52 protein-coding genes (1 of these 52 only partly in view) are annotated in these 57,009 nt (G+C 75.3%); 15 read left to right on the top strand and 37 right to left on the bottom strand.

Going from position 1 to position 57,009, the window contains the following annotated elements; translation table 11 throughout:
- Positions 1-3,663, top strand: partial view of a DEAD/DEAH box helicase gene (locus ACFC2L_RS11425; protein ID WP_375824421.1) — the 3' portion only. Its footprint begins 1,440 nt before the window's first position; the window shows 3,663 of its 5,103 coding nt (coding positions 1,441-5,103); its start codon lies off the left edge, out of view; its stop codon occupies positions 3,661-3,663.
- Positions 3,664-3,731: 68 nt separating this feature from the next.
- Positions 3,732-4,571, top strand: a complete 840-nt coding sequence (locus tag ACFC2L_RS11420; RefSeq protein WP_375824420.1) for a DNA-formamidopyrimidine glycosylase family protein — start codon at positions 3,732-3,734, stop codon at positions 4,569-4,571.
- 52 nt (positions 4,572-4,623) lie between these two features.
- Here ACFC2L_RS11420 and ACFC2L_RS11415 read toward each other — a convergent pair whose 3' ends face one another.
- The 4 genes from ACFC2L_RS11415 to ACFC2L_RS11400 all read right to left on the bottom strand — a co-directional run bounded on the left by ACFC2L_RS11415 (position 4,624) and on the right by ACFC2L_RS11400 (position 9,395).
- Positions 4,624-4,965, bottom strand: coding sequence for a helix-turn-helix domain-containing protein (locus tag ACFC2L_RS11415; protein WP_024840578.1), 342 nt, complete (start codon positions 4,963-4,965; stop codon positions 4,624-4,626).
- Between the two features lie 361 nt (positions 4,966-5,326).
- On the bottom strand, positions 5,327-5,875 hold the full coding sequence (locus tag ACFC2L_RS11410; protein ID WP_375824419.1) for a CinA family protein: 549 nt from the start codon (positions 5,873-5,875) through the stop codon (positions 5,327-5,329).
- Positions 5,872-6,501 carry a CDP-diacylglycerol--glycerol-3-phosphate 3-phosphatidyltransferase gene (gene pgsA, locus ACFC2L_RS11405; RefSeq protein WP_375824418.1) on the bottom strand — a complete coding sequence of 210 codons (630 nt, stop codon included), beginning with the start codon at positions 6,499-6,501 and terminating at the stop codon, positions 5,872-5,874. The genes ACFC2L_RS11410 and pgsA overlap by 4 nt, the downstream gene beginning before the upstream one ends.
- A gap of 62 nt (positions 6,502-6,563) precedes the next feature.
- Positions 6,564-9,395 carry a DNA translocase FtsK 4TM domain-containing protein gene (locus tag ACFC2L_RS11400; RefSeq protein WP_375824417.1) on the bottom strand — a complete coding sequence of 944 codons (2,832 nt, stop codon included), beginning with the start codon at positions 9,393-9,395 and terminating at the stop codon, positions 6,564-6,566.
- A gap of 158 nt (positions 9,396-9,553) precedes the next feature.
- On the opposite strand from ACFC2L_RS11400, the gene ACFC2L_RS11395 reads away from it, so the two are divergent.
- Complete coding sequence (locus tag ACFC2L_RS11395; protein ID WP_375824416.1) at positions 9,554-10,477, top strand: MBL fold metallo-hydrolase; 924 nt, start codon at positions 9,554-9,556, stop codon at positions 10,475-10,477.
- Positions 10,478-10,520: 43 nt separating this feature from the next.
- Here ACFC2L_RS11395 and ACFC2L_RS11390 read toward each other — a convergent pair whose 3' ends face one another.
- Positions 10,521-10,886: an Imm51 family immunity protein gene (locus ACFC2L_RS11390; protein WP_375824415.1), complete on the bottom strand. Its 366-nt coding sequence runs from the start codon at positions 10,884-10,886 to the stop codon at positions 10,521-10,523.
- A 74-nt stretch (positions 10,887-10,960) separates the two neighbouring features.
- Positions 10,961-11,371, bottom strand: coding sequence for a hypothetical protein (locus ACFC2L_RS11385; RefSeq protein ID WP_375824414.1), 411 nt, complete (start codon positions 11,369-11,371; stop codon positions 10,961-10,963).
- Between the two features lie 112 nt (positions 11,372-11,483).
- Between ACFC2L_RS11385 and ACFC2L_RS11380 the strand changes: the two genes are divergently transcribed.
- Positions 11,484-12,062 carry a TetR/AcrR family transcriptional regulator gene (locus ACFC2L_RS11380; RefSeq protein ID WP_375824413.1) on the top strand — a complete coding sequence of 193 codons (579 nt, stop codon included), beginning with the start codon at positions 11,484-11,486 and terminating at the stop codon, positions 12,060-12,062.
- A 19-nt stretch (positions 12,063-12,081) separates the two neighbouring features.
- Here ACFC2L_RS11380 and ACFC2L_RS11375 read toward each other — a convergent pair whose 3' ends face one another.
- From ACFC2L_RS11375 to dapA, 3 genes are all read right to left on the bottom strand, one after another.
- Complete coding sequence (locus ACFC2L_RS11375) at positions 12,082-12,681, bottom strand: DUF4328 domain-containing protein (RefSeq protein ID WP_375824412.1); 600 nt, start codon at positions 12,679-12,681, stop codon at positions 12,082-12,084.
- Positions 12,682-12,912: 231 nt separating this feature from the next.
- Positions 12,913-14,598, bottom strand: coding sequence for a ribonuclease J (locus ACFC2L_RS11370; protein WP_375824411.1), 1,686 nt, complete (start codon positions 14,596-14,598; stop codon positions 12,913-12,915).
- 50 nt (positions 14,599-14,648) lie between these two features.
- The gene (dapA, locus tag ACFC2L_RS11365) at positions 14,649-15,593 is read right to left on the bottom strand and encodes a 4-hydroxy-tetrahydrodipicolinate synthase (protein ID WP_375824410.1); all 945 of its coding nucleotides are present in this window, start codon (positions 15,591-15,593) and stop codon (positions 14,649-14,651) included.
- A 114-nt stretch (positions 15,594-15,707) separates the two neighbouring features.
- Between dapA and ACFC2L_RS11360 the strand changes: the two genes are divergently transcribed.
- From ACFC2L_RS11360 to ACFC2L_RS11335, 6 genes are all read left to right on the top strand, one after another.
- Complete coding sequence (locus ACFC2L_RS11360) at positions 15,708-17,192, top strand: NAD-dependent succinate-semialdehyde dehydrogenase (RefSeq protein WP_375824409.1); 1,485 nt, start codon at positions 15,708-15,710, stop codon at positions 17,190-17,192.
- Positions 17,193-17,318: 126 nt separating this feature from the next.
- A complete protein-coding gene (locus ACFC2L_RS11355; RefSeq protein ID WP_375824408.1) occupies positions 17,319-17,978 on the top strand; it encodes a TIGR00645 family protein in 660 nt (219 codons plus the stop codon).
- Complete coding sequence (locus tag ACFC2L_RS11350) at positions 17,975-18,799, top strand: AzlC family ABC transporter permease (RefSeq protein WP_375824407.1); 825 nt, start codon at positions 17,975-17,977, stop codon at positions 18,797-18,799. The genes ACFC2L_RS11355 and ACFC2L_RS11350 overlap by 4 nt, the downstream gene beginning before the upstream one ends.
- Positions 18,796-19,116: an AzlD domain-containing protein gene (locus ACFC2L_RS11345; RefSeq protein ID WP_375824406.1), complete on the top strand. Its 321-nt coding sequence runs from the start codon at positions 18,796-18,798 to the stop codon at positions 19,114-19,116. Before ACFC2L_RS11350 ends, ACFC2L_RS11345 begins: the two co-directional genes overlap by 4 nt.
- A gap of 47 nt (positions 19,117-19,163) precedes the next feature.
- Positions 19,164-19,673 carry a GNAT family N-acetyltransferase gene (locus ACFC2L_RS11340; protein WP_375824405.1) on the top strand — a complete coding sequence of 170 codons (510 nt, stop codon included), beginning with the start codon at positions 19,164-19,166 and terminating at the stop codon, positions 19,671-19,673.
- Positions 19,674-19,753: 80 nt separating this feature from the next.
- Complete coding sequence (locus ACFC2L_RS11335; RefSeq protein ID WP_375824404.1) at positions 19,754-20,212, top strand: hypothetical protein; 459 nt, start codon at positions 19,754-19,756, stop codon at positions 20,210-20,212.
- A 41-nt stretch (positions 20,213-20,253) separates the two neighbouring features.
- Here the strand turns inward: ACFC2L_RS11335 and ACFC2L_RS11330 are convergent, their stop codons facing one another.
- From ACFC2L_RS11330 to ACFC2L_RS11300, 7 genes are all read right to left on the bottom strand, one after another.
- A complete protein-coding gene (locus ACFC2L_RS11330) occupies positions 20,254-20,688 on the bottom strand; it encodes a hypothetical protein (protein WP_375824526.1) in 435 nt (144 codons plus the stop codon).
- 110 nt (positions 20,689-20,798) lie between these two features.
- A complete protein-coding gene (dapB, locus tag ACFC2L_RS11325) occupies positions 20,799-21,554 on the bottom strand; it encodes a 4-hydroxy-tetrahydrodipicolinate reductase (protein WP_375824525.1) in 756 nt (251 codons plus the stop codon).
- 220 nt (positions 21,555-21,774) lie between these two features.
- The gene (locus tag ACFC2L_RS11320) at positions 21,775-23,106 is read right to left on the bottom strand and encodes a M16 family metallopeptidase (protein ID WP_375824403.1); all 1,332 of its coding nucleotides are present in this window, start codon (positions 23,104-23,106) and stop codon (positions 21,775-21,777) included.
- A 1-nt stretch (position 23,107) separates the two neighbouring features.
- On the bottom strand, positions 23,108-25,333 hold the full coding sequence (locus ACFC2L_RS11315) for a polyribonucleotide nucleotidyltransferase (protein WP_053371618.1): 2,226 nt from the start codon (positions 25,331-25,333) through the stop codon (positions 23,108-23,110).
- 314 nt (positions 25,334-25,647) lie between these two features.
- A complete protein-coding gene (gene rpsO, locus ACFC2L_RS11310; RefSeq protein WP_021479897.1) occupies positions 25,648-25,917 on the bottom strand; it encodes a 30S ribosomal protein S15 in 270 nt (89 codons plus the stop codon).
- A 157-nt stretch (positions 25,918-26,074) separates the two neighbouring features.
- Positions 26,075-26,716, bottom strand: a complete 642-nt coding sequence (locus tag ACFC2L_RS11305; protein ID WP_375824402.1) for a LuxR C-terminal-related transcriptional regulator — start codon at positions 26,714-26,716, stop codon at positions 26,075-26,077.
- Positions 26,713-28,074 (bottom strand): sensor histidine kinase, encoded by a 1,362-nt coding sequence (locus ACFC2L_RS11300; RefSeq protein WP_375824401.1) that lies wholly within the window; start codon positions 28,072-28,074, stop codon positions 26,713-26,715. Before ACFC2L_RS11300 ends, ACFC2L_RS11305 begins: the two co-directional genes overlap by 4 nt.
- Before the next feature lie 204 nt (positions 28,075-28,278).
- On the opposite strand from ACFC2L_RS11300, the gene ACFC2L_RS11295 reads away from it, so the two are divergent.
- Both ACFC2L_RS11295 and ACFC2L_RS11290 read left to right on the top strand, forming a co-directional pair.
- Positions 28,279-29,397 (top strand): ABC transporter permease, encoded by a 1,119-nt coding sequence (locus tag ACFC2L_RS11295; protein WP_375824400.1) that lies wholly within the window; start codon positions 28,279-28,281, stop codon positions 29,395-29,397.
- Between the two features lie 80 nt (positions 29,398-29,477).
- Positions 29,478-30,230: an ABC transporter ATP-binding protein gene (locus ACFC2L_RS11290; protein ID WP_375824399.1), complete on the top strand. Its 753-nt coding sequence runs from the start codon at positions 29,478-29,480 to the stop codon at positions 30,228-30,230.
- A 101-nt stretch (positions 30,231-30,331) separates the two neighbouring features.
- Here the strand turns inward: ACFC2L_RS11290 and ACFC2L_RS11285 are convergent, their stop codons facing one another.
- The 5 genes from ACFC2L_RS11285 to ACFC2L_RS11265 all read right to left on the bottom strand — a co-directional run bounded on the left by ACFC2L_RS11285 (position 30,332) and on the right by ACFC2L_RS11265 (position 35,337).
- Positions 30,332-31,852 carry a DUF6297 family protein gene (locus ACFC2L_RS11285; protein ID WP_375824398.1) on the bottom strand — a complete coding sequence of 507 codons (1,521 nt, stop codon included), beginning with the start codon at positions 31,850-31,852 and terminating at the stop codon, positions 30,332-30,334.
- Between the two features lie 80 nt (positions 31,853-31,932).
- Positions 31,933-32,625 (bottom strand): ATP-binding cassette domain-containing protein, encoded by a 693-nt coding sequence (locus tag ACFC2L_RS11280; protein ID WP_375824397.1) that lies wholly within the window; start codon positions 32,623-32,625, stop codon positions 31,933-31,935.
- Between the two features lie 2 nt (positions 32,626-32,627).
- Entirely contained in the window at positions 32,628-33,662 is a 1,035-nt protein-coding gene (locus ACFC2L_RS11275; RefSeq protein WP_375824396.1) for a bifunctional riboflavin kinase/FAD synthetase, read from the bottom strand.
- Positions 33,663-33,769: 107 nt separating this feature from the next.
- Entirely contained in the window at positions 33,770-34,750 is a 981-nt protein-coding gene (gene truB, locus ACFC2L_RS11270) for a tRNA pseudouridine(55) synthase TruB (protein ID WP_375824395.1), read from the bottom strand.
- Positions 34,747-35,337 (bottom strand): TetR/AcrR family transcriptional regulator, encoded by a 591-nt coding sequence (locus ACFC2L_RS11265; protein WP_375824394.1) that lies wholly within the window; start codon positions 35,335-35,337, stop codon positions 34,747-34,749. The genes truB and ACFC2L_RS11265 overlap by 4 nt, the downstream gene beginning before the upstream one ends.
- Positions 35,338-35,514: 177 nt before the next feature.
- On the opposite strand from ACFC2L_RS11265, the gene ACFC2L_RS11260 reads away from it, so the two are divergent.
- Entirely contained in the window at positions 35,515-36,909 is a 1,395-nt protein-coding gene (locus tag ACFC2L_RS11260) for an MFS transporter (RefSeq protein ID WP_375824393.1), read from the top strand.
- A 112-nt stretch (positions 36,910-37,021) separates the two neighbouring features.
- Here the strand turns inward: ACFC2L_RS11260 and rbfA are convergent, their stop codons facing one another.
- From rbfA to rimP, 5 genes are all read right to left on the bottom strand, one after another.
- Positions 37,022-37,465, bottom strand: coding sequence for a 30S ribosome-binding factor RbfA (gene rbfA, locus ACFC2L_RS11255; protein WP_375824392.1), 444 nt, complete (start codon positions 37,463-37,465; stop codon positions 37,022-37,024).
- A gap of 139 nt (positions 37,466-37,604) precedes the next feature.
- Complete coding sequence (infB, locus tag ACFC2L_RS11250; protein ID WP_375824391.1) at positions 37,605-40,472, bottom strand: translation initiation factor IF-2; 2,868 nt, start codon at positions 40,470-40,472, stop codon at positions 37,605-37,607.
- Positions 40,473-40,627: 155 nt separating this feature from the next.
- The gene (locus tag ACFC2L_RS11245; protein ID WP_375824390.1) at positions 40,628-40,951 is read right to left on the bottom strand and encodes a YlxR family protein; all 324 of its coding nucleotides are present in this window, start codon (positions 40,949-40,951) and stop codon (positions 40,628-40,630) included.
- 81 nt (positions 40,952-41,032) lie between these two features.
- Positions 41,033-42,094 carry a transcription termination factor NusA gene (gene nusA, locus ACFC2L_RS11240; RefSeq protein WP_375824389.1) on the bottom strand — a complete coding sequence of 354 codons (1,062 nt, stop codon included), beginning with the start codon at positions 42,092-42,094 and terminating at the stop codon, positions 41,033-41,035.
- A 2-nt stretch (positions 42,095-42,096) separates the two neighbouring features.
- Positions 42,097-42,711 (bottom strand): ribosome maturation factor RimP, encoded by a 615-nt coding sequence (gene rimP / locus ACFC2L_RS11235; RefSeq protein ID WP_375824388.1) that lies wholly within the window; start codon positions 42,709-42,711, stop codon positions 42,097-42,099.
- Positions 42,712-42,862: 151 nt separating this feature from the next.
- Between rimP and ACFC2L_RS11230 the strand changes: the two genes are divergently transcribed.
- Complete coding sequence (locus ACFC2L_RS11230) at positions 42,863-43,963, top strand: DUF4439 domain-containing protein (protein ID WP_375824387.1); 1,101 nt, start codon at positions 42,863-42,865, stop codon at positions 43,961-43,963.
- Positions 43,964-44,121: 158 nt separating this feature from the next.
- Here ACFC2L_RS11230 and ACFC2L_RS11225 read toward each other — a convergent pair whose 3' ends face one another.
- Positions 44,122-45,990 carry a proline--tRNA ligase gene (locus ACFC2L_RS11225; protein WP_375824386.1) on the bottom strand — a complete coding sequence of 623 codons (1,869 nt, stop codon included), beginning with the start codon at positions 45,988-45,990 and terminating at the stop codon, positions 44,122-44,124.
- Between the two features lie 33 nt (positions 45,991-46,023).
- Here ACFC2L_RS11225 and ACFC2L_RS11220 point away from each other — a divergent pair, with 33 nt between their 5' ends.
- Positions 46,024-46,947: an Fpg/Nei family DNA glycosylase gene (locus tag ACFC2L_RS11220; protein WP_375824385.1), complete on the top strand. Its 924-nt coding sequence runs from the start codon at positions 46,024-46,026 to the stop codon at positions 46,945-46,947.
- Positions 46,948-46,991: 44 nt separating this feature from the next.
- On the opposite strand, the gene ACFC2L_RS11215 is transcribed toward ACFC2L_RS11220, so the two are convergent.
- From ACFC2L_RS11215 to pyrH, 10 genes are all read right to left on the bottom strand, one after another.
- The gene (locus ACFC2L_RS11215; protein WP_375824384.1) at positions 46,992-47,954 is read right to left on the bottom strand and encodes a GNAT family N-acetyltransferase; all 963 of its coding nucleotides are present in this window, start codon (positions 47,952-47,954) and stop codon (positions 46,992-46,994) included.
- Positions 47,955-47,961: 7 nt separating this feature from the next.
- The gene (ispG, locus tag ACFC2L_RS11210; protein ID WP_021482273.1) at positions 47,962-49,101 is read right to left on the bottom strand and encodes a flavodoxin-dependent (E)-4-hydroxy-3-methylbut-2-enyl-diphosphate synthase; all 1,140 of its coding nucleotides are present in this window, start codon (positions 49,099-49,101) and stop codon (positions 47,962-47,964) included.
- A 307-nt stretch (positions 49,102-49,408) separates the two neighbouring features.
- Positions 49,409-50,719, bottom strand: a complete 1,311-nt coding sequence (locus ACFC2L_RS11205; RefSeq protein WP_375824383.1) for an RIP metalloprotease — start codon at positions 50,717-50,719, stop codon at positions 49,409-49,411.
- A gap of 55 nt (positions 50,720-50,774) precedes the next feature.
- On the bottom strand, positions 50,775-51,974 hold the full coding sequence (gene dxr, locus ACFC2L_RS11200) for a 1-deoxy-D-xylulose-5-phosphate reductoisomerase (RefSeq protein ID WP_375824382.1): 1,200 nt from the start codon (positions 51,972-51,974) through the stop codon (positions 50,775-50,777).
- A gap of 56 nt (positions 51,975-52,030) precedes the next feature.
- Positions 52,031-52,789, bottom strand: a complete 759-nt coding sequence (locus tag ACFC2L_RS11195; protein ID WP_375824381.1) for a class I SAM-dependent methyltransferase — start codon at positions 52,787-52,789, stop codon at positions 52,031-52,033.
- Positions 52,790-52,814: 25 nt separating this feature from the next.
- Positions 52,815-53,366: a DivIVA domain-containing protein gene (locus ACFC2L_RS11190; RefSeq protein WP_375824380.1), complete on the bottom strand. Its 552-nt coding sequence runs from the start codon at positions 53,364-53,366 to the stop codon at positions 52,815-52,817.
- A complete protein-coding gene (gene rlmN, locus ACFC2L_RS11185) occupies positions 53,363-54,454 on the bottom strand; it encodes a 23S rRNA (adenine(2503)-C(2))-methyltransferase RlmN (RefSeq protein WP_253051465.1) in 1,092 nt (363 codons plus the stop codon). The genes ACFC2L_RS11190 and rlmN overlap by 4 nt, the downstream gene beginning before the upstream one ends.
- A gap of 124 nt (positions 54,455-54,578) precedes the next feature.
- On the bottom strand, positions 54,579-55,436 hold the full coding sequence (locus tag ACFC2L_RS11180) for a phosphatidate cytidylyltransferase (protein ID WP_375824379.1): 858 nt from the start codon (positions 55,434-55,436) through the stop codon (positions 54,579-54,581).
- Between the two features lie 32 nt (positions 55,437-55,468).
- Positions 55,469-56,026, bottom strand: coding sequence for a ribosome recycling factor (frr, locus tag ACFC2L_RS11175; protein WP_253051284.1), 558 nt, complete (start codon positions 56,024-56,026; stop codon positions 55,469-55,471).
- A 75-nt stretch (positions 56,027-56,101) separates the two neighbouring features.
- Positions 56,102-56,857, bottom strand: a complete 756-nt coding sequence (gene pyrH, locus ACFC2L_RS11170) for a UMP kinase (protein ID WP_375824378.1) — start codon at positions 56,855-56,857, stop codon at positions 56,102-56,104.
- Between the last annotated feature and the right edge of the window lie 152 nt (positions 56,858-57,009).

The raw sequence follows: 57,009 nt of genomic DNA, 5'->3' as shown, positions 1-57,009 counted from the left end.
ACGCACCGGGGCGACCTCGTGCCGTCCGCCGTCGTGGCCGAGCGCATGCGCACCGGGGGCATCGAGGAGCTGCACGTGCTCGCGAACCCGCTCGACGTGCTCGCGCAGCAGGTCGTGGCGATGGTCGCGGTCGACGAGTGGACCGTCGCCGAGCTCGCCACCGTCGTGCGACGCAGCGCGCCCTACGCCCACCTGGGCGACGCGTCGCTGCACGCCGTGCTCGACATGCTGGCGGGGCGCTACCCGAGCGAGGACTTCGGCGAGCTGCGCGCGCGCATCGTGTGGGACCGCGCGTCGGGCCGGATCACCGGGCGCCCGGGCGCGCTGCGCCTCGCCGCGACGAGCGGCGGGACGATCCCCGACCGCGGGATGTACGGCGTCTTCCTCGCGACGGACTCCGGCACCGGGACCGTCGCCGGAGACCCGGACACCGCGGGCGGCCGGGCGCCGCGCGGCGGGAAGCGCGTCGGCGAGCTCGACGAGGAGATGGTGTACGAGTCGCGCGTCGGCGACACGTTCACGCTCGGGTCGAGCACCTGGCGCATCGAGGACATCACGCCCGACCGCGTGCTCGTGACCCCGGCGCCGGGCATCCCGGGGCGCCTGCCGTTCTGGAAGGGCGACTCCCCCGGCCGGCCCGCCGAGCTCGGCCGCGCGCTCGGCGCCTGGGTCCGCGAGACCGACACCCTCGCCGCGGACGACCAGGACGCCGCGGCCGACCGGCTCCGTGCCGCCGGGCTCGACGCGTGGGCGAGCGACAACCTGCTCGCCTACCTCCGCGAGCAGCGCGACGCGACCGGGCGCGTGCCGGACGACCGGACGGTCGTCGTCGAGCGCTTCCGCGACGAGCTCGGGGACTGGCGCGTCGTCGTGCACTCGCCCTACGGGGCGAAGGTGCACGCGCCGTGGGCGCTCGTGCTCGCCGCGCGGCTGCGGGAGCGGTACGGCGTCGACGCCGCGGCGATGCACGCGGACGACGGCATCGTCCTGCGCCTGCCGGACACCGGGGACTCGTGGCTGGAGGGGTCGAGCGACGGGACGGGCGGGCTCGGCGGCGACGCGCCCGTCGTGCCGGCGGAGGACCTGCTGCTCGACCCCGACGAGGTCCTCGACGCGGTGCGCGACGAGCTCGGCGGGTCGGTCATGTTCGCGTCCCGGTTCCGCGAGGCGGCGGCGCGCGCGCTCCTGCTCCCCCGGCGTCGCCCGGACCGCCGCCAGCCGCTGTGGCAGCAGCGCCAGCGCTCGGCCCAGCTCCTGTCGGTCGCGTCGCAGTACCCCGAGTTCCCGATCGTGCTCGAGGCGGCGCGCGAGTGCCTGCAGGACGACTTCGACGTCGCCGCGCTCACCGACCTCATGCGCGACCTCGCCGCCGGGCGCGTGCGCCTCGTCGAGGTGACGACCCCGACGCCGTCGCCCTTCGCGCAGTCCCTGCTGTTCGGGTACACCGCGCAGTTCCTCTACGACGGCGACGCCCCGCTCGCGGAGCGGCGTGCGGCGGCGCTCTCGCTCGACCCGACGCTGCTCGCGGAGCTGCTGGGCGGCGACGGCGTCGCGGCGCAGCTCGCGGACCTGCTCGACCCCGCGCAGATCGAGCGCACGGAGGCCGAGCTCGGCGCGCTCGCGCCGGAGCGCCAGGCCCGTCACGCGGAGGACGTGTGGGACGTGCTGCGGCGGGTCGGGCCCCTCACGGACGCCGAGGTCGCGGCCCGCACGCGCGAGGACGTGCGCGCCGACGCCGGGGCGTGGGTGCGCGAGCTCGAGGCGGCCCGGCGCGTGGTCCGCGTCCGGCTGGCAGGCGTCGCTCCCGAGCGGGCCGTGCAGTGGGCCGTCGTGGAGGACGCCGGCCGCCTGCGCGACGCGCTGGGCGTCGCGCTGCCGGTCGGCATCCCCGAGGTGTTCACCGAGCCCGTCCCCGACCCCCTCGGCGACCTCGTGCGCCGCCACGCGCGCACGCACGGCCCGTTCACCGCGGGCGACCTCGCGACGCGCCTCGGCCTCGGCGTCGCGGTGGTGGTGCAGACGCTCGAGCGGCTCGAGGCGGCACGGCTCGTCGTCCGCGGGCGCCTGCGGCCCGAGTCGATCGGCGGCACGGGCGACGACTGGTGCGACGCCGAGGTGCTGCGCGTGCTGCGCCGGCGGTCGCTCGCGGCGCTGCGCGCCGAGGTCGAGCCGGTGCCGGCAGAGACGCTCGGCGTCTTCCTGCCGCGGTGGCAGGGGCTCGGAGCGCTGCGCGGGGCCGACGGCCTGCTGCGCGTCGTCGAGCAGCTCTCGGGGGCGGCCGTGCCCGCCTCCGCGCTCGAGACGCTCGTCCTGCCGTCGCGGGTCACGGACTACACGCCGACGATGCTCGACGAGCTCACGACGACCGGGGAGGTCGTGTGGTGCGGTCACGCCCCCCTGCCCGGCTCGGGCGGCGGCGACGGGCTCGTGAGCCTCCACCTGGCCGAGTGGGCGCCGCTCACGCTGCCGGACCCCGGCCCCGCGCCCGAGACCGGGCTGCACGCGACCCTCCTCGACCTGCTCGACGGCTCGGGCGGCTACTTCCTCCCGCGGCTCGCCGAGCGGGCGGGCGCCGAGGTCGGGCCGACCCTCGAGGCGCTGTGGGACCTGGTCTGGTCGGGCCACGTGACGAACGACGGGCTGGGCTCGCTGCGCGCCCGGCTCGGGTCCGGCGGCGGTGCGCACCGTGCCCCCCGGGCGCCGGCGCGCGCCCGCCCCGTCGGGCGGGGTCGGTTCGCGGGGCTGCGGCCCCCGACCTCGCCCGACACGACGCTGCGCGGGGGCGCCGGCCGCTGGTCGGCGCTGCCGCCGCGCGAGCCGGACCCGACCCGGCGCGCGCACGCGCTCGCGCGCGTCCTGCTCGACCGGCACGGGGTGCTCACGCGCGCCGTCGCCCCCGCCGAGGGCGTGGCGGGATCGTTCCGCGCGGTGTACCGCGTGCTGAGCGAGCTCGAGGCGACGGGAGCCGCGCGGCGCGGGTACTTCGTCGAGCACCTCGGCGGCTCCCAGTTCGCGCTCCCGGGCGCGGTGGACCAGCTCCGCACCGACGCCCAGGACCGCGAGCGGGCGATCGAGTCCGCCGCGGCCCGCGGGTCGGGCACCGGGCCGGACGGCCGGCCTCCGCTGCGTCCCGACGACGGCCAGCCGCGCGGAGGCCCCCGGCCGGGCGCGGTGCTCCTCGCCGCGACCGACCCCGCGAACCCGTACGGCGCCGCGCTGCCGTGGCCCGCACGACCGTCCGCCGTCGGCCCGGGGCCGGGCACCGCGACGAGCCCCGTGGCGGCCGCGGCCGTGGGAAAGCCCGCCGGGGGCGCGGTGCCGGCGGACCGCGCGGCGACCGGTGCCGACACGTCGCGCGGCCACCGCCCCGGGCGCAAGGCCGGGGCCGTCGTCGTGCTGAGCGACGGCGACCTCGCCCTGTACGTCGAGCGCGGGGGCCGGTCGGTCCTCTCCTTCGTCGACGGCCCGCGGCTCGCCGAGGCGAGCGCCGAGCTCGTCCGCGCGGTGCGCGCGGGCCGGCTCGGCAAGGTCGTGGTGCAGCGGGTCGACGGGGTCGAGGCGCTGGCCGGGGCGGGGACGACGGCGACGTCCGCCGACGAGGCGGTCCGCGCCCTCCTCGACGCGGGGTTCCGCGCGACGCCCCGCGGCCTGCGGGCGGCCTGACGTGGCGCCCGTGCAGCCACGTCCCGGGAGGAGCGGCCGACGCACCCCGAGCGCGCGGAGGGCCGGCCGTGCCCGAGGGTGACATCCTGCGGCTCGTGTCCGCGCGCCTGGACGAGGCGCTCGCCGGCCGGGTCCTCGTGCGCGCCGAGCTGCGATGGCCGACCGCCGCCGAGGTCGACCTCACGGGCCGGACGGTCGTGGCGAACGTGCCGTACGGCAAGCACCTGTTCACGCGGCTGGACGACGGTCGGTCGTTGCACACGCACCTGCGCATGGAGGGGTCGTGGCGCCTCGCCCGCACGGGGGCCCGGGACGCGCGGGGCGCGGAGCCGAACGTGCGCGTGGTGCTCGCCAACGAGTGGTGGACGGCCGTCGGGAACCGCATCGGGATGCTCCACGTGCTGCGCACCGCCGACGAACGGACCATCACCGGCCCGCTCGGCCCCGACGTGCTGGCCGACGACTTTCTCACGGCGGGGCTCGCGGAGGCCGTCGCGCGCATGCGGGCGGACGACGCCGCGGGAGGCACGGGGCCACGGCACCGACCGGGCCGCGAGAGGACCGGCGTCCCGGTCGCGGAGGCGCTGCTCGACCAGCACCTCGTCGCCGGTATCGGCACGATCTACACGGCCGAGTCGCTCTTCGCGGAGCGGATCTACCCGTGGACCCCGGTCCGGGACGTCGAGGACCTCGCGGGCGTGCTCACGACGGCACGAGCGCTCATGCAGCGCACCGTCCGGCACGGGTTCGACCCCCGGGCCGGCGTCGTACGTCACGTGCACGCGCGCACACGAAAGGCGTGCCACGTCTGTGGCACGCCTGTCGCAGAAGGTACGGCGAACGAGCCGCCGTACGACCGTCCGGTCTTCTGGTGTCCCTCGTGCCAGGCGCCGCCCGCGAGCGGGTGATCGCGAGCGTCGCTGCCCGGCACCTGCTCCGGGGCGGCCCCGGCGTGGACCGTCAGCCGACGGGCTGCAGGTCCTCTCGTCGTGCGGTGCCGTCGGGGTTCTGCCGCCCGAGGACCGCGGTCGCGAAGTCTGCCGGGATCGTGTCCGGGATGAGCAGACCCTCGGCGACCGCGACCCGGTCGCTGACCTCGCGCAGCACCAACGACATCGGGATGTCGAGCGCCTCGCAGATCGAGCCGAGGAGCTCCGACGACGCTTCCTTCTGACCGCGCTCGACCTCGCTGAGGTAGCCCAGCGAGACCCGTGCGGCGGAGGACACCTCTCGCAGGGTGCGCCCCTGTCGCTGGCGAGCGTCTCGCAGCACGTCCCCGATCTCTCGTCGAAGAACAATCATCTGGCGACCCCCTTCCGTGTCCCGTGCGCCCCCCGGAGCCGGTGAGGACCCCACCGGGGTGCGCGAACTGCTCGTGCCGGTCTTCCTGTTCACTGCCCCGCGTGACGGGGTCGTCCTACCGTACCCCGCCCGCGGTCCGCTCACGTCTCCGTTTCGGCGTGCCGGACCGGCCGTCGGCGCGCTGTCCGTGCGGCCCACCGGTCGGTTGACGGTCCTGTTGGCGATCACGTGCTGTGCAACGTCCCGACGTGGGGCCTTGTTCCCGCGCCGTGCCGCCCGGCGAACCCCCCGCGGCACGTTCACGACCTCTCCACGAGCACCGCCGGGCCCGGGCCCGGCGGGTCGCCCGGGCGACCGCGGTTCACCCGCGGATTTCACCCCGCGGGTCCGCGGAGGGCGGTTCCTCGACCACCGCGCGCGCGAGGTCGACCGCCGCGGCGACGGTCCCGGCACGCACGGCCGCGCGGTCGCCGTCGAGGTGCAGCCGACGCACGTGCGTCCCGCGCGGCCCGCTCGCCGCGACGAACACCGTGCCCGGGGACTGACCGTCCTGCGGGTCCGGTCCCGCGACGCCCGTGGTCGCGACCCCGACGTCCGCGCCGAGCACCTCCCGCACCCGCTCCGCCATCTGGCGCGCGACGTCCGGGTGGACGGCCCCGTGCGCGGCGAGGAGGTCGCCGTCGACCCCGAGCACCGACCGCTTGACGTCCGTCGCGTACGCGACGACGGCGCCGCGGAGCACGCGCGACGCACCCGGCACGTCGACGATCGTCGCGGAGAGCAGGCCGCCCGTGAGCGACTCGGCGGTCGCGAGGGTCCACCCGCGCGCCTCCAGCGCGGCGAGGAGGCCGACGACGTCCGGTCGCGCGAGCGGGGTCCCCCCGACCTCGGGGGCGCGCGCGCCCGTCACGAGGCCGAGGCGGCGTCCGGCGTCGCCCCGCGCTCGGCGAGGCGGGCCGCGCGGATCGCGTCGCGCCGCAGCCGCCAGCCCTGGTACGCGTACTCCACGCCCGTCACGACGGTGACGAGGATCGCCGCGGCGAGCACCACCCAGGCGACGACGCCGATCCACGCGGGCAGGTGCGCCAGCGGCAGGAGGAAGAGCGTGATGGCGACCGTCTGGAGCACGGTCTTGAGCTTGCCGCCGCGGGACGCGGGCATGACCGCGTACCTGAGGACCGCGAACCGCAGGAGCGTGACGCCGAGCTCGCGCGCGAGCACGACCACGGGCACCCACCAGGGCAGCACGCCGAGCGGCCACGCGAGCAGGACCAGCGCGGTGCCGACCAGCAGCTTGTCCGCGATCGGGTCGAGCAGCTTGCCGAGGTCCGTGACGAGGTCGTACTTGCGCGCCAGGTAGCCGTCCAGGCGGTCCGACGTCGCGGCGAGGACGAAGATGCCCGTCGCGACCAGCCGCCACGTGACGGACTCCCCGCCGTCGACGAGCAGCGCCCACGCGAAGAACGGGACGAGCAGGATCCTCGCCATGGTGACGAGGTTCGCGGAGTTCCACGGCGAGGGGACGGCGGTGACCACGTCACCAGCCTAGGGGGTCGCCCGGGATGGTCCGACCGCGGCCCGGACGTGCGGTCACCGGCTCAGCGCCAGCCCGACTCCACGTCGGCCCCGTCGTGGTAGTCGGTCGCCACCGGCGGCATGTGCCCGTCGGTGCCCTCGCCGTAGTCGTGCCCCGCACCGGCCGAGGCCGCGGGCGCCGAGGAGGCCTGACCGTCGAAGACGTCCTGCGCCGGCTCGCCGCGGATCAGCGCGAGCGCGGACGGGAGCTCCTCCGGTGAGACGAGGACCTCGCGCGCCTTGGACCCCTCGGACGGGCCGACGATCTCGCGGGACTCGAGGAGGTCCATGAGGCGACCCGCCTTGGCGAACCCGACGCGCAGCTTGCGCTGGAGCATCGACGTCGAGCCGAACTGCGAGGTCACGACGAGCTCCGTCGCCTGCAGGAGCAGGTCGAGGTCGTCGCCGATGTCCTCGTCGACCTGCTTCTTCGCCGCGGTCTGCGTGACGTCCTCGCGGTACACCGGCTTGAGCTGGCCCTTGACGTGCTCGACGACCGAGTGCACCTCGGACTCGGAGACCCACGCGCCCTGGACGCGCATGGGCTTCGCGGCGCCCATCGGGAGGAACAGCGCGTCACCCTGGCCGATGAGCTTCTCGGCGCCCGGCTGGTCGAGCACGACGCGCGAGTCCGCGAGCGAGGACGTCGCGAACGCGAGGCGCGACGGCACGTTGGCCTTGATGAGGCCGGTGACGACGTCGACCGACGGCCGCTGCGTCGCGAGCACGAGGTGGATCCCCGCCGCTCGCGCGAGCTGCGTGATGCGCTGGATCGACGCCTCGACGTCGCGCGGGGCGACCATCATGAGGTCCGCGAGCTCGTCGACGACCACGAGCAGGTACGGGTAGGGCGCGATCTTGCGCTCGGAGCCCGGCAGCGGCTTGACCTTGCCCGAGCGCACGGCGGCGTTGAAGTCGTCGATGTGCTTGTACCCGAACGCGGCGAGGTCGTCGTACCGGGCGTCCATCTCCCGCACGACCCAGTCGAGGGCCTCAGCCGCCTTCTTCGGGTTGGTGATGATGGGCGTGATGAGGTGCGGGATGCCCTCGTAGATGGTCAGCTCGACGCGCTTCGGGTCCACGAGCACGAGGCGCACCTGCTCGGGCGTCGAGCGCATGAGGATCGACGTGATCATGGAGTTGATGAAGCTCGACTTGCCCGCGCCCGTCGCGCCCGCGACGAGGATGTGCGGCATCTTCGCGAGGTTCGCGACGACGTAGCCGCCCTCGACGTCCTTGCCCACGCCCATGACCATGGGGTGCTCGGTCCGGCGCGCCGCCGACGACCGCAGCACGTCGCCGAGCACGACCGTCTCGCGGTCGGTGTTGGGGATCTCGATGCCGATCGCCGACTTGCCGGGGATCGGCGCGAGGATGCGCACGTCCGCGCTCGCGACCGCGTAGGCGATGTTGTTCGAGAGCGACGTGATGCGCTCGACCTTGACCTTGGGGCCGACCTCGACCTCGTAGCGCGTGACCGTCGGGCCGCGCGTGAAGCCGGTGACCTTCGCGTCGACCTCGAACTGCTCGAACGTCTGGGTGAGCGCCTCGACGACCCGGTCGTTCGCGGCGGACCGGACCTTGTGCGGCGCCCCCTTGACCAGGGAGTCCTCGTTGGGCAGGAGGTAGACCGTGTCGCCCTCGAGCATCGGCTGCACGCCGCGCGGCAGGGGGCTGCTCGGCGGGGGCGGCGGGACGCTGCCCGCGCCGTCGGCGGGGTCGGGCGCGACGGCGCCCATCGCGGCCGCCGCGGTGTCCTGCGCGGTGCCGTGCCCGACGGCGGGGACGGCCTCGGTCGGTGCGGTGCCGGGCACCGGCTCGTCCCCGCGCCGCTTCTTGCCCCGCCCTCGCGGCGTGTCCTCCTCGTAGTCGAGGAACGCCGCGGTCTCGAACGCCTCGTCGCCCGAGAACCCGCCCTCGGGCTTCTCGATCTCGGCCGCCTCCGCGGCCCGCTGCGCCTTGGTCTTCCGGGGCTTGCGAGGGCGACGACCGGTCGGGACGTCGGAGCCGTCGTGGCGCGAGACGCCCTCCGCGAGGGCGAGGCCGTCGGCGTCCTGCTCCGCGTCGTCCGCGCGGTGGTTGCCGGTGAGCACGTCGTAGAGGCCGCGCAGCCGGCTGGGGATCCGGTGCACCGGCGTCGCGGTGACGACCAGCAGCCCGAAGAACCCGAGCAGCAGGAAGATGGGCACCGCGAACCAGGGCGTCAGCCCGGTGGTCACCGGCGTCGCGGCCAGGTAGCCGACGATGCCGCCGGCGTCCTGCACCGCCTCGAAGCCGTCGCCCGGCGCCGGGAGGTCCTCGGAGATGTGCACGAGCGAGCACACCGACACGACGATGAGCGTGAGCCCGATCGCGACGCGCGAGTTCGCCTGGGCGCGCTCGGGGTGGCGCATGATGCGCACGGCGAGCCAGAGCAGCAGGACGGGTACGGCGACGCCCGCGAGGCCGAACGTGCCGGCGACGACGCCGTGCACGACCTTGCCGAACGTGCCCTGGATGCCCCACCACTCGCGGGCCGCGACGACGACCGCGAGGCCGATGAGGAAGAACGCGACGCCGTCGCGCCGGTGTGCCGGGTCCAGCTCTCTTGCTCCCTTTCCGATGGTGCGCACGAGCGCTCCCACGCCGTGCGCGGCGCCGAGCCAGACCGCCCGCACCGCGCGGACGGGCCACGGCGGCCCCGACGCGGGGCGCCGGGCCGGCCGGCGCGTGCCGGAGGAGGTGGACCGCCCGCGACCGGTACCGGCGCGCGACGTGCCGCGGGCCGAGGACGAACCGCCGCGCGCCGAGGTGCGGGGCGCTGGCGTGCGGTTGCTCGCGGTCCGACGTGCCTGCGGGGACGTGCGGGTCGCCATAGTGGTCCTAACCTACCTGCGAGGGACGACACGGACGCGGACCCGGCGGCGCGTGTCCCGGCCGGGGTGCTGCCGGACGGCCCGCGACCCCCGCGAGCGAGGACCCACGGACGACGACCCCGGACGACGACCCGCGAACGACGAGGACCGGAGGACCCGTGCACGAGCCCACGCACGCCGAGCGGAGCGACGGACCGGGCGGCGGACCGAGCGACCCACCGACCGGCCGGGGCACCGCCGCCCCCGGCGGGGCCGCGGCCGCGCCGCGAGCGCGCGACCTCGTCGAGGTGCTCCCCGGCGTCTGGGTCGCCACGGCGGAGATCTGGACCACGACGTCGACCGTCGTCACCACGCCGGACGGCGGGGCGCTGGTCGTGGACCCGGCGGTGACGGTCGCCGAGGTCGAGGGGCTCGCCGCCGCGGTGCGGGCGCGCGGCTGGCGCGTGACCGCCGGGTTCGCGACGCACGCGCACTGGGACCACGTGCTGTGGTCGCCCGCGCTCGGCGCCGCGCCCCGCTGGGCGACGGCGCGCACCGCCGCCACGACGCAGCGACGGCGTGCCACGGTCCTCGCGTCGACCGAGGCCGCCGCACCCGGCCACGACCCCGCGCTCGTCGGGGCGCTGTCCCCGCTCCCCCGCGGCGCGCGGCGGCTCCCGTGGCCCGACGCGGCACCGACCGGCCCGGGGTCGGTGGCCGTCGTCGAGCACGACGCCCACGCGCCGGGCCACGCCGCGCTGGTGGTGCGCACGCCGCACGGGACCGTGCTCGTGGCGGGCGACATGCTCTCGGACGTCGAGGTGCCGCTCGTGGACACCGACGCCCTCGACCCGGTCAGGGTCTACCGGGGTGCGCTCGACGCGCTCGAGCTTGCCGCGCGCGACGTGGACGTGCTCGTCCCGGGCCACGGGAGCCCGGCCGTCGGACGCGCGGCGGTCGACGGACGCTTCGCGGCCGACCGGGCCTACCTCGACGCGCTCGACGCGGCCGTGGGGCACGGTTCGACCGTGGCGGACCCTCGGCTCGTCGGGTACGTCGCGGAGTGGCACGCCGACCAGCTCGCCGCGCTGCGCTCCCGCTGACACGCTCCCGGCTGCCGACCGAGCGACCGCCCGTCAGGACGTCTCAGTCGTCGAGCCCGAGCTCCGCGGACCGCGCGAGCGCGGCGTCGAGCGCCTGCTCGTCGGTGACCAGGCGGTGCAGGTGCCGGGCCGCGGCGTGCAGGGCGTCGAGGTCCGGCCCGTGCACGCTCACCATGCCGCCCTCGGGGTCGAACCCGACGGCGTCGAGGACGCCCGGCTCGTGGTCGGTCAGCGTGGCCTGGAGCGCGCCGGAGAAGTCGTACCCGGAGCCCTCGACGCCGTGCCGCTCGAGGGCGCCCTTGTGCTGGTGCCACTCCGGGCCGCCGGGCGAGTAGATGATGCTCCACCCCTGCGACAGGGTCACCAGGCGGACGGGGTCGAGCGGGGCGAAGTCCTCGGCGTTCGTCATGCCCGAACCGTAGCGGCGGCCGCCCACGACGCCGTGGCGCACCCGCAGCACCGCGCGCGCCCGGACCGCCGCCGTCACCCGAGGAAGAGCCCGATCGCCAGCGTCACGACCCCCGCCGCGAGGACCACTCCGCCGGCAGGGAGCAGCACGACGGCCCGGTTCGGCGCGTCGCGCCCCGCACCCACCGCGGACAGGAAGAACCCGGCGGGCAGGAGGACGGCGGAGACGAGGACCCCGGTGGCCGCGAGCCACCGCCAGAAGCCCGCGAGGTCGGTGGCGTCCGCGAGCAGCAGGCACACGAGCCCCAGGACCACGAGCACGCCCGCGTGCGCGTGCCCGGCGCGGAAGAACGACGTCTGGAAGCCCGTCGCCGGCACGCGCCGCGTGACGACCTTGACGAGGAACGCGCCGCCGGACTCGATGCCGACGACCGTGAGCAGGACGATGCCGGCGGTGATGCGGGCGGCGTCGGTGAGCTCGAGCACGGGAACCTCCGGGGTGAGCGGGACGACCCGGGCGCCAGGTGCCGCCCGGGTTTACGAACACTGTTATAGAACACCGTTCGCAAACCCGGGTCAAGCCCTCTAGACTCGTCGCGTGGCCCGCCCCCGACTGCACGACGACGCTCTGCGCGACCGCCTCCTCGACGTGGCGTCGCGCGCCATCTCCGCGCACGGCGAGGGCTCGGTGACGGTGCGGTCGGTCGCGACGGCGGCGGGCACGAGCCCGTCCGCGGTGTACGCGCTCTTCGGCAGCCGCGACGACCTCGTCGCTGCCGTGTCCGCCGAGGGCTTCCGGCGCTTCGCCGCCCACCTCGCGGCCGTCGTCCGGACCGACGACCCGGGCGCGGACCTCGCGGCCCTCGGCGGCGCGTACCGCGCCTTCGCGCTCGCGGACCCGCACTTCTACGCGGTGATGTTCGCCCGCGGCGTGCGGCCCGGCGCGGAGCGCCCCCGCGCCGTCGAGGAGGCGACGTTCCTCGTGCTGCGCGACGCCGTCGCGCGCCTCGTGCCGGACGCGGCAGCCGTCGACGACGTCGCGCTCGGGCTGTGGGGCCTCGTGCACGGCCTGGTCTCGCTCGAGCTCGCCGACCTCGTCCCCGGCGACGACGCGGAGCGCGCCGAGCGTTACGTGAGGGCCACGACCACGGTCGGGCGCGCGCTCGCGGGACGCTGACGGGTCCCGCCGACGACGGTCAGGACCAGCCGGCGCCCGGCGCGGTCGCGGACGCGACGACGGCCCGCTGGCCGTCGCCCACCTCCCGCACGACGCGCGCCCACAGCACGGCGGCGACGACGAGAGCGACGGCCGCGACAGCGTCCAGCACCGGGAGCGCCGACCAGACGTCCGGGGAGTCCGACCTCATCAGCCGACCGCCGGCGTTCGCGGCGAACCCTCCGACGAGCCAGGCCGCCCACCAGCCGCCCAGCCCCGGACGCTCCGCGCGGAGCGTCGCCGCACGGACGTCGCGCACGACCTGGAGGGGGAACCACAGCGACACGACCGGAACGATCCATCCCAGCCAGACCCAGACGCGCGAGCGCGCGTGCGACCACCACGGCGTCACGGTCTCGGCGAAGCGCCGGGAGCGCCAGAGCCACACGACGGTGACGATCCCGGCCGCGAGCTGAACCACCCAGAACAGCAGGGCGACGGTGTCGTACGCCGCGAGGACCGCCATCGACACGCTCCGACCCCGGACGAGCTCGTGCAGCGTCGAGACCACGGGTACGGCGAGCGCGGCCTGGACCACCGCTCCCCCGGCGACCGCTGCGGCGAGGGCGACGGACGCCACGCCCAGGCCACGGGGCACCGGTCGCGGTGACGCGGCGGGCGTCCTCGGCACCCCGGCATGACCGGCGAGAACGGGGGCGGCGGCAGGGAAGGAGTGCGGTGACGGAGCGCCGGCGGGGTGCGGGGAGGACATGGGCGGTCTCCTGGGAGCTCGGGCGGAGCGCCAGGATAGTGGTACTTCGCCCCATTCCGGGCCGGTCGACCGAGGGGCCGACCGGCCCGGGGGCTGGCGCTACGCCTCGACGACCACCGGGACGATCATCGGGCGGCGGCGCAGGCGGTTGGAGACCCACCGCCCGATGACGCGCCGCATGACCTGCTGGAGCTGGTGCGTGTCGGTCGCGCCGCCGGCGATCGCGTCCTCGAGCGCCTTGACGACCTCCGGCTGGATGTCCTGGAACACCTTGTCGTCCTCGGCGAACCCGCGCGCGAGGATCTGGGGCCCGGCGAGCACCTTGCCCGTCGCGGAGTCCACGACGGCGAAGACGGACACGAAGCCCTCCTCGCCGAGGATGCGCCGGTCCTTGAGCTCGGCGTCGGTGATCTCGCCGACGCTCGACCCGTCGACGTAGACGTACCCGCAGGGCACCGCGCCGACGACCGACGCCTTGCCGTCGACGAGGTCGACGACGACGCCGTCCTCGGCGAGCACGACGCGGTCGGCCGGCACGCCCGTGCGGACCGCGAGCGCCCCGTTGGCGACGAGGTGGCGGACCTCGCCGTGCACCGGCATGACGTTCTTGGGCTTGAGCACGTTGTAGCAGTAGAGGAGCTCGCCCGCGCTCGCGTGCCCGGACACGTGCACCTTGGCGTTGCCGCCGTGCACGACGCGCGCCCCGAGCCGGGTGAGCCCGTTGATGATGCGGAACACGGCGTTCTCGTTACCCGGGATGAGCGACGACGCGAGGATCACGGTGTCGCCGTGGCCGACCTGGACCTTGTGGTCGCCGTTGGCCATGCGCGACAGGGCCGCCATGGGCTCGCCCTGGGAGCCGGTGCACATGAGCACGATCTCGTCGTCGCGCAGGGAGTCGACCTTCTTGAGGTCGATGAGCACGCCCTCGGGCACGTGGAGGTACCCGAGCTCGGCGGCGATGGTCATGTTGCGGACCATCGAGCGCCCGACGAGCGCGACGCGGCGCCCGTGGTGGTGCGCCGCGTTGAGGACCTGCTGCACGCGGTGCACGTGCGAGGAGAACGACGCGACGATGATGCGCTTCTCCGACGCTGCGAAGACGTTGTCGAGCACCGGGCCGATCTCGACCTCGGGCGTGACGAACCCGGGGACCTCGGCGTTGGTCGAGTCGACCATGAACAGGTCGACGCCCTGCTCGCCGAGGCGCGCGAACGCCCGGAGGTCGGTGATGCGCCCGTCGAGCGGGAGCTGGTCCATCTTGAAGTCGCCCGTGTGCAGCACGGTCCCGGCGCCGGTCGTCACGGCGACCGCGAGCGCGTCGGGGATCGAGTGGTTCACGGCGACGAACTCGCATCGGAACACGCCGAGCTGCTCGACCTGGCCCTCCTTGACCGCGAGGGTCACGGGCGAGATGCGGTGCTCCTTGAGCTTCGCCTCGACGAACGCCAGCGTGAGCTGCGACCCGACGAGCGGGATGTCGCGGCGCAGGCGCAGCAGGTACGGGACGGCGCCGATGTGGTCCTCGTGGCCGTGCGTGAGGACGATCGCCTCGATGTCCTCCAGCCGGTCCGCGATGTAGTCGAAGTCCGGGAGGATGAGGTCGACGCCGGGCTGGTTGTCCTCGGGGAAGAGGACGCCGCAGTCGATGACGAGCAGGCGCCCGTCGTACTCGAGGACGGCCATGTTGCGGCCGACCTCCCCGAGCCCGCCGAGGGCGACGATGCGCAGCCCTCCGGTGGGGAGCTCGGGAGGCAGGGAGAGTTCAGGGTGGGGATGGCTCACGGGGCCTCCTGTCGTGGCTGAGCCGGGGGTTTCGAGGGCTCCTGCCCTCGCTAGTTCGTGGGTGCGGCGGTGGCCGCCGCGGTGCTCGCGCCGACGAGCACGCCCGCGGCGACGAGGGCGTCGCGGACCAGCGCGACGTCGTCCTCGGTCGCCGCGACGTTCGGCAGGCGCAGGAACCGGTTGTCGGTGAGGCCGCGCAGCTCGACGGCTGCCTTGGCCATGACGGCCTGGAAGCCCGCGCCGTTGAGCGCGTCGATGACGGGCGTCGTGGTGAGGAAGACGTCGAGCGCGCCCGCGTGGTCGCCCGCGTCGAAGCGGCGCACGACCTCGGCGAACGGCCCGGCGACCGCGTGCCCGGACACGGACACGATGCCGGCGGCGCCGTGCGCGAGGAACGGCAGCAGCAGGCCGTCGTCGCCGCTGTAGAACGCGAGCCCGGTCGCGGCGGCGAGCTTGGCGGCGGCGTACACGTCGCCCGTCGCGTCCTTGCTCGCGACGACCCGCTCGTGCGCCGCGAGCCGCGCGTACGTCGCGGGGGCGATCCGCACGCCCGTGCGTCCGGGGACGTCGTAGAGCATGACGGGCAGGTCGGTCGCGTCGGCGATCGCCGTCACGTGCCGGTACACGCCCTCCTGGCTGGGGCGCGAGTAGTAGGGCGAGACGACGAGGAGCCCGTCGGCGCCGGCCTCGGCCGCCTGCTCCGCCATGCGCAGGGCGTGGTCGGTGTCGTTGGACCCGGCCCCGGCGACGACCGCCGCGCGGTCGCCGACCGCGTCGACGACGACGCGCACGAGGTCCTGCTTCTCCGGCGCGTGGGTCGTGGGCGACTCGCCCGTCGTGCCGCTCAGCACCAGGCCGTCGTTCCCGTCGTCCACCAGGCGCTTCGCGAGCCGGGCCGCCGCCGCGAGGTCGACGGCGCCGTCGGGCGTCATCGGGGTGACCATGGCCGTGAGGACGGCACCGAACGGGCGCGCGGGGGTGGCGGGAAGGACCATGTGCACAAACTACCGTGCGGCGGGTCCCCGCACCGCGCCCGTCCAGGCGTGGGACCGCCCCGCGCGACCGCCGCCCGGGTGCGTCCCCGCGACCCCGAGGGCGATACTCGGAGCATGTCCCGCCCCGCCTCGACGTCGAACCTCTCCCCCGCGCTCGTCGCGCACGTGCCCACGGGGCTGCTCGTCGACGGCCACTGGGGCCCCGCCGAGGGCGGCCGGACGTTCGAGGTCGAGGACCCGGCCACGGAGGAGTCCCTCTTCGACGTCGCCGACGCGAGCCCCGCCGACGCGCTCCGCGCGCTCGACGCCGCGCACCGCGCCGGTCCCGCGTGGCGGGCGACGCCCCCGCGCGTGCGCGGCGAGGTCCTGCGCGCCGTCTACGACCGGGTCGTCGCGCGCGCCGACGACGTCGCCGCGCTCATCACGGCCGAGTGCGGCAAGCCGCTCGCCGAGGCGCGCGCCGAGGTGCTCTACGGCGCCGACTTCCTGCGCTGGTACGCGGAGCAGGCGGTGCGCGCCGACGGGCTCGCCCGCACCGCACCCGCGGGCGGCAACCGGCAGCTCGTCTTCCGCCGGCCCGTGGGCCCGGCCCTGCTCGTCACGCCGTGGAACTTCCCCATCGCGATGGCGACGCGCAAGATCGGGCCGGCGCTCGCCGCGGGCTGCACCGTCGTCATCAAGCCCGCCCGGCTCACGCCGTTGACGACGGCGCTCGTGGCCGAGGTCATCCGGTCCGAGCTCGCGGACCGCGGGCTGCCGACCGGCGTCGTCAACGTCGTCCCGTCGTCGCGCGCCGCGGACGTCACCGAGCCGCTCCTCGCCGACGAGCGCCTGCGCAAGCTGTCGTTCACGGGCTCGACGGCCGTCGGGCGCACGCTCCTGGAGAAGGCCGCGCCCCAGGTGCTGCGCACCTCGATGGAGCTCGGCGGCAACGCGCCGTTCCTCGTGTTCGCCGACGCGGACCTCGACACCGCGGTCGAGGGCGCGCTCGTCGCGAAGCTGCGCAACGCGGGCCAGTCGTGCGTCGCGGCCAACCGCTTCCTCGTGCACGACGCCGTCGCGCGCGAGTTCGCGCAGCGGCTCGCCACCGCGTTCGAGGACCTGCGGGTCGGGCCGGGCGCGCAGGACGGGACGCAGGTCGGCCCGCTCATCGAGGCGAAGGCGGTGGACAAGGTCGCCGAGCTCGTCGACGCCGCGTCCGACGGCGGCGCGCAGGTCCTCACGGGCGCCGACCGGCCGCGGTCCACGGGGTACTTCTACGTGCCGACCGTGCTGTCCGGCGTCGACCCGGACGCGCGCGTCGTCACCGAGGAGATCTTCGGGCCGGTGGCGCCGGTCGTCGCGTTCGGCGACGACGACGAGGGCCTCGCGCTCGCGAACGCGACCGAGTACGGCCTCGCCGCCTACGCGTACACCGCCTCGCTCGACCGCGCCGTGCGGGTGTCCGAGGAGGTCGAGGCCGGGATGATCGGTATCAACCGCGGGATGGTGTCGGACGCGAGCGCGCCGTTCGGCGGGCTGAAGCAGTCCGGCCTCGGCCGCGAGGGCGGCGAGGCGGGCCTCGAGGAGTACCTCGAGACCGTGTACGTCGCGCTCTGAGGCGGGACGTCCACGACGCCCGCGCGGCGGCGGGCGTGCCCGGCGCCGTGGTGCCCGACGACGTGCCGGCACCGCGCGTTGTAGCCTGACGCTCCCCTGCCGCCGACTCCCGGAGAGCCTCCGCCCGTGCCCTCGTCGCCCGCGCTGACCACCAGCCCGACCGCCCCCTCCCCGAACGCCCGCGTCACGACCGTCGGGTACATGATCTTCGCGTCCCGCTGGCTCCAGGCACCGCTCTACTTCGGCCTCATCGTGGCCCAGGTCGTCTACGTCTGGCAGTTCCTCAAGGAGCTGTGGCACCTCATCGTCGGCGGGTTCACCGGCGAGGTGTCGGCCATGAACGCGGACACGCACCAGCTCGAGACGCACACCTACGGCGCCGAGGAGATCATGCTGGCCGTCCTCGGCCTCGTCGACGTCGTCATGATCTCCAACCTGCTCATCATGGTCATCGTCGGCGGCTACGAGACGTTCGTCTCGCGCATCCGGCTCGACGACCACCCCGACCAGCCGGAGTGGCTGAGCCACGTCAACGCGAACGTGCTCAAGACCAAGCTCGCGATGTCGATCATCGGCATCTCCTCGATCCATCTGCTGCGCACGTTCATCGAGTCGTCGAGCAACCGCATCACGGCCGAGACCATGCTGTGGCAGACGATCATCCACCTCGCGTTCGTCGTGTCCGCGCTCGCGCTCGCGGCGATCGACCGCATGTCCCTCACGGCGCACCAGCGCGCGGCGAACGCCGCCGCGGCGGGCGAGGGCCCGGCCGACCCGCACGCATGAGCCGGCCCGACGACGTCACGCGCCCCGACGCCGAGCCCGACGCGCCCGCGTCGCTCGACGCCGAGGTGACCGACGCCGTCGAGCACGCCGTCGAGGACGAGGTCCGCGCCGCGGTCCGCCAGGCCGTCTCGGTCTCCGTCGCGACGGGCCTGTACGGCATCTCGTTCGGGGCGCTGTCCGTGGTCGCCGGCCTCGACGTCGCGCAGACCATGGCGCTGAGCCTGCTCATGTTCTCGGGCGGGTCGCAGTTCGCGCTCATCGGCGTCGTCGGCGCGGGCGGCGCGCCGGGCGCCGCGATCGCCACCGCGGGCTTCCTCGGGGTCCGCAACGCGCTGTACGGGGCGCAGCTGGGCCCCCTGCTCGCGCTGCGCTCGTGGCACAAGGTGGTCGCGGCGCAGCTCACGATCGACGAGTCGACCGCCGTCGCGACGGCGCAGCGCTCGCGCCGCGCGGTCCGGGCCGGGTTCTGGTGGACCGGGGTCGGCATCTTCGTGCTCTGGAACGCCATGACGCTCGTCGGGGCGCTCGCGGGCGACGCGCTCGGCGACCCGCGCGCGTGGGGCCTGGACGCGGCCGCCGCCGCGGCGTTCCTCGCCCTCCTGTGGCCCCGCCTCGCGGCGCGGGCGATGCAGCTCACCGCGGCGGCGGCCGTCGTCGTCGCGGCCGCGCTCATCCCGGTCGCGCCGGGCGGCGTCCCGGTGCTGGCGGCCGCCGCCGTCGCGATCGTCATCGGGCAGGTGGACGCGCGGCGCCGGCGCGACGCGTCGAGCGGGCCGTCGGCGCCGCCCGCCGACGGGCGCCCCGGGAAGGAGCCGTCATGACGTCAGCGACCGTGTGGGTCGTGGTGCTGGTCGCGTCCGCCGTGTGCTTCGCGCTCAAGCTGGCCGGGCACCTCGTGCCCGAGCACTGGCTCGCGGACGAGCGCGTCGCCCGCACCGCCGCGCTCGTGACCGCCGCGCTCCTCGCGGCGCTCGTCACGGTGCAGACGGTCGGCGACGGGCAGGCCCTGGTCGTCGACGCGCGCCTGCCCGCGCTCGCGGTCGCGGCGGTCGCGCTCGCGCTGCGCGCGCCGTTCATCGTCGTCGTCGTGCTCGCCGCAGCCACGGCCGCGGGCCTGCGCGCCCTGGGCTGGGGCTGAGGACGCCTCCGTCACGGCCGACGCCCGAGGTCTCGTAGGGTGAACCCGTGAGCCTCTTCCGCGAGACCGCCGACGTCTCCGTCCGCCCCGCCGTGCCCGGCGACGACGTCGCGGTGACCGCGATCCAGGTCGGTGCCTGGCGCTCGTCCCACGCCGAGGTCCTCGGGGCCGACGTGCTCGACGCGCTCGACACCGTGCGGATGCGCGAGCAGTGGGCCGCCGGCATCTCCTCGCCCCCCGGCCCGGGCTTCGGCGTGCTCGTCGCGTGCGCGGGCGCCGACGTCGTCGGGTTCGCCGCCGTGGCCCCCGGGCAGGTCCTCGCGCTCGAGGTCGAGCCGCGCCACCAGCGCGGCGGCCACGGGTCGCGTCTGCTCGCGGCGGCGGTCGACCGGCTGCGACGCGACGGCGCGGAGGAGGTCGTCACCTGGGTGCTCGACGGCGACACGGCGCGCGAGACGTTCCTCGCGGGCGCCGGGCTCGGGCCCGACGGGCGGACCCGGACGCTCGCCACCGGGGTGCGCGACGTCGTGGAACGCCGGTGGGCCGCCGAGATCTGAGGGCTCGTGCCACCGTTCGTCACGCAGCCGTGACACCGTCGTGACCCGTTCGCGCGGGTGACCTGCGAGGATCGACCGCCATGGGCATCCTCACCGACTACTTCTCCGCACCCGACGACGCGCAGGCCGGTCGCGCGGCACGGACGGGCCCGAGCAGCCCCGACCCGCTGACGAACCAGCCGGTGTTCCCCACGGTCGAGCTCAAGGGGATCGACCCGTTCGTCGTGCTGGGCACGCTCGCGGGCCTCCTCACGGACCGCCCGTACGCCGAGGCGAAGAGCGACCCCCGGCACGGGGAGCTCGTCGCGAGCGCGGGCGACGAGGGTCCGTGGGTCGTCGCGGTCACCGCGGAGCTCGTGACGGCGCTCGCCGCGGCGACCTCGACCGACCTCGACGCCGTCGCCGTGCGCTGGGCCGCCACCGAGGAGCTGGAAGGCTCCGACCCCGCCGACCTGGCCGGTGCCCTGCACCGGCTCGCGACCCTGTGCGTCCAGGCGGACGACGCGGGCCACCGCCTCTACTGCTGGACGAGCCTCTGACCTGCCGACATGGTCCGCCCACGTCGGGTGGACCGCCTCGGTCAGCGACGGGCGCGGTAGAGAGCCGCGGCCTTGCGCAGGGCCTCGCGCGCCCGACGGCGGTCACGCGCGGCGTCGTACGCGAACGCCAGGTGGTACCACGCCTCCCAGCTCTGGGGGTCGGCGTCGACCGCGTCGCGGTAGGGCGCGAACGCAGCGTCGGCCGCGTCCCGGTCGATCCGCCCCCCGGGCGAGCGCGGCAGGTCGTCGACGGGGAGCCGGCCGCGCGCCGCCAGGTCGTCCGCCATGCGCTGCACCGTGCCCGCGAGCAGGAACTCGCGGCCGACCAGGCCCACCACGAGCAGGGGCAGCACGAGCACGCCCGCACCGATCACCATCGCGACCGGCTCGCCCGTGCCGACCAGCGCGGCGGCACGCCCCGCCACCTGCCACACGTACAGCGCGAGCAGGATCGTCACGAGCACCGCGCCGACGATCGCCTTCCAGGGCCGGGCAGCCCTGCCCTGCCGACCGGGACCGGTGCCCGTACCGCGGTCCTCGCCGGGGTCGGCGGGGCCCTCGGTGCCGTCGGTGCCGTCGGGGGCGCTCACGCCAGGTCCAGCACGTTCTCGAGACCGACCGTCAGGCCCGGGCGCGCGACGACCTCGCGCACGGCGAGCAGCACGCCCGGCATGAAGGAGACGCGGTCGAACGAGTCCTGCCGGATGACGAGCTGCTCGCCCGCGTTGCCGAACAGGATCTCCTCGTGGGCGACGAGGCCGCGCAGACGCACCGCGTGCACGCGCACCCCCTCGACGTCGGCGCCCCGCGCCTCCCACCCGGACTCGGTCGCGTCGGGGCTCGGGGCGAGGCCCGCGTCGGCACGTGCCGCGGCGATCGCCGCAGCGGTGTGCCGGGCGGTGCCGGACGGCGCGTCGACCTTGTCCGGGTGGTGAAGCTCGATCACCTCGGCCGACTCGAAGTAACGGGCCGCCTTCGCGGCGAACGTCATCGCGAGGACGGCCGAGAGGCCGAAGTTGGGGGCGATGAGGACGCCGAGGGCGGGGCCGCCGCCCGCGGCGCGGCGCTCGAGGTGCTCGGTGACCCGACCCCGGCTCTCGTCCGTCCAGCCCGTGGTCCCGACGACCGCATGCACGCCCGCGTCGATCAGCGCGTGGACGTTCGCCTCCGTCGCGGACGGGACCGTGAAGTCGACGGCGACGTCGGCGCCGTTGAGCGTCGCGGACGTGACCTCGTCGCCGGCGTCCAGACGCGCGACGAGCTCGAGGTCCGCCGCACCCTCGACGGCCGTGCAGACGGTCGCGCCCATGCGCCCGGCAGCGCCCAGGACGGCGACCCGCAACGGGCGGCCCGGCCCCTGGCCGGGGTCGGTCGGGGCGGTATCGGGCGCGGGGATGTTCTGCTCGCTCACGCCCGTCACCCTATCGCCGGTGCGCGGGCCGACCGGCGCGCCGTCCGCGGCACCGGTGGTGGGCGCGCCCACGGCACCCGGCCCGCAGCGCGACGGCGGCCGCCCTCCGGGAGGAGGACGGCCGCCGCGAGACGCCGTGGCAGGCGAGGGCTCAGCCGCCGAACGGCCCGACGCGCACGACGGACCGGGGCCGCGAGGCGAGCTCGCCCGCCAGCTTCTGCACGTCGTCGGCCGTGACCGAGCGGATCGCGTCGAGCGACTCCTCGACGCTCAGGAGCTCGCCGTAGACGAGCTCGGCCTTGCCGAGCCGGCTCATGCGCGAGCCGGAGTCCTCGAGCCCGAGGACCATGCCGCCGGAGAGCTGGCCGATGCTGCGGTCGAGCTCGGCGCCGGTGATGCCGTCGCCGGCGAGGCGGTCGAGCTCGGCGTGCAGGAGCTCGGTCACCTCGTCGACCTTGGACGGCGCGCACCCGGCGTAGAGGCCGAACGTACCGATGCCGCCGTGGCCCGACGCGAAGGAGTACGTCGAGTACGCGAGGCCGCGCTTCTCCCGGATCTCCTGGAACAGGCGCGAGCTCATGCCGCCGCCCAGCACCGCGCTGAGCACGGAGAGCGTGAAGCGACGGTCGTCCGTCGCCGACAGGCCGGTGCCGCCGATGACGACGTTCGCCTGCTCGACGGCCCGGTGGACCGACAGCTCGACCCCCGTGGTCCCGACGTCCGCGAGGGCGGGGTCGGCGGGGTCGCGACGGGCGCGCGGCGCGGTGTCCGCGTCGAGCGACCAGCCGCCGTCGTGCAGCGCCTGGCCCACCTGTGCGACGAGCGTGTCGTGGTCGACGCCGCCGGCCGCCGCGACGACGAGCGTCTCGGGGCGGTAGTGCCACCGGTAGTGCTCCCAGACCGCCTCGCGCGGGACCGCGTTGATCGTGTCCGGGGTGCCGCCGATGGGCCGCCCGAGCGCGTGCCCGCCGAGGACGGCGGCCGCGAACTCCTCGTGCACGACGTCCGAGGGGTCGTCGTCGTTCATCGCGAGCTCTTCGAGGATCACGCCGCGCTCGGTCTCGAGCTCGTCGGGGTCCAGCCGCGCGGACGTCACCATGTCGGCGATGACGTCGACCGCCATGGGCAGGTCGGCGTCGAGCACGCGCGCGTAGTAGCACGTGTGCTCCTTGCCGGTCGCGGCGTTGGCCTCGCCGCCGACGGCGTCGAACGCCTCGGCGATGTCCATGGCCGAGCGGCGGGCGGTGCCCTTGAACAGCAGGTGCTCGAGGAAGTGCGTCGAGCCGAAGTGGCCGTCGGTCTCGTCGCGCGAGCCGACGCCCACCCACGCGCCCATCGTCGCCGAGCGCAGGCCCGGCATCGACTCGGTGAGCACGCGGACCCCGCCGGGCAGGACGGAGCGACGGATGGTCGCTCCGTCCTGCCCGGCGGTCAGCTCGGCCCCGGCGTCACCCGCCGGGACGAGCGGGAGGTCCCAGGGCACGTCAGGCGTCCGCGCCCTCGGTCGCGGGAGCGTCGGCCGGAGCCTCCTCCTCGACCACGGCGTGCAGCGAGAGCTTGCCGCGCGGGTCGATCTCGCCGATCTCGACCTGGACCTTCTGACCGATGGAGAGCACGTCCTCGACGTTCTCGACGCGCTTGCCGCCCACGAGCTTGCGGATCTGGCTGATGTGCAGCAGACCGTCCTTGCCCGGGGAGAGCGAGATGAACGCGCCGAACGACGTCGTCTTGACGACCGTGCCGACGAAGCGCTCGCCGATCTCCGGGACGTGCGGGTTGGCGATCGCGTTGATCGCCGCGCGGGCGGCCTCGGCCGACGGGCCGTCGGTGGCGCCGATGTACACGGTGCCGTCGTCCTCGATGGAGATGTCCGCGCCCGTCTCCTCCTGGATCTGGTTGATCATCTTGCCCTTGGGCCCGATGACCTCGCCGATCTTGTCGACCGGCACCTTCACGGAGATGACGCGCGGGGCGTTCGGGGACATCTCGTCCGGCACGTCGATGGCCTCGGCGAGGACGTCGAGGATCGTCAGGCGCGCGTCGCGCGCCTGCGTCAGCGCACCGGCGAGCACCGAGGCGGGGATGCCGTCGAGCTTGGTGTCGAGCTGGATGGCCGTGACGAACTCGCGCGTGCCGGCGACCTTGAAGTCCATGTCGCCGAACGCGTCCTCGGCACCGAGGATGTCGGTGAGCGCCGCGTAGCGGGTCTCACCGTCCACCGTGTCGGAGATGAGGCCCATCGCGATGCCCGCGACGGGGGCGCGCAGCGGCACGCCCGCGTTGAGGAGCGAGAGCGTCGAGGCGCACACGGAGCCCATGGACGTCGAGCCGTTGGAGCCGAGGGCCTCGGACACCTGACGGATCGCGTACGGGAACTCCTCGCGGCTCGGGAGCACCGGCACGAGCGCGCGCTCGGCGAGCGCGCCGTGGCCGATCTCGCGGCGCTTCGGGCTGCCCACGCGGCCGGTCTCGCCGGTCGAGTAGGGCGGGAAGTTGTAGTTGTGCATGTAGCGCTTGCGCGTCTCCGGACCGAGCGAGTCGATCTGCTGCTCCATGCGGAGCATGTTCAGCGTGGTGACGCCCATGATCTGGGTCTCGCCACGCTCGAAGAGCGCGGAGCCGTGCACGCGCGGGAGCACCTCGACCTCGGCCGACAGGGTACGGATGTCCGCGAGCCCACGGCCGTCGATGCGCACGCCCTCGGTGAGGACGCGCTGGCGCACGAGCTTCTTCTGCAGCGAGCGGTACGCGGCGGAGAGCTCCTTCTCGCGGCCGTCGAACCCGGCCTGGAGCTTGCCGACCATCTCGTTCTTGATCTCGTCGAGACGGTTCTCGCGGTCCTGCTTGTCCGCGATGGCGAGCGCGGCGCGCAGGTCGGTCGAGACCTCGGCCTCGACCGCGGCGAACGCGTCGTCCTGGTAGTCCAGGAAGACCGGGTACTCCTTGACCGGCTTCGCCGCCTGGGCCGCGAGCGCCGACTGCGCGTCGCACAGGGCCTTGATGAACGGCTTGGCCGCCTCGATGCCCTCGGCGACGACCTCCTCGGTCGGCGCGCCGACGCCCTCGTCCTTGACGAGGCCCCAGGCACCGTCGGTGGCCTCGGCCTCGATCATCGCGATCGCGACGTCGTCACCCACGACGCGCCCGGCCACGACCATGTCGAAGACCGCGCGCTCCTTGTCGGAGTACTTGGGGAACGCGACCCACTGGCCGTCGACGAGCGCGATGCGGACCGCGCCGACCGGGCCGGAGAACGGCAGGCCGGAGATCTGCGTCGACGCCGAGGCGGCGTTGATCGCGAGCGTGTCGTACGCGTCGTCCGGGTGGAGCGCGAGGACCGTGATGACGACCTGGACCTCGTTGCGCAGGCCCTTGACGAACAGCGGGCGCAGCGGGCGGTCGATGAGGCGGCACGCGAGGATCGCGTCCGTCGAGGGGCGGCCCTCGCGGCGGAAGAACGAGCCGGGGATGCGGCCCGCGGCGTACATGCGCTCCTCGACGTCCACCGTCAGCGGGAAGAAGTCGAACTGGTCCTTGGGGTGCTTGCCGGCCGTCGTGGCCGACAGGAGCATGGTCTCGTCGTCGAGGTACGCGGCGACGGAGCCGGCGGCCTGACGGGCGAGGCGCCCGGTCTCGAACCGGACGGTGCGGGTGCCGAAGCGACCGTTGTCGATCGTGGCCTCGGCGAACTGGATCTCGGGACCCTCCACGGGTGCCCTCCCTTTCTCGAAGCGCCGCCCGGGTAGCCCCTGTCGAGGGTTCCGGTCCGCGCCCCGGCGCGCGTGGCGCGGGGGCTCCGGTCGCACTCGACGCTCGGCGGTCTTCGATCGAGGTCCACGGCGGTTCCCGCACGATCACGTCCGGAGACGAGACCGCGGGGGTCCGTGAGCCACTACCGAGGACCGAACGAGAGGCCGGCGGCGCGGTGGGTGGTGTGCGGCTGGGTGGTGCTCAGCCGGGGTGTGACGGGTACATCACACCAGACCAGCCCGGTCCCCGCAGGGACCGGGCTGGCGGTGTCGTGTCAGCGACGCAGACCGAGGCGCTCGATGAGGCTGCGGTAGCGGTTGATGTCGACCTTCTGCAGGTAGCCGAGGAGGCGACGGCGCTGGCCGACGAGGAGGAGCAGACCACGACGGCTGTGGTGGTCGTGCTTGTGCTCCTTGAGGTGCTCGGTGAGGTCCTTGATGCGCTGCGTGAGGAGCGCGACCTGAACCTCGGGCGAACCGGTGTCGCCCTCGCTCGTCGCGTACTCGGTCATGATGCGCTGCTTCGTGGCAGTGTCGAGCGGCACGGTTCTCCTTCGGGTTCGTTGCGCGGTGCGCCGGGACGGTTCTCCCGGGGCTCTCTGGATCCGCGGCCGGTCAGACGGCGCATCGATCTTACCAGGTGGACGCGCCGCCTCGTCCCGGTCGTGCTCCGCGCGAGCCGGCGCACCACGGGGCGGCGCGCTACCCGCGCAGGAGGCCGCGCCGTCGGGCCTCGGCGACGGCGGCGGTGCGCGACGGCGCGCCGAGCTTGTCGTAGACGTGGACGAGGTGGGTCTTCACGGTCGCACGGGACAGGAACAGCTCGCGCGCGATCTCGTCGTTGGTGCGCCCCTCGGCGACGAGCGAGAGCACCTCGAGCTCGCGCGCGGTGAGCGCCGTGCCGGGGCTGCGCAGGCGGCCGAGCAGCCGCCGCTGCACCGCCGGGCCGAGCGCGACCTCGCCCGCCGCGGCGGCGCGCACGGCGGCGACGAGCTCGTGCGTCGGCGCGTCCTTGAGCAGGTAGCCGCGGGCGCCCGCCTCGACGGCCGCGAGGATGTCGGCGTCCGCGTCGTAGGTCGTCACGACGAGCACGGCGGGCCCGTCGGTCGCGACGATCTCGCGGACCGCGTCGACCCCTCCGAGCCGGCCGGGCCCGAACTGCAGGTCGAGCAGCACGACGTCGGCCCGCAGCCCGCCGCGCAGCCGCGCGAGGAGCTCCTCGGCCGAGCCGACCTCGGCGACGACGCGCACGTCCGGCTCCGCCTCGAGGACGGCGCGCAGGCCCGTGCGGACGACCGGGTGGTCGTCCGCGAGCACGACGTCGACGACGCCCGGTCCGGTCATCGCCCCTCCTCCGCGTCCTCGGCGGCCCCGAGCGGCACCCAGGCCGCCACGGCGGTGCCCGCACCGGGCGCGGACTCCACGGACAGCGTGCCTCCGAGCTCGGCGAGCCGCGCGCGCATCGCGACGAGGCCGAACCCGCCCGACGTCCCGCCCGGCACGTCGTCGGAGGGCGCGGGGAGGGCCTCCGGGTCGAAGCCGCGCCCGTCGTCGACCACGTCGAGGGCGACCGCCTCCTCCCCCGCCGCCGCGCCCGCCAGGAAGCTCAGCGTCACGGCGACGCGCGTCGCGGCCGCGTGCCGCTCGACGTTGGCGAGCGCGGACTGGGCGACGCGCAGCAGGGCGGCCTCGACGTCCGTCGGCAGCGCCACGGGGTCGCCGCTCACCTGCACGACGACGTCCGGCCCGGCACCGGACGCGCCCCCGACCGGGTCGGCCGTCGGACGAGCCGCGGTCCGGGCCGCGGTCCGCGCCGCGGTCCGGCGCAGCGCGTCGACGAGGTTCGACGACGCGAGGTCGGCGGGCGCGAGCGCACGCACGACGCGCCGCGCCTCGGCGAGGTTGTGCCGCGCGACCTCCCGCGTCTGCTCGACGTACCCGCGCGCGGTGCTGACGTCCCCGGCGTCGAGCGCGGTCTGCGCCGCGCGCAGGAGCAGCTCGGCCGAGGAGAACCCCTGGGCGAGCGTGTCGTGGATCTCGCGCGCGAGGCGTTCGCGCTCCCCTGCGACGGCGCGCTCGCGCTCGGCGGTGGCGAGCTCGTCGCGCGTCCGGACGAGCTCGTCGAGGGTGCGCTGACGCTCCTGCGACTCGCGCACGACCGCCTCCAGCGCGAGCACGACGACGACCGCCACGGCGCCGCCGATCGCCGGGCCCAGCACGAACGGCACCGCGAGGTTCGCGGTGCCGGCCCACATGACCCCGACCACGAGGAGCACGACCGCCCCGACCGCGACCGGGCCGCGGCGCGGGCCGAGCACGTGCATCGCGACGAACATGAGCGGGAACGCGACCCAGACGGCCGTGACCGAGGTCAGGCACAGGGCGACCCACAGGACCACGAGCCCGGTCACCCACGCCCCGGCGGGCCACCACGCGCCGCGCGGCGCTCCCACGTCGTCCGGGAGCGGCAGGCGGCGCCGGCCCAGGACGTAGAGCGCGAGCAGCGCGGCGCCCGCCGCGACGGCGACGAGGCCGCGCACCGTGCCGGAGGCGAGCGCCCCGGCGAGGGCGAGCGCGAGCAGGCCGACGAAGAGGACGTCCAGGCCGCGGCGCAGCCAGCGGGTGGCCGCCGGCACGACGCGTCCGCCGGGCCCGACGGGCCTGTCGGGCGCGGCGGGGGTCGAGGGCACGGCCGGGATCACGGCGACACCCTAGCCACCCGGCCCCGGCCCGGCATCGTCCGAACGGTCGATGCCCGGCTCCACCCCGCGGCGACGCAGGACCGACCGCGGCGACGATCCGCCACGGCCCGCGCCGCGGGACCGTGGAGGGACCGTCGACGGGAGAGCGCGGCCTGCGCCGCCCGCACCCCGTCCCTCACCCCACGGACCCCGGAGGTCGTCCCCGTGTTCCTCGCCCTGCGCGACCTGCGCCACGCCCGCGGGCGCTTCGCGCTCATGATCGCGGTCGTCGCGCTCATCACCTTCCTCGTCGCGTTCCTCGCCGCGCTCACGGCCGGCCTCGGCCGCGCGAGCACGTCGGCCGTGACGGACCTGCCCGCCGACCGCCTCGCGTTCGCGCCCCCGGCCGAGGGCGCCTCGCCGACCTTCACCGAGTCGGAGGTCACCGCCGACCAGCGGGACGCGTGGGCCGCCGTCCCCGGCGTGCGCGCCGCGGAGCCCCTCGGCGTCGCGACGGTGCGGGCCTCCGGCGAGACGACCGCCGCCGTCACCGCCTTCGGCGTCCGGCCGGGCTCCGGCCTGGTGCCGGGGACCTCCGGCGACGGCACGGACGTCGCGCCGGGCTCCGTCGTGCTCTCCCGCGGGGCGTCCGACGCGCTCGGCGCCGACGTCGGCGACCGGGTCAGCGCGGGCCCGCTCGACCTGCGGGTCGCCGCGGTCGAGGACGTCGAGGCCGACTTCTCCCACACGCCCGTCGTGTGGGTCTCCCTCGACGACTGGCAGGCGGTCGGCGCGCGCGGCGGCGCTGCGGGCGACGCACAGGAGGGCCCGGCCGCGACCGTCGTCGCGCTCCGGTTCGGCGAGGAGCCACCGTCGGCGGACGCGCTCGCCGCGGCCGACGCGGAGCTCGGGACCGTCACCGCGACGCCGCGCGAGGCGCGCTCGGCCATCTCCTCGTTCACCGCCGAGAACCTCTCGCTGACCCTCATGCAGGTGTTCCTCCTCGCCATCTCCGCGCTCGTCGTCGGCGCGTTCTTCACCGTCTGGACCATCCAGCGCGCCGGAGACGTCGCCGTGCTGCGCGCGCTCGGCGCCTCGACGCGCTACCTCCTGCGCGACGCGATCGGCCAGGCGGGCGTGGTGCTCGGCGTCGGCGTCGGGCTCGGCACGGCGCTCGCGGCCGGGGCGGGCCTGCTCGCGGCGCGCGTCATGCCCGTCGTCGTCGACCTCTCGACGACGCTCGTCCCCGCCGTCGTGCTCGTCGTGCTCGGCGGGCTCGGGGCGGTGCTCGCGGTGACGCGCGTCGCGCGCGTGGACCCGCACGCCGCGCTCGCGGCGCGCTGACCTGCCCCGGTCGCCGTCCCGACGCCTCCGTCACCCCTCCGACCCGGCCCCGACGCCCACCCCGAACCCGAGGAGCTCCCATGGACCTCACGCTCGACCGCATCCGCCTCGCCTACCCCGACGGCGACGGCGTCCTCGTCGCCGTGGACGACGTCAGCCTCACCGTGCCGTCCGGCACGACCACGGCGCTGCTCGGCCCCTCCGGCGCCGGCAAGTCCAGCCTGCTCGCCGTGGCCGCGACCCTCACGCCGCCCACGTCCGGCGTGGTGCGGGTCGGCGACGACGTCGTCAGCGCCCCGCTCGACGGACCCGAGGACCAGCGGGGTGCGCCAGCGGCCGGCCGCGGGTCCCGGCGTCGGGCTCGGCGCGCCGCGGACCGCGCGGCGGCCCTGCGCCGCGAGCGCATCGGGATCGTGTTCCAGCAGCCGCAGCTCGTGGCGTCCCTCACCGTGCTGGAGCAGCTCGAGCTCATGAGCCACCTGCGGGGCCGGCCCGCGGCGTCGCGCCGCGCGCACGCGCTCGCCCTGCTCGATGCGGTGGGCGTCGCCGACCGGGCGGACCGCCGCCCGGAGCACCTCTCGGGCGGTCAGCGCCAGCGGGTGGCGATCGCCCGGGCGCTCATGAACGACCCGCAGGTGCTCCTCGTCGACGAGCCCACCTCGGCGCTCGACCACGAGCGCGGCGTGCAGGTCGTGGAGCTCGTCGTGCGCCTCGCGCGCGAGCTCGACGCCGCGACGCTGCTCGTCACGCACGACGAGGCGACCCTCGACCCGGTCGACGCCCGCGTGCACCTGGCGGACGGCCGGGTCGTCGAGGCGCCGACACCCGTCTGAGCCCACCGACGCCGAGACAGCGATCCGCCGCAGGGCACGCTGCCCCTGGTGTGCTGGACGTCGCGGTCTCGCCGCAGGTCGCTCGCTCGGCGGAGGTGGGGTCAGCGCGCCGCGCGCACGTGGGTCGCGACCGCGAGCGCCAGCGCCGCCACCAGCGCCTGCGCGACGACGGCGGCCCAGCCCGCGGTGCCCACGAGGAGCGCCACCCCGAGGGGGACGGCGCCGAGGACGGCGACGTCCGGCCCCTTGCGCAGCACCGCGGCCGCGCCCGTGGGCACCCCGCCCGCGGGCGTCGCGAGCAGGGGGCCGCCCCAGTTCGGCGGCTCGCGGTAGGCGCTCCGCACGGCGGCGGCGCCCTGCACGACCGCCGCGAGCGCGCCGAGCGCGGCCCAGCGCGCGTCGCCCGTCGCGACGACGAGCGGTGCCGATCCCGCGAGCAGGCACGCGGCGGCCGTGAGCGTGGGGACGACGGTGCGCGCGAGCCGGGTCCACCGTGCGGCGAGCGGCACGAGGGAGTCGACGACGGGCGCCATCTCCGCGGTGCGCGCCCCCTCGGCGCCGAGCACCGCGGCCCCGAGGCCCGCGACGACCAGCACCGCGAAGAGGCCGAACCCCGAGCCGAGGCCGGGGACCTGCTGGGCGACGACCGTCAGCGCGCCCAGACCGACGAGCTGCGCGAGGGCGGACGGGCTGCGCCCGAGGAGCACGAGGTCGGCCGCCACGACCGCGCCGAACGCGCCCCGCACGGCGGCGAACCGGCGCGGGCGCCGGACGCGCACGCGGGCCGCCCCGGCACGACGCAGGGCGCGGCCGAGGTCGCGCGTGTCGAACGAGAGCACGGCTCCGCCCACCTGGTCGGCGACCGAGCTCTGCGCGCGCAGGACGGTCGCCCCGAGCGACTCCAGCCCGCGCCACCAGCGCAGCACGAGCACGGCCCCGACGGTGAGGAGGCCGAGCGCCACGAGGGGCGGGGCGGCGAGCGCCGGCAGCCCGGGGCGGCCCGCGACGACGAGCACGAGGCCCGCGACCGGCACGGCCGCGACGGCGACGTCGCTCGTGCGGGCGAGGGCGCCGGCCGCCCGCGGGAACGGCTGGGCGAGGCCCGCCACCGACACGAGCAGGAGCCCGAGCGCGCCGCCCGTCAGCGCCGCCCGGAGCGCGGGGGCGACGTCGAGGCCGGCGGCGACCGACACGACGACCGTCCCGACCGCGCCCAGCACACCGCCCAGGAGCACCGCGCGGACGAACGACGGCGACACCAGCCCGCGCCGGTCCGCCGGGGTGGGCACCCACCAGCGCACTCCCCCGCTGCCCGCCCCCACCGGACCGAGGCGCACGGCCGTGCCCGTGAGGAGCGCGAGCAGCGCGGCGGTCCCGAGCGCCTGGACGGCGCCCGGTCCGAGGACCACGGTTCCCGCCGCCGAGCCGGGGTCGAGCGCCGAGCGCAGCATCGAGGCGAGCCCGATCACCCAGCCGGTCGCGAGCGCGACGGACACGACGGCGTAGGCCACGTCGACGACGATCTCCCCCGGGCCCGCGTCGGCGCGCGCCGCCGCGGCACGCGCGGTCAGACGACGCAGCTCGCGTCCGGTGAGCAGCTCGTCCGGGTCGGAGCGAAGCATGTCCACCGCGCCGTCGGCGCCGTCGCGGCCCGTGCCGCGGGTCTCTCCGGGGGGTCCGCCGGGGCGCGCGCCGGTCACCGTCAGCGCACCGCCAGGAGCGCGTCGTGGGTGTCCGCCGGGTCGAGCGCGACGCACGCGTCGTCGCCGACCAGGAGGCCGCGCGCGCCCGTCCGCGCGACGAGCTCGGGGTCGTGCGTCGCGAGGACGACCGCGACGCCGCTGCGCGCGTCGTCCACGAGCAGCCCCGCGAGCCGCTCGCGCATCCCGGGGTCGAGGCGCTGCTCCGGCTCGTCGAGGACCAGCAGCTCGCGGGGCCGGACGAGGCCCGACGCGAGCAGGAAGCGGCGTCGCTGGCCCGACGAGAGCGCCGTCGGCAGCGACGCCGCCTGCTCGGCGATCCCGAACCGGTCCAGGAGCGCGTCCACGACCGCTCCCGCGCCGACCACGCCGTGGCCGCGCGCGACGAGGACGAGGTGCTCGCGCACCGTGAGCGCGGGGAAGAACGCGTCGTCGTCGAGCACGCCCGCGACGCGCGCGCGGAAGTCCCGCTCGCGCTCGTCGACCGCACGCCCGAAGGCCCGCACCGCGCCACCGAGCGGGGGCTGCAGGCCGAGCACCGTGCGCAGGAGCGTCGACTTCCCGCTCCCGTTCGCGCCGATGACGACGACCAGCTCGCCGGGGTGCACCGTGAGGTCGACGGGCGCGCACACGGCCACGTCGGCGTACCCGACGCGCAGCGCGCGCGCCTCGAGCACGGGGCCGGGTGCCGCCACCGTCAGGACCCCGGGATCGTCGCGACCGGCTCCCCGTCCGCGCCGGCGAGGATCGCGCGGGCACGGGCGACGTCGTCGTGCATCTGCGCGACGAGCGGCTCGATGCCGTCGAACCGCAGCGTGGGACGCAGCCGCTCGACCAGCTCGAGGACGACGTCCTCGTCGTACAGGTCGAGGTCCGCGCGGTCCAGGACGTACGCCTCGACCCGGCGCTCGACGCCGTCGAACGTCGGGTTGGTGCCGATCGAGATCGCGGCCGGGAGGCGGACGTCGGCGTGCTCGGGGTCGGCGCCCGCGAGCTGCGGCCGCTCCAGCCAGCCCGCGTACACGCCGTCGGCCGGGACCATGCCGCTGATCGCGCCGAGGTTCGCCGTCGGGAAGCCGAGCTCGCGGCCCCGGGCGTCGCCGTGCACGACCGTGCCCCGCACGCGGTGCGACCGGCCGAGGATGCGGGCCGCCTCGCGCACGTCGCCCGCCGCGAGCAGCGCCCGCACCCCCGTGGAGGACCAGCGCACCTGGGAGTCGCCCGGCGTGGCCTCGTCCGTGACGGGCACGCCCTGGTGCTGCCCGACGTCGTCGATCGCCACGACCTCGAAGCCGAACCGCGACCCGAGCTCGACCATGGTCTCGATCGTCCCCGCGTTGTCGCGGCCGAAGCGCACGTCGTGCCCCACGACGACGGTCCCGACCCGGAGCCCGTCGACGAGGTACGTGCGCACGAACTCCTCCGGGGTCTGGCGCGCGAACTCGAGCGTGTACTCCACGAGGAGGACGGCGTCCAGGCCCGTCGCCGCGAGCAGCTCGACCCGGTCGGCGATGCCCGTGATGAGCTCGGGCGCGCTCTCGGGGCGGTGCACGACCGCCGGGTGCGGGTGGAACGTCACGGCGACGGCGCGCGCGGCGCGCGAGCGGGCGAGGTCGACGATCCGCCCGAGCACCTGGGCGTGGCCGCGGTGGACGCCGTCGAAGTTGCCGATCGTCACGACCGACGGGCCGAAACCCGGGGGAACCTGGCTCAGGTCCGTCCACAGGTGCACGCGAGAACTCCTCCGGTGAGGGGGTGGGTCGTGCGCGCCGGCAGGGAGTCGTCGGCGCCGCTGGACAAGACTGCCACGCCCCGGCCCCGACGCCGAACCGAAGGACGTCAGGCGGGCGCGAGGACGAGCACGGGCCTCGCGAGGTCCGCGCCGCCGCGGCGCGTGTCCTCGACCAGCGCGACGAGCTCCCCGGCCGGGGAGATCGCCGCCGTCGTGCCCGGCGTCCCGGTCGCCGGGATCCACTGCCCGTACGACAGCGCCGTGGCCTCCGACGTCGAGAGGTCGCGCACGGGGAACGTCGCGCGCGCGGCCTCGGCGAGCGGCAGCGTCGCGAGGACCCCGTCGCGGTCGGCCTGGGCCTCGAGCTCCTCGAGCGTCGAGGCGACGGCGAGCCCGTACCCGCCGACGCGCGTGCGCCGCAGGGCCGTGAGGTGCCCGCCCACGCCGAGCGCGGCACCGAGGTCGCGGGCGAGCGCCCGGACGTACGTGCCGGACGACACGGTCACGGCGACGTCCACGTCCAGGGCGGGGGGCGCGTTGTCGGGCGTCTCCCCCGGCCCCACCGGGCGCACGTCGAGGACCTCGAAGCGCGAGACGACGACGGGCCGTGCCGCGAGCGCGACGTCCTCGCCCGCGCGAGCCCGGGCGTAGGCCCGCTGCCCGTCGACCTTGATCGCGCTCACCGTGCTCGGCACCTGCAGGATCTCGCCCGTGAGGTCGGCGATCCCGCGGTCGAGGTCCGCGCGCCCGACCCCCGACGCGTCGGCGCGCGCGACGACCTCGCCCTCGGCGTCGTCGGTCGTCGTGGCGGCGCCCAGCCGGATCGTCGCGTCGTAGTCCTTGTCCGCGCCCACGACGTACGTGAGCAGCTTGGTCGCCCGACCGACCCCGAGCACGAGCACGCCCGTCGCCATGGGGTCGAGCGTGCCCGCGTGCCCGACCTTGCGCGTGCCGGCGAGCCGGCGCCCGCGACCGACGACGTCGTGGCTCGTCCAGCCGCCCGGCTTGTCGACGACGACCAGACCGTCGGGCGCCGTCGGCCGCCGCGGCGCGCGGTCGCGCGGGCGCGCGGCGCGTGCGGCGGTCATCGGGGCGCCCTCGACCCGGCACGGCCCGGCGCGTCCGACGGGTGGACGGTGCACCGGACGAGCGCCGCGAGCACCGGGTCGTCGTCCGCGCGGGACGGCGCCTGGACGGCGAACAGGGTGTTGAGCAGCATCCCGTGCGCCACGAAGTCCCGCGCCTCCTCGTCGCTCGCCCCGGAGCGCGTGCGGTAGAGGTCGAACCCGCGCGCCAGGACCTCGCGCGCCCGGGCGCCGAGCACCGGGTCGGAGCCGAGCATGAACCCGTGCATGAGGACGCGGAGCTGGTCCGGGTCGGCGATGAGCCGCAGGTACGCCTCGCCCATCGCGGCCTTCGCGTCCGGGCCGGGCGGGACGGCCTCGAACTGAGCGACGATCTCGCTCGCGACGCGGTCGAACACCTCGCGGAACAGCTCCTCCTTGGTCCCGAAGAGCCGCACCACGTAGGGCTGGGACACGTGCGCCGCGCGGGCGACCTGGTCGGTGCTCGTGCCCGCGTAGCCGCCCTCCGCGAACACCGCGGTCGCGGCGTCGAGGATCTGCTCGCGGCGCTCGTCGCGCGTCATGCGCCGGGCCGGCGCGTCGGAACTCATGGTTGACAGGTTATCAGTCGATTACTAGCGTCACCCAGGTAGTAATCAATCAATGCTTACTTCCGCCTCGGAGGCCGACCATGTCACTCCCCTCGACCGACGCCCTGGCCCGACGGCCCGTCCGGCACCGGCACGACCGTCGCGGACGCGCCGGAGCGCCGCCCGCCCGCCCCGCAGGTGCCCGACCCGAGTCCCACGACGCAGCGAGCGCGCCCCGTCGCGCTCGCGCTCGTCGCCGCGTCGCTGCCCATGTTCATGGCCACGCTCGACAACCTCGTCGTCACCGGCGCGCTCCCCGTGATCTCGGAGGCGCTGCGACCGACCGTCGAGCAGCTCCAGTGGTTCGTCAACGCCTACACGCTCGCGTTCGCGACCCTCATGCTGCCCGCGGCCGCGCTCGGCGACCGCCTCGGCCGCCGCCGGGTGTTCGTCGGCGGGATCGCGCTCTTCACGCTCGCGTCGGCCGCCGCCGCGCTCGCGGACACGCCCGGCGCGCTCGTCGCGGCCCGCGCCGTCCAGGGTGCCGGCGCCGCCGCGATCTTCCCCCTGTCGCTCACGCTGCTCGTCGGCGCGGTCCCGCCCGCGCGGCGCGCGCTCGCGATCGGGGTCTGGGGCGGCGTCTCCGGCCTCGGGGTCGCGCTCGGCCCGCTCGTCGGCGGCGCCGTCGTGGAGGGCCTGAGCTGGCAGGCGATCTTCTGGCTCAACGTGCCGGTCGCGGTCGTCGCCGTGCCGCTCGTCCTCGCTGCGCTGCGCGAGTCGCTCGGGCGCCGCCAGCCGTTCGACGCCCCGGGGCTGCTCCTCGCCGGCGGCGGCGTCCTGCTCGTCGTGTGGGGCATCGTCGACGCCGAGCGGCGCGGCTGGGACTCGACGGCGACGATCGCGACCCTCGCCGCCGCGGCGGCCCTGCTCGTGCTCTTCGTCCTCCAGGAGGCGCGCAGCGCGCACCCGCTCGTCCCGCTGCGCCTGTTCCGCTCGCGGAGCTTCAGCGCGGCCAACGTCGCCAGCCTCGCGTTCGCCGTCGGGATGTTCGGCGCGGTGTTCCTGCTCACGCAGTTCCTGCAGGTCGGCCTGGGCTACTCACCCCTCGAGGCGGGCGTCCGGACCCTGCCGTGGACGGCCGCACCCATGGTCGTGGCCCCGCTCGCGGGCGCGCTCGCGTCCCGGGTCGGCGTGCGCCCCCTCGTCGTCACGGGCCTCTCGCTGCAGACCGTCGCGCTCGGCGGGATGGCCCTCCTCGTGGACGCCGACCCCGCCGCGTACGGCGCGCTCGTCCCGGCGTTCGTGCTCGCCGGCGTGGGCATGGGGCTCACCTTCGCGCCCCTCGCGACGGCGGTGCTCGCCGGGGTCGGGGAGGCGGACCACGCGACGGCGAGCAGCGTCAACGCGACGCTGCGGGAGGTCGGCGTCGCGCTCGGGGTCGCGGTGCTGACCGCCGTCTTCCTCGCCGCGGGCGGCGCGCTGACACCGGCCGCCTTCGCGACCGGCCTGGTGCCGGCCCTCGCCGTCGGTGCCGCCGTGCTCGCCGTCGCCACCGCGGGCGCGCTCCTCCTCCCGCGCGGCACGGGCCGCTGACCGGAGGCCGGGACGCAGGCACAGCGCCCGTCCGGTCGGGGGACGGCCGAGGGCCGGTGGCGGCACGCGCTGCGTGTCGCCACCGGCCCTCGGTGCGGTGCGCGGTCGGAGGTCAGCCCTCGGCCGACTCCGCCTCCTCGTCGCTCGTCCGGTACGGGTCCGCGTCCCCGGCGAAGGTCTTGCCCTCGCGCAGGGCCGCGAGCTCGGCGTCGCGACGGCGCGCCTCGACGAGCGCGGCGTCGAGGTGCGCCGCCGTCTCCGGGACGGAGTCGAGGTGGAACTCGATCGCCGGCGTCAGGCGGATCCCCGTCTGCTTGCCGACCTCGGACCGGATCAGGCCCTTGGCGCTCTCCAGCGCGGCTGCCGTCCCGGCGCGCTCCTCGTCGGTGCCGTACACGGTGTAGAACACGGACGCGTTCTGCAGGTCACCGGTGACGCGCACGTCCGTCACGGTGACGAACCCGAGGCGCGGGTCCTTGATCCGCGAGTCGAGCATCTGCGCGACGATCTCCTTGATGCGGTCGGCGAGCTTCCTCGCCCGAGGGTGGTCGACCATGGCTTCTTCCTTTCGTGCCGAGCGTTCCGGCTACGGTCCCGACGACCGTACGCCGAACGGTCCCCGTCGGCCGGGCGGGACGGGAGACGAACGCCCGGGGGCGGCCACGGACCGTGACCGCCCCCGGGCGTGACGAGCGTCAGGAACGCGGCTTCTCCCGCATCTCGAACGTCTCGATCGTGTCGCCGACCTGGAGGTCGTTGAACGAGCCCAGCCCGATACCGCACTCGAAGCCCTCGCGGACCTCGGTGGCGTCGTCCTTGAACCGCTTGAGCGACTCGACCGTGAGGTTGTCCCCCACGATCTTGCCGTCGCGCAGGACGCGCGCCTTGGCGTTGCGGCGGATCTCGCCCGAGCGGACGATCGAACCGGCGATGTTGCCGAACTTCGAGGAGCGGAAGATCTCGCGGATCTCCGCCGTGCCCAGCTGGGCCTCCTCGTACTCCGGCTTGAGCATGCCCTTGAGCGCGGCCTCCACGTCCTCGATCGCCTGGTAGATGATCGAGTAGAAGCGGACGTCGACGCCCTCGCGCTCGGCCAGGTCCTCGACGCGCTCGCCGTACTTCACGTTGAAGCCGATGATGATCGCGTTGTCGACCGTCGCGAGGTTGACGTCGTTCTGCGTGATCGCACCGACGCCGCGGTGGATGACGCGCAGCTCGACCTCGTCGCCCACGTCGATCTTGAGCAGCGCGTCCTCGAGGGCCTCGACGGCACCGGACACGTCGCCCTTGAGGACGAGGTTGAGGGTCTCGACCTTGCCCTGCTGGAGAGCCTGCGTGAAGTCCTCGAGGCTGATGCGCTTGCGGCGCTTGGCCAGGAGGGCGGCACGCTCGGCGGCCTCGCGCTTCTCGGCGATCTGGCGGGCCGTGCGCTCGTCGGGCGCCACGAGGAACGTGTCGCCCGCGCTCGGCACGGACGCGAGACCCAGCACGAGGACCGGACGGGCGGGGCCCGCCTCGGTCACGGCGTTGCCGTGCTCGTCGAACATCGCGCGGACGCGGCCGTGGGCCGTGCCGGCGACGATCGCGTCGCCGACGCGCAGCGTGCCGGACTGGACGAGGACGGTCGCGACGGCGCCGCGGCCCTTGTCCAGGTTCGCCTCGATGGCGACGCCGCGGGCGTCCTTGTCGGGGTTCGCACGCAGGTCGAGCGAGGCGTCGGCCGTGAGCAGGACGGCCTCGAGGAGGTCGTCGATGCCCATGTTCTGCTTGGCCGACACGTCGACGAACATGGTGTCGCCGCCGTACTCCTCGGCCACCAGGTTGTACTCGGTGAGCTGCTGGCGGATCTTGGCCGGGTTGGCCGACTCCTTGTCCACCTTGTTCACCGCGACGACGATCGGCACGTTCGCCGCCTGGGCGTGGTTCAGCGCCTCGATGGTCTGCGGCATCACGCCGTCGTCCGCGGCCACGACCAGGATCGCGATGTCCGTCACCTGGGCACCGCGGGCACGCATGGCGGTGAACGCCTCGTGACCCGGGGTGTCGATGAAGGTGATGGCGCGGTCGGTGCCCTCGTGCTCGTGGCGCACCTGGTAGGCACCGATGTGCTGGGTGATACCGCCGGCCTCGCCCGCGACGACGTCCGTCTGGCGGATCGCGTCGAGGAGCTTGGTCTTTCCGTGGTCGACGTGACCCATGACGGTGACGACCGGCGGACGAGCCATGAGCTCGTCGTCGCCCTCGGCCTCGAGCTCCGCGTCCAGGTCGATGTCGAAGGACCCGAGCAGCTCGCGGTCCTCCTCCTCGGCCGAGACCATCTCGATGACGTAGCCGAGCTCGGCCGCGAGCGTGCCGAACGTGTCCTCGTCGAGCGACTGGGTCGCGGTCGCCATCTCACCGAGGTGGAAGAGGACCGTGACGAGGCTCGCGGGGTTCGCGTCGATCTTGTCGGCGAAGTCGTTCAGGGACGAGCCGTGACGCAGGCGGACGACGGTCTTGCCGTTGCCGCGGGGAACCTGCACGCCGCCGAGCGACGGCGCCTGCATCTGCTCGAACTCCTGGCGCTTCGCCCGCTTCGACTTGCGCCCACGGACCGGACGGCCACCGGCGCGCCCGAAGGCGCCCTGCGTGGAGCCACGACCCGCGCCACCACGACCGCCGCCACCGGGGCGACCGGCGAAGCCGCCGCCACCACCGGGAGCACCGCCGCCACCGGGGCGACCGGCGAAGCCGCCACCGCCGCCACGACCGCCGCCGCCCCCGCCAGGACGACCGCCGGGAGCAGGACGCTCACCGGGGCGACCGATCGAGGTGCGACCGGGCATCATGCCCGGGTTCGGGCGCGGGCCGCCGGGACGCGGTGCGGGACGGGGACCACCCGGACGGGGGCCGCCCGGACGCTCGCCGGACGCCGCCGCCGCACCCTCGGTGCGCTCGGGACGCGAGCCGGGCCGGGGCATGCCCTGGCTCGACGCGAACGGGTTGTTGCCCGGGCGCGGGGCACCGGGACGGGGCCCGCCACCCTGCCGGGGCATGCCCTGGCTGGAGGCGAACGGGTTGTTGCCCGGGCGCGGGGCGCCAGGGCGCGCGCTCGTGCCGCCGGGACGGGGCGCGGGCGCGTTCGTGCCGCCGCCCGGCTTGGGCGTGGCGGTGGGCTTCTGGGCGGGCGCGGGGCGCTCGGCCGCGGGGGCCTGGGGCGCCGGGGCCTTCGGAGCCGGCGCGGCGGGTGCCGGAGCCGCCTTCGCGGGCTCGGCCTTCGCCGGGGCGGGTGCCGCCGGCTGGGGCGCGGGCGCCTCCGCCTTCGGCGCGACCGGCTCGGCCTTCACCTCGGGCTTCGGGGCCGGCTTGGGCGCGGCCGGGCGCGCGGGGGCGGGAGCCGCCGCGGGCTTGCTCGCGCCGCCGCCCCCGGCGGGGAAGGCGTCGCGCAGCTTGCGGACCACCGGTGGCTCGATGGTCGAGGATGCCGAGCGGACGAACTCACCGAGCTCCGTCAGCTTGGTCATGATGGTCTTGCTCTCCACCCCGAGCTCCTTCGCGAGCTCGTAGACGCGGACCTTTGCCACAACTCTCCTGTCTCGGTCCGCCCCGGACAGGGAGGACCGTCGTTAGTGCTGGGTGCTCATCGCTGGGTACTCATCGGGTGCCCATCGGCTTCTAACCCGCTTCCTTGTCGACGTGTCGTGCAGTGCGGCCCCGGGTGGGGCCGTGACGCAGTGGCTCAGCCGTGCTCTCCCGACCGGGCCTCGATCGCGGTGCGGACCGCGGCGAGGTCGAGGGGCCCGGCGACGTGCAGGGCCCGCGGGACGGCCCGCCGGCGTTCCGCCGTCTCGAGGCACCGGGTCGACGCGTGGAGCCACGCACCACGACCCGGCAGCGACCGTCCCGCGTCCACCACGAGCCGGGGCTCGTCGGTGCTCGCGCCGGACCGGTCGAGGACCAGACGGAGGAGAGCTGACCGCAGGTCGCGCTCCCGGCATCCGACGCACGTGCGGACAGGACCCTTGCCCGTGGGTACGGGGCGGGTCGGGGTGTCCTGGGGCATGGTCGAGGTGCGGGCGCGCGGCCCGGTCGAGGACAGTCTACCGCGCCGTCCCGTCATCCGTGACCGTCCCACTCCCGGCGACTACCGGTCTCCGGTGCGGGGACCTGCGGGAGCGTCGCGGTCGGAACCCTCCGACGGGGCGCCGCCCTCGTCCGAGCGGATGTCGATGCGCCACCCCGTGAGCTTCGCGGCCAGGCGGGCGTTCTGCCCCTCCTTGCCGATCGCGAGCGAGAGCTGGAAGTCCGGGACGACGACGCGCGCGGCCCGGGCCGCCTCGTCGACGACCGTGACGGACGACACACGAGCCGGCGACAGCGCGTTCGCGACGAACTGCGCCGGGTCGTCGCTGTGGTCGACGATGTCGATCTTCTCGCCGTGCAGCTCCGCCATGACGGCGCGCACGCGCGAGCCCATCGGCCCGATGCACGCGCCCTTGGCCCCGAGACCCGGGACCCTGGACCGCACCGCGACCTTGGTCCGGTGCCCGGCCTCGCGCGCGATGGCCGTGATCTCCACCGAGCCGTCGGCGACCTCCGGGACCTCGAGCTCGAACAGCTTGCGCACGAGGTTCGGGTGCGTCCGGCTCAACGTGATCTGCGCGCCCTTCATTCCCCGGGCGACCTCGAGCACGTAGGCGCGCAGGCGCTCGCCGTGCACGTACTCCTCCGTCGGCACCTGCTCGTGCGGCGGGAGGACGGCCTCCGTGCCGCCGACGTCCACGAGCACGACGCGCGGGTCGCGCCCCTGCTGGATGACGCCCGCGAGGACCTCGCCCTCCTTGCCGCGGAACGTGCCGAGGATCTGGTCGTCCTCCGCGTCGCGCAGGCGCTGGACGATGACCTGCCGCGCGGTCGACGTCGCGATCCGGCCGAAGTCGGCGGGCGTGTGGTCGAACTCGGGACCGTGCTCGACCGGGCCACGCGGGGCGTCCTCGTCATCGGTCTCCGGAGCCGGCAGCTCCTCGCGCGCCCACACCGTGACGTGCCCGGTCTTGCGGTCGAGCTCGACCCGGGCGCGCGTGTACGCGTCCGGGGTGCGGTGGTACGCCGAGAGCAGGGCCTGCTCGATCGCGGCGACCAGGACGTCGAGGCTGATGTCCCTCTCGCGCTCCAGCAGGCGCAGCGCGCTCATGTCCACGTCCATCGTCAGGCCTCCTCGTCGTGGGCGGTCGTCTCGTCGGTCGAGCCGTCGGTCTCGTCGAGCTCGGGCAGGTCGGCCTCGAGCGCGCGCTTGAGCTCCACCTGCACCTGCCCGCGGACCACGTCCGCCAGGGGCACGACGCGCTCCGTCACGACACCGCGCTTGCCCGGCACGTCCAGGAGCAGCCCGGGGCCGACCTCGGACCCGGACCGCAGGCGCCCCTCGACCGTGCCGCCGTCGGCGAGCACGAGGCGCACGAGGCGGCCGCGGGCGCGCCGGAAGTGGCGGGGCTCGGTGAGCGGACGGTCGGTGCCGGGCGTCGAGACCTCGAGCGTGTACGCGCCGTGGAGCGGGTCCACCGCGTCCAGCGCCGTCGAGATCGGGCGCGTCGCCTCCGCCACCGTGTCGAGGTCGAGGTTCCCCTCGACGTCGTCCGGGAGGTCGAGCACGACGCGCACCACGGACCGGGCTCCGGCACGCGACACCGTGACGTCCTCGAGGTGGAGCCCCGCGTCCTGGACCGCGGGCTCGATCGCCGCGCGCACGCTCTCGCGGAGCGCGTGCGTCGCCGCGTCGCCTCCGGGTGCCTTGCCGGGCTGACCGCCCGCCTGCCCTGCCATGACTCAGCTCCTGTCCGTGTCCCACGCCGGGTACGGAAGACGACCGGTGTGTTGTTGTCTCGGGAATCTCCCGACGGCCTGGCCGTCGGGACGTTCGACCGGGGACCAGCCTAACGACTCGCGAGCCCCGGACGTGACATCATCGCCCCCGATGAGTCCCCACGCGACCGCGGTGCCCGCCGCGACCCGTCCCCGCCCGCGCCGGACGTCCCGGCCCGGCGGCCGGCTGCTCGCGGCCGTGACGGTGCTGGCGACGGCCGTCCTGGCGGCCGGGTGCGGCGTGCGGCTGGAGACCCCGCCCCCCACCGAGCCCTCGCCCGACGCCGTCGAGGTGCTGCGCGCGGACGCGGTGGACGACGCCCTCGCGGTCGCCGGGCTCGTGGCGGACGTCACGCCGAGCGTGACCGACCCGGCCACGCTCGCCGCGCTCGCGGAGGTCGCGGCGTTCGCCGAGCAGCACGCGGACGCCCTCGGCGGCGTGTACGACTCGGGCCTGGGCGACCTCGACCTTCCCGGCGACGGCCCCACGTCGTCCACCGCGACGGACGACGCAGACGGCGCGGACGACGCACCGGCCGAGGACGCGCCGACCGCCACGGACCGCGGTACGACGGACGACCCCGCCACCGCCACGACCGACGACGTCGTCGTCGCCCTCGTCGAGGCCGCGCAGCGCACGGGCGCCGCGGCCGACGCGTCGACGGACGCCGGGCTCGCGCGGCTCCTCGCGTCCGTCGCCACCTCGGAGCACGTCTCGGCGCGGCGCCTCGCCGCGCTCACCGGGTCGGCCGCGGCCGACGGGCTCGTGTCGGCGGCGCCTCCGGTCGCGGAGGCCCCCGCCGGGATCGGCGCCGCGGACCTCGCGACGCTCGTCGAGTCCGAGGACGCCGCGGGGTACGCGTACGAGGTGCGCGCGGCGCAGTCCGACGGCGACGCCCGCACGGCGGCGGTCGCACGCGCCGCCGAGCACCGGGCGCGCGGCCAGGCGTGGGCGCTCGCCGCCGGGACGGACGGCACCGCGCAGGACCCCCGGCGCGTCGCCTACGTGCTGCCGGACGACGCGGACCTCGCCGCCCTGGCGCGCCAGGTCGAGTCCGGCCTCGCGCAGTCGTACGCGAGCCTCGTCGCCACGGCCGCGCCCACGTCCCGGGCCGAGGCGGTGGCCCTCCTCGTCGACTCGTGGACGGGCGCGGTCGCGTGGGGCGAGCCGCCCGTCGCCTTCCCCGGGCTCCCCGAGCAGTCCGCCGGCTGAGCCTGCCCGCGCCCCGCCGTCGGGCGGGCGCCGCCCGGCCCCGTCCGGGACCGGCACGCGACCCGTGCGGGACGCCGCTCCTCCCTGCTCCCCCGGGGACGACGAAGACGCCCCCGGTCCGTGAACCGGACCGGGGGCGCCCCCGACGCTGCGACGGGTCAGCCCAGGAGCTCGGCCACCTGCGCCGCGACGTGCTCGACGGCGTCCGCGACGGGGACCTGCACGGCCTCGCCCGCGCGGGGACGGACCTCGACGACGCCGTCGGCCAGACCGCGGCCCACGACGAGCAGCAGCGGCACGCCGAGGAGCTCGGCGTCCTTGAACTTCACGCCCGGCGAGACCTTGGGACGGTCGTCGTAGACCACCTCCACGCCCCGGGCGGCGAGCTCGGTCGCGAGGCGCTCGGCCTCGTCGAACACGCTCGCGTCCTTGCCCGTCGCGACGACGTGCACGTGCGCGGGGGCGACGTGCGCGGGCCACGCGAGACCGGCGTCGTCGTGGTTGGCCTCCGCGAGCGCGGCGAGCACGCGCGTCACGCCGATGCCGTACGACCCCATGGTCACGACGACCTGCTTGCCGTTCTCGTCGAGCACGGTGAGCCCGAGCGCCTGGGCGTACTTGCGGCCGAGCGCGAAGATGTGACCGATCTCGATGCCGCGGGCCAGCTCGAGCGGGCCGGAGCCGTCGGGCGCGAGGTCGCCCGCGCGGACCTCGGCGGCCTCGACCGTGCCGTCGGCGGCGAAGTCCCGCTCGGCGACGAGGTCGAACACGTGCCGCCCCGGCTCGTTCGCGCCGGTGATCCAGCGCGTGCCCGCGACGACCCGCGGGTCGAGCAGGTAGCGCACGGAGTGCCGCTCGGGCACCTCGCCCTCGGCGACGTCCGCGGGGGCGTCCCGGCGGACGTTCGGGCCGAGCGCCTGCGGGCCGATGTAGCCCTTGACGAGCTCGGGGTGCGCGGCGAAGTCCGCGTCCGTCGCCGGCTCGACCTCGGCCGGCTCGAACGCCGCGCCGACGCGCTTGAGGTCGACCTCGCGGTCGCCGGGCAGCCCGACGACGACGACCTCGCGGCGGCCGTCGGGATGCGTGAGGGCGAGCACGACGTTCTTCAGCGTGTCCGCGGCCGTCCATGCGCGGTCGGAGCGCGGGAAGCGGTCGTTGGAGAGGGCGACGAGCGAGTCGATCGTCGGGGTGTCGGGGGTGTCCTCGACGTGCGCGGCGGGCGCGTCGGCGTAGTCCACGGCCTCCGGGACGGGCGTCACGACCGCCTCGACGTTGGCCGCGTACCCGCCGGGCGAGCGCACGAACGTGTCCTCGCCGATCGGCGTCGGCGTGAGGAACTCCTCGGAGCGCGAGCCACCCATGGCGCCCGACGTCGCGGCCACGATCACGTACTCGAGCCCGAGCCGGTCGAAGATGCGCCGGTACGCCGCGCGCTGCGCCTCGTAGGAGCGCTCGAGGCCCTCGTCCGTCGTGTCGAACGAGTAGGCGTCCTTCATGACGAACTCGCGGCCGCGGATGAGGCCCGCGCGGGGACGCGCCTCGTCGCGGTACTTGGTCTGGATCTGGTAGATCGTGAGCGGCAGGTCCTTGTACGACGAGTACAGGTCCTTGACGAGGAGCGTGAACATCTCCTCGTGCGTCGGCGCGAGGAGGTAGTCGCCCTCCTTGCGGTCCTTGAGCCGGAAGATGTTGGGCCCGTACTCCGTCCAGCGGCCCGTCGCCTCGTACGGCTCCTTGGGCAGCAGCGCCGGGAAGTGCACCTCCTGCGCGCCCGCCGCGGCCATCTCCTCGCGGACCACGTCCTCGACCTTGCGCAGCACGCGCAGGCCGAGCGGGAGCCAGGTGTAGATGCCGGGGGCGGCACGGCGGATGTAGCCCGCTCGCACGAGGAGCTTGTGGCTCGCGACCTCGGCGTCGGCCGGGTCCTCGCGCAGCGTCCGGACGAACAGGGTGGACAGGCGCAGGAGGTCGGCGCCCCGGACGCGGGTGGAGGCCGCGGCGGACGCGCCGGACGTGACGGAAGACATGCGCCCCACCCTACCGGCGGGGAGGATGTCCCCATGCCCGAGCTGCCCGAGGTCGAGGCCCTGGTCAGGTTCCTCGACGACCGCGCGACCAGCCGCACCGTCGTCGCCGCCGACGTCGCGCAGATCGCCGCGCTCAAGACGTTCGACCCGCCCGTCGGCGCGCTCGTCGGGCGCGTCGTGACCGGCGCCCGACGCCACGGCAAGTGGCTCGACCTCGTCCTCGCGCCGGCCGGGGGCGGCCCGCCCGCCCCGGGGCCCGACGACGAGGTCCACCTCGTCTTCCACCTCGCCCGCGCGGGGTGGCTGCGGTGGTCGGAGAAGGCGCCGACGACGCCCGTGCGGCCCCGGCTCGGCGGCAGCGGCGGCGGGAAGGCCGCGGTGCTCGCGCTGCGCGTGCGGTTCGACGACGGCTCGGGGTTCGACCTCACGGAGGCCGGGACGCGCAAGCGGCTCGCGGTGCACGTCGTGCGGCACCCCGAAGAGATACGGGCGATCGAGACGCTCGGGATCGAGCCGCTCGACCCGGGCTTCACGCCCGAGGCGCTCGGAGTGCTCATGGCCGCGCGCAACCAGCAGGTCAAGGGGCTGCTGCGCGACCAGTCGTCGATCGCGGGGATCGGCAACGCCTACTCCGACGACATCCTGCACGCCGCCCGCACGAGCCCGTTCAAGCTCACGCGCTCGTTCACGCCGGACGAGGTCGCCCGGGTGCACGCCGCCGTCGGGGAGGTGCTCACCGAGGCCGTCGCGGCGTCGTCGGGCAAGCCGGCAGCCGAGCTCAAGGACGCCAAGCGCGCCGGGATGCGTGTGCACGGGCGCACCGGGTTGCCGTGCCCCGTGTGCGGGGACACGGTGCGGGAGGTGAGCTTCGCCGACCGCAGCCTGCAGTACTGCGCCACGTGCCAGACGGGCGGCCAGGTGCTCGCCGACCGCCGGATGTCGCGCCTGCTCAAGTAGCACCGCCCGGGCGGTCGCCGACGGGCGTCAGGAGCGCCGCGAGGTCAGAAGAGCACGGTGGCGTAGGTGCCGACCTGCTCGAACCCGACGCGGCGGTACGTCGCGAGGGCGCGCGTGTTGTAGTCGTTGACGTACAGCGACACGACGGGCGGCGCGACGCGGCGGGCGGCCTCGGCCGGGGTGCCCTGGCGTGCCAGGCGCACGACGGCGGCCATCCCCGGCGCCGCGAGGCCCCGCCCGCGGTACCGCGGGTCGACCCACACGCCCTGCACCTGCGCCACGAGCGGCGTGACCGCGCCGAGCTCGGCCTTGAAGACGACGTGCGGCGCGCCGTCGCTCGCCGCGAGCCGGACGAACGACCGGCCCGCGAGCACGAGCGACCGCACCCGCTCCTCGTACGCGCGGCCGCCGCCCTCGACGGGCGAGTAGCCCACCTCCTCGGTGAACATGCGCACGCACGCGGGCAGGACGACGGGCACCTCCGCCGGGACGGACCGGCGCACGCCCGGGTCCGGCTCGACGTCGGGCTCGCGGTCGATCGCGAGCGACGGCTGGTTCGCCCGGATCTCGCGCGGCGACGGCCAGTGCGGCGCGAGCAGCTCCCACAGCGCGAGGACGGCGTCGCGCTCGCCCACGACCGACGACGATCGCCGACCCGCGTGCCGCGCGAGCACCGCGAACGCCGCGACCGCCGCGCGGGCCCGGTCGGGCTCGAGCGACGCCGGGACGACCGGCACGAGGTTGGCACCGGCCCAGCAGACCGCCTCGAGCGGCCCGACGGCCGGGAACCCCCACGCCTGACCGCCCGCTGCGTGCAGGCCCGCGTGCTGCGCGACCGCGAGCCGCGCCGCCGCGAGCGTCGACGCGACCGGGTCGCCCGCGCAGACCGCCAGCGCCTCCGGGACGTCCGCGTCGACGAGGACGCGCGCCCGGGCGCGCTCGCCGTCACCGGCCTCGCCGCGCGACCGCGGCCTCAGGGCCGGGACGGACGGACGCCAGCGGGCCACCGGACCGTCAGCCGACCGTGACGACCGGCGGGCCGGCCTGCGCGTCGTTCTCCGGCGTCATGGTCTCCGCGATGCGCAGCGCCTCCTCGATGAGCGTCTCGACGATGAGCGACTCCGGCACCGTCTTGACGACCTCGCCCTTGACGAAGATCTGGCCCTTGCCGTTGCCCGACGCGACCCCGAGGTCCGCCTCGCGCGCCTCGCCCGGACCGTTGACGACGCAGCCCATCACCGCGACGCGCAGCGGCACCTCCATGCCCTCGAGCCCGGCCGTGACCTTCTCCGCGAGCGTGTACACGTCCACCTGGGCGCGACCGCACGACGGGCACGAGACGATCTCGAGCTTGCGCGGCCGCAGGTTCAGCGCCTGGAGGATCTGGTTGCCGACCTTGACCTCCTCGACCGGGGGCGCGGACAGCGAGACGCGGATCGTGTCGCCGATGCCCTTGCTCAGCAGCGCGCCGAACGCCGTGGCCGACTTGATCGTGCCCTGGAACGCCGGTCCGGCCTCGGTCACGCCGAGGTGCAGCGGCCAGTCCCCCGCCTCCGCGAGCAGCTCGTACGCCCGCACCATGACGACGGGGTCGTTGTGCTTCACCGAGATCTTGAAGTCGTGGAACCCGTGCTCCTCGAACAGCGACGCCTCCCACACGGCCGACTCGACCAGCGCCTCGGGCGTCGCCTTGCCGTACTTCGCCAGCAGGCGCGGGTCGAGGGAACCGGCGTTCACGCCGATGCGCAGGGACACGCCCGCGTCGGAGGCCGCCTTCGCGATCTCCTTGACCTGGTCGTCGAACTTGCGGATGTTGCCCGGGTTCACGCGGACGGCGGCGCAGCCCGCGTCGATCGCGGCGAACACGTACTTGGGCTGGAAGTGGATGTCCGCGATGACGGGGATCTGCGACTTCTTCGCGATCGCCGGCAGCGCGAGCGCGTCGTCCGCGCTCGGCACCGCCACGCGCACGATGTCGCAGCCCGACGCCGTGAGCTCCGCGATCTGCTGGAGCGTCGCGTTGATGTCCGTCGTCGGCGTCGTCGTCATCGACTGGACGCTGATCGGCGCGTCGCCGCCGACGTCCACCTTGCCGACCTTGATCTTGCGGCTCTTGCGTCGCGGCGCGAGGACAGGCGGCGGGGCGGCAGGCATTCCGAGACTGATGGGTACGCTCACGCCCCTAGTATCCCCCGCCCGCCGTCCGACGCCGCACGTCGGACCTGTCCGGGACGTCACCTTCCCGCTCGGTCCCGCACATCTTCGCGGCCCCTCCACGCCGCCGGGGTCGGGTCCGCGCTCTCGCGTCCGTGGTCACGAGATGCGGGAAGTGGTCCCTGGCACGCCGCCCGCAGGGGCCACTTCTCGCGCCTCAGCACCGCGCGCCGACCTCAGGACGACGCGCGGGTGCCCACGCGCGACGCCGCGGGCAGCGAACCCGACGACTCCGACGGGGACGGCGTCACGTGAGGCGGACCGGGTCGATGATGTCGGCGAGGATGAGGAGGGCGCCGACGCCGACGAGGACGACGAACATGACGTACGCGACGGGCATCATGCGGGCGAGGTCAGCAGGGCCGGGGCGCGGGAGGCCGCGGACGCGCGCGACCGTGCGCTTGGCCCCCTCGTAGAGGGCGTTGACGACGTGCCCGCCGTCGAGCGGCAGCAGCGGGATGAGGTTGAAGACGAACAGGGCCACGTTGAGCGCGGCGAGCAGCATGAGCATCGTCACGACGCGGTCGAGGACGGGGCTCTCGGCACCTGCCACGTCCACGGCGACACGGCCGACGCCGACGACGCTCATCACCGAGTCCTGGCCGCGCGGCGCGTCGGTGAACGCAGCCTGGGCAGCCTCGTAGACCTTCACGGGCAGGGTGACGATGATCCCCGCCGTGCCGCTCACCTGCTGCCACGTGGCCTCGGCCGCGACGCCGATCCCCGTGGGCTGCCGCTCCACCGTCGGGGTGAAGCCGACGAAGCCGGCGGGCTCGGTCACCGGGTCGCCGGACTCGTCCACGACGGGCGTCCCGTCCTCGGCGACGACCTGGCGCTCCACGTCGACCGGCGTGATGGTGAGGTCGACCTGCTCGCCGTCGCGCTCGACGACGACGGGCGTCGCCTGGCCGGCGGAGCCGCGGATCATCCCGGAGAGCTGGTCCCAGGAGGTGACCTCCGCGCCGTCGAACGACACCACGGTGTCGCCCGGCTCCAGTCCGGCGACGGCCGCCGGCGACGGGTCGGCCGTGGCCGCGCACTCCTCCTGCTCGGTCGCGACGACCGACGGGACGCACGCGGACACGGACCCGACCGTCGTCGTGACGGCGGGCAGGCCGATGCCGACGCACACGATCGCCATGAGCACGAACGCGATGAGGAGGTTCATGAAGGGGCCGCCGAGCATGACGACGACCTTCTTGGGCGCGGAGAGGTTGTAGAAGGCCCGGTGCTCCTCGCCGGGCCGGATCTCCTCGGTGCTCGCGTCGCGGGCGTCGGCGACGACCTGCGAGAAGAAGCCGTTCCCGCGCGGCCGCGCACCGGCGGGCGCGGGCGGGTACATGCCGACGAGGCGGACGTAGCCGCCGAGCGGGATCGCCTTGAACCCGTACTCGGTCTCGCCCTTGGTACGCGACCACAGGGTCGGGCCGAACCCGACCATGTACTGGCTCACGCGGACGCCGAACCTCTTCGCGGGCACCATGTGCCCGACCTCGTGCAGCGCGATCGAGACGACGATCCCGACCACGATCACGAGGATGCCGATCAGCGTCGCCATCTGTCTCTCTGCTCCTTCTCGGCCCGGGCGCTCGACGCGACCGGACGGTTGCTCGTCACCGGCGGTCCAGGATCTCGCGCGCGCGGGCGCGCGCCCAGGTCTCGGCCTCCGCCACGTCGTCCAACGTCACGGCGTCCGCGGAGGTTCCGTCGTGCGCCGCGAGCACACGCTCGACCGTCGTCACGATGTCACCGAAACCTGCGCGTCCGCTGAGGAACGCGGCGACGGCCTCCTCGTTGGCGGCGTTGTAGACCGCCGGGTGGGTCGCGCTCGCCGCGACGGCGGCGCGCGCGAGGCTCACCGCGGGGAACGCGGCGTCGTCGAGCGGCTCGAACGTCCACGACGTCGCGGCCGTCCAGTCGCACGGCGGGGTCACCGGGTCGAGCCGGTCGGGCCACGACAGCCCGAGCGCGATGGGCAGGCGCATGTCCGGGGGCGACGCCTGCGCGATCGTCGAGCCGTCGACGAACTCGACCATCGAGTGCACCACGGACTGCGGGTGCACGACGACGGTGATGTCGTCGGCCGGGACGTCGAACAGCAGGTGCGCCTCGATGAGCTCGAGGCCCTTGTTCATGAGGCTCGCGGAGTTCACCGTGACGACCGGGCCCATGGCCCAGGTGGGGTGCGCGAGCGCCTGCTCGACCGTCGCCGCCTTGACCGCGTCCGCGTCCCACCCGCGGAAGGGCCCGCCCGAGGCGGTGAGGATCAGGCGGCGCACCTCGGCCCGCGTCCCGGAGCGGAGGCACTGCGCGATGGCCGAGTGCTCGGAGTCGACGGGGACGATCTGGTCGGGGTGCTGCTGCGCCGCGCGCACCAGGGCGCCTCCGGCGACGAGCGACTCCTTGTTCGCGAGCGCGAGCGTGGACCCGGCGCGCAGTGCGGCGAGCGTCGGGCCGAGACCCACGGAGCCCGTGACGCCGTTGAGGACGACGTCGCTCCCCCGGCCTGCCAGCGCGTCCGCGGCGTCGGGTCCGGCGAGCACCTCGGGGACGTCGCCCCGGCCGGCGAAGGCCCGCGCCAGCGCCTCGCCCAGGGCCGTCGCGCGCGACGCGTCGGCGACGCCGACCGCGCGCACGCCCAGCGCCGCGGCCTGGCGCGCGAGCAGCTCCACGTCCCCGCCGCCCGCCGAGAGCGCGTCGACGCGGAACCGGTCGGGGTGAGCCTGGACGACGTCGATCGCCTGGGTGCCGATCGACCCGGTCGAGCCGAGGATCGTCACGGTGCGGAGGGCGGGGGCGGGTCCGTCGGGCATGGTTCCCATCCTCCCAGGCCGCGGGCGGTGCGTGCGCACGGCGTGTCCCGGACGCGTCAGCGCGGGGCCGTCCACTCGAGCGTGTACCGGAAGAAGAGCCGACGGCGCACGCGCGCCCCGGGCAGGTGCGCCCGGGCCGTGCGCGCGACCTCGTCGACGGTGTGCCGCGGGTCCCGGACCGGCATGCCCGGGGCGTCCGTCCCGGGATCGCCGGGCCGGGCCCGCCGCGGGTGCTTGACGAGGCCCACGAGGGGGTTGAGGAGCGCGGACGGGACGTCGACGGCGAGGTCGCGCGCCGACGCCACGCGCGCGAGGCCGACGACGAGCAGGCGCCCGCCCGGGGCGAGCAGGCTGCGGGCGTGCCGGAGCGCCTCGTCGAGGTCGAGATGGTGCAGCACGGCGACCATCGTCACCGCGTCGTAGCCCTCCGGCCCGGCGGCCGGGCCGGCCGGGTGGCTCGGTGGACCGGACCCGTCGGGCGAGCGGACGTCGTCGGGCGAGCCGACGTCGTCGAACCCGAGCCGCCGCACGGTCACCGCGGGATCCGCGGCGTGGCGCACGAGCGCCTGGGCGACCATGCCGCCGTCGGCGTCGATGCCGTGGACCTCGGCGACCCGCCGGCGCAGCCTGCCGAGCAGCACGCCGGCACCGCAGCCAGCGTCGAGCACGACGCGGGCGCCGCGCGGCACACGGCGCACGACCCAGCCGTGGAAGTGCTCGTTGTGGTTCCATGGGTGCCGGGCGTTGACGGCCGCCAGCCACGCCGCGGCGCGGCGCACCAGCGGGCTCGCGGAGGTCCGCGGGTCGAGGGTCACGCGCGTCGGGAAGCGCCGGGCGTCGTCACTCGACGCCGAGCAGGACCTCGATGGCGCGGGCGAAGAACGCGTCGACCGGGCCCTCCGCGTACCCGTCGCGACCGCGCGCACGGCCGAACGTCGCGGAACGGATCTCCGCCGCGGTGATCGGGACCTGACGGTCGAAGTAGGCGACGAGCCGGTCGCACAGGTCGTCCACGTCGTCGACGTCGTAGGCGGGCTTGCCACGCTCCGCGAGCGCGAACTTCTCGCCGTCCGGGCGGCCCAGACGGCCGTACAGCGACCGGGCGCGCTCCGCGAGCGCGTTCATCCAGGCCTGCTGGCCGTGGGCGGCGACGTACTCCGCGCGCTGGCGCGCGATGAACGCGCCCTCGAGGCGGTCCAGCGCGGCGTCGACCTCGTGCGTGTCGTACCCACCACGGACCAGGTCGAAGACCGAGGCCTGGATCTCGGTGCTGGTCAGCCGCTCCTGCGCCCGGCCCTCGTACACGTCGCGGGCGTGCTCGAAGAAGTCGTCGACCTCCTCGGGGTCGTACCCGTTCCGGGTCTTGCCGACCGTGGTGAACAGCGAACTCACTCGTCCTCCTCTGCAGCGAGCTGCCCGCAGGCACCGTCGATGTCGCTGCCGCGGGTGTCACGGATCGTCGTCGGGATCCCGTGCCCGCGCAATCGTGCCACGAACTCCGCCTCGACGGCAGGGTCGCTGGCCGTCCAGATCGAGCCGGGCGTCGGGTTGAGCGGGATCGGGTTGACGTGCACCCAGCCGCGGCCCCGCGCGTTGAGCTTCTCGCCGAGCAGGTCGGCGCGCCACGCGTGGTCGTTCATGTCCTTGATGAGCGCGTACTCGATGCTCACGCGCCGGCCGGTGACCTCGAAGTAGTGCCGCGCCGCGTCGAGCGTCTCGTCGACGCTCCACCGCGTGTTGATCGGCACGAGCTCGCTGCGCAGGTCGTCGTCGGGCGCGTGCAGCGACAGCGCGAGCGTCACCGGGATCCCCTCGTCGGCGAGCTTGCGCATCGCCGGGACGAGGCCGACCGTCGACACCGTGATGTTGCGCGCCGACATGCCGAGCCCGTCCGGGGCCGGCGCCACGAGGCGTCGGACCGTGCCCATGACCGCCTTGTAGTTGGCGAGCGGCTCCCCCATGCCCATGAACACGAGGTTGTTGAGCCGGGTCGGGCCGCCGGGGATCTCCCCGTCGGCGAGCGACCGGGCGGCGGAGCGGACCTGCTCGACGATCTCCGCGACGGACAGGTTGCGCGTGAGGCCGAGCTGCCCCGTCGCGCAGAACGGGCACGCCATGCCGCAGCCCGCCTGGCTCGACACGCACAGCGTCGAGCGCTGCGGGTACCGCATGAGCACCGACTCGACCTTGGCGCCGTCGAAGAGGTGCCACAGCGTCTTGACGGTCGTCCCGCCGTCGGCCTCCATCCGCCGCGCCGCGGTGAGCAGCGGCGGGAAGAGCGCGTCCGTGAGCACGTCGCGCGTCGCCTTCGGCAGGTCCGTCATCGCCTCGGGGTCGCGCGTGAGGTGCGCGTAGTAGTGCGTCGCGAGCTGCTTGGCGCGGAACGGCTTCTCCCCCAGCTCGACGACGACGTCGCGCACCTCCTCGGGCGCGAGGTCCGCGAAGTGGCGCGGCGGCTTGCCGCGCCGGGGCGCGGTCATGACGAGCGGGAGCGGCTTCGACTCCGCGGAGGGGCGGACGGAACGGACGGTCATGAGGAGGTCCAAGCGTGGGGGGTCGTGCGGACGGTTCGCACCGCGGTGCGAGCGGGACGTCGGACGGCTGTCAGACGGCCAGCGCGAGGAGCACGTACACGAACGGGGCGGTGAGGAGCATGGAGTCGAGCCGGTCCAGGATGCCTCCGTGACCGGGCAGGAGCGACCCCATGTCCTTCAATTCTAGGTCGCGCTTGATCATCGACTCGGCGAGGTCGCCGATCGTCGCCGTGAGCGGCGCCAGGACGCCCAGCGCGACGCCGAGCAGCGGGCTCGCGCCGAGGCCCACCACCGCGCCGACGACCCCGACGGCGGTGGCCAGGACGAACGACCCGGCGAGCCCCTCCCAGGACTTCTTGGGGCTCACGGACGGGGCCAGCGGATGACGCCCGAACAGGACGCCCGCGACGTACCCGCCGACGTCGTTCGCGACGGCGAGCAGGATGAAGATCAGGACCCGGACGCGCCCGTCGGGGGCGGCCAGCATGAGCATGACGAAGCCCGCCATGAACGGAAGGTAGGCCGCCGCGAACGTCGCCGCCGCGGCGTCGCGCACCGCCGCCGTCCCCGACCCGTCGATGACCCGCCACACGACCGCGCCCGCGACCGTGAGCATGAACGAGACGAGCAGCGCCTCGGGCCCCGAGTAGTACGAGGAGACGAGGATGCCGACCGTGCCCACGAGGAGCGGGAGGAGCGGGAGGTGCAGCTCGCGGCGCTTGAACGCCTGGGCGAGCTCCCACAGCGCGGCGCCGACCGCCACGGTCGCGAGCAGCACGAAGAACTCGGGCCGGAAGGCGAGGCTCGCCGCGACGATCGCGAGCAGGCCGAGGCCCACCGCGATCGCCACGGGCAGGTTGCGGCCCGCCTTGGGAGCGCGCGCCGCGGAGGTGCTGTCGCCGGCGGCCGTCGAGGAGGTGTCGGTCATCGGTGCGTGGAGGAGCTCGCCGGACGAGGTGCTCAGACCTCGAGCAGCTCGCTCTCCTTGCCCGCGAGCAGCGCGTCGACCTGGTCCACGTGCGCCTTGGTGAGGGCCTCGAGCTCCTTCTCCGCGCGCCCGACCTCGTCCTCGCCGGCCTCGCCGTCGCGCGCGATGCGGTCCAGCTCCTCCTTGGCGCGACGGCGCACGTTGCGGATCGCGACGCGCGAGTCCTCCGCCTTCGCCTTGGCGAGCTTCACGAAGTCACGACGGCGCTCCTCCGTGAGGGCGGGCAGCACGACCCGGATGACGTTGCCGTCGTTGGACGGGTTCACGCCGAGGTCGGAGTCGCGCAGCGACTTCTCGACCGCCGTGATCGAGCTCTTGTCGAACGGGGAGACGAGGATCGTGCGCGCCTCGGTCACCGTGAACGACGCGAGCTGCTGCAGCGGCGTCGGCGCACCGTAGTAGTCGACCGTGATCTTGTTGAACATCGCGGCGTTCGCACGGCCCGTGCGGATCGCGGCGAAGTCCTCCTTGGCCACCTCGACGGCCTTGTCCATCTTCTCCTCGGCCTCGAGGAGGGTCTCGTCGATCACCAGTGCTCCTTCGTCGTTCGTCGTGGGTCGGTCCGTGCCGTCGTGTCCGGGGTCGCCGGCGTCGGCGCACCGATGTCAGTCGGTCGTGACCAGTGTGCCAATATTCTCGCCGACCAGGGCACGCGTGACGTTCCCCGGCTCGCTCATGCCGAACACGCGCATCCGCACGTCGTTGTCCCGGCACAGGCTCAGCGCCGTCGCGTCCATGACCCCGAGGTCGTTGACGAGCGCGTCGGTGTACGTGAGGTGGTCGAGCTTGGTCGCCGACGGGTCCTTGCGCGGGTCGGCGGTGTAGACGCCGTCCACGCCGTTCTTGCCCATGAGGACCTCCTGGCAGTGCGTCTCGAGGGCGCGCTGCACGGAGACCGTGTCGGTGGAGAAGTAGGGCATGCCCGCGCCTGCGCCGAAGATGACGACGCGGCCCTTCTCGAGGTGGCGGATCGCCCGCAGCGGGATGTACGGCTCGGCGACCTGGCCCATCGTGATGGCGGTCTGCACGCGCGTCTTCACCCCCGCCTGCTCGAGGAAGTCCTGGAGGGCGAGGCAGTTCATGACGGTGCCGAGCATGCCCATGTAGTCGGCGCGCGCGCGGTCGAGCCCGCGCTGGGAGAGCTCGGCGCCGCGGAAGAAGTTCCCGCCGCCGACGACGATGGCGACCTGCACGCCCTGGGCGACCGCGTCCGCGATCTCCTGGGCGACGCGCTGGACGACGTCGGGCGCCAGACCGATCTGCCCGCCGCCGAACGTCTCGCCCGACAGCTTGAGGAGCACCCGCCGGTGCTGGGACCCCTCGCGGGGCGTGGTCTGCTCGCCTGCGGTCACTGTCGACACCTGTCCTTCGTCCTGGCCCGGTGGGGCGGGGTGGTCGTGCTCCGCCGTCGTCCCACCCGATGGTGCGGCACGACGCCGGTCGTCGCGCGCCCGGAGCCGGGTGCGCGGTCGGCCCCCGCACCGGGCCAGCCCGGCGACGGGGCCGGGGCGCC

This window comes from Cellulosimicrobium sp. NPDC055967 (assembly GCF_042269845.1).
GTDB lineage: Bacteria > Actinomycetota > Actinomycetes > Actinomycetales > Cellulomonadaceae > Cellulosimicrobium.
This window is presented reverse-complemented; position numbering and strand designations above follow the sequence as displayed.

What these genes read in the sequence shown, in the direction of transcription:
- ACFC2L_RS11230 (WP_375824387.1), top strand. Translation starts at nt 42,863, where the DNA reads ATGAGTCCCCACGCGACCGCGGTGCCCGCCGCGACCCGTCCCCGCCCG.
- truB (WP_375824395.1), bottom strand. Translation starts at nt 34,750, where the DNA reads ATGACCGCCGCACGCGCCGCGCGCCCGCGCGACCGCGCGCCGCGGCGG.
- ACFC2L_RS11220 (WP_375824385.1), top strand. Translation starts at nt 46,024, where the DNA reads ATGCCCGAGCTGCCCGAGGTCGAGGCCCTGGTCAGGTTCCTCGACGAC.
- ACFC2L_RS11245 (WP_375824390.1), bottom strand. Translation starts at nt 40,951, where the DNA reads ATGCCCCAGGACACCCCGACCCGCCCCGTACCCACGGGCAAGGGTCCT.
- ACFC2L_RS11415 (WP_024840578.1), bottom strand. Translation starts at nt 4,965, where the DNA reads ATGATTGTTCTTCGACGAGAGATCGGGGACGTGCTGCGAGACGCTCGC.
- ACFC2L_RS11285 (WP_375824398.1), bottom strand. Translation starts at nt 31,852, where the DNA reads ATGCTTCGCTCCGACCCGGACGAGCTGCTCACCGGACGCGAGCTGCGT.
- ACFC2L_RS11350 (WP_375824407.1), top strand. Translation starts at nt 17,975, where the DNA reads ATGAGCCGGCCCGACGACGTCACGCGCCCCGACGCCGAGCCCGACGCG.
- ACFC2L_RS11180 (WP_375824379.1), bottom strand. Translation starts at nt 55,436, where the DNA reads ATGACCGACACCTCCTCGACGGCCGCCGGCGACAGCACCTCCGCGGCG.
- nusA (WP_375824389.1), bottom strand. Translation starts at nt 42,094, where the DNA reads ATGGACGTGGACATGAGCGCGCTGCGCCTGCTGGAGCGCGAGAGGGAC.
- rbfA (WP_375824392.1), bottom strand. Translation starts at nt 37,465, where the DNA reads ATGGTCGACCACCCTCGGGCGAGGAAGCTCGCCGACCGCATCAAGGAG.
- dapA (WP_375824410.1), bottom strand. Translation starts at nt 15,593, where the DNA reads ATGGTCCTTCCCGCCACCCCCGCGCGCCCGTTCGGTGCCGTCCTCACG.
- ACFC2L_RS11400 (WP_375824417.1), bottom strand. Translation starts at nt 9,395, where the DNA reads ATGGCGACCCGCACGTCCCCGCAGGCACGTCGGACCGCGAGCAACCGC.
- ACFC2L_RS11205 (WP_375824383.1), bottom strand. Translation starts at nt 50,719, where the DNA reads ATGGCGACGCTGATCGGCATCCTCGTGATCGTGGTCGGGATCGTCGTC.
- ACFC2L_RS11345 (WP_375824406.1), top strand. Translation starts at nt 18,796, where the DNA reads ATGACGTCAGCGACCGTGTGGGTCGTGGTGCTGGTCGCGTCCGCCGTG.
- ACFC2L_RS11265 (WP_375824394.1), bottom strand. Translation starts at nt 35,337, where the DNA reads ATGAGTTCCGACGCGCCGGCCCGGCGCATGACGCGCGACGAGCGCCGC.
- rimP (WP_375824388.1), bottom strand. Translation starts at nt 42,711, where the DNA reads ATGGCAGGGCAGGCGGGCGGTCAGCCCGGCAAGGCACCCGGAGGCGAC.
- dxr (WP_375824382.1), bottom strand. Translation starts at nt 51,974, where the DNA reads ATGCCCGACGGACCCGCCCCCGCCCTCCGCACCGTGACGATCCTCGGC.
- rlmN (WP_253051465.1), bottom strand. Translation starts at nt 54,454, where the DNA reads ATGACCGCGCCCCGGCGCGGCAAGCCGCCGCGCCACTTCGCGGACCTC.
- ACFC2L_RS11335 (WP_375824404.1), top strand. Translation starts at nt 19,754, where the DNA reads ATGGGCATCCTCACCGACTACTTCTCCGCACCCGACGACGCGCAGGCC.
- ACFC2L_RS11390 (WP_375824415.1), bottom strand. Translation starts at nt 10,886, where the DNA reads ATGACGAACGCCGAGGACTTCGCCCCGCTCGACCCCGTCCGCCTGGTG.
- ACFC2L_RS11305 (WP_375824402.1), bottom strand. Translation starts at nt 26,716, where the DNA reads ATGACCGGACCGGGCGTCGTCGACGTCGTGCTCGCGGACGACCACCCG.
- ispG (WP_021482273.1), bottom strand. Translation starts at nt 49,101, where the DNA reads ATGCCTGCCGCCCCGCCGCCTGTCCTCGCGCCGCGACGCAAGAGCCGC.
- ACFC2L_RS11290 (WP_375824399.1), top strand. Translation starts at nt 29,478, where the DNA reads ATGGACCTCACGCTCGACCGCATCCGCCTCGCCTACCCCGACGGCGAC.
- ACFC2L_RS11360 (WP_375824409.1), top strand. Translation starts at nt 15,708, where the DNA reads ATGTCCCGCCCCGCCTCGACGTCGAACCTCTCCCCCGCGCTCGTCGCG.
- ACFC2L_RS11225 (WP_375824386.1), bottom strand. Translation starts at nt 45,990, where the DNA reads ATGTCTTCCGTCACGTCCGGCGCGTCCGCCGCGGCCTCCACCCGCGTC.